This is a genomic window from Paenibacillus sp. N22P23, assembly GCF_059383735.1.
Window position 1 is genome coordinate 173,015 of the sequence record NZ_JBXENT010000007.1, and the last position, 57,671, is coordinate 230,685.

The 57,671-nt window shown below is 50.2% G+C and carries 49 protein-coding genes (2 of these 49 running past the window's edge); 46 read left to right on the plus strand and 3 right to left on the minus strand.

From position 1 onward, the window contains the following. The 35 genes from AC506A_RS23865 to argH all read left to right on the plus strand — a co-directional run. Nucleotides 1-939, plus strand: partial view of a stalk domain-containing protein gene (locus tag AC506A_RS23865; RefSeq protein ID WP_495463495.1) — the final stretch only. It extends 1,788 nt beyond the left edge of the window; the window shows 939 of its 2,727 coding nt (coding positions 1,789-2,727); its start codon lies beyond the left edge, outside the window; its stop codon occupies nt 937-939. A gap of 71 nt (nt 940-1,010) precedes the next feature. Continuing rightward, nucleotides 1,011-2,171, plus strand: a complete 1,161-nt coding sequence (locus tag AC506A_RS23870; protein ID WP_495463496.1) for a sensor histidine kinase — start codon at nt 1,011-1,013, stop codon at nt 2,169-2,171. A gap of 7 nt (nt 2,172-2,178) precedes the next feature. After that, a complete protein-coding gene (locus AC506A_RS23875; RefSeq protein ID WP_495463497.1) occupies nt 2,179-2,907 on the plus strand; it encodes a response regulator in 729 nt (242 codons plus the stop codon). Between the two features lie 132 nt (nt 2,908-3,039). After that, entirely contained in the window at nt 3,040-3,660 is a 621-nt protein-coding gene (locus AC506A_RS23880) for an RNA polymerase sigma factor (RefSeq protein WP_495463498.1), read from the plus strand. Continuing rightward, the gene (locus AC506A_RS23885) at nt 3,657-4,139 is read left to right on the plus strand and encodes a zf-HC2 domain-containing protein (RefSeq protein ID WP_495463499.1); all 483 of its coding nucleotides are present in this window, start codon (nt 3,657-3,659) and stop codon (nt 4,137-4,139) included. The genes AC506A_RS23880 and AC506A_RS23885 overlap by 4 nt, the downstream gene beginning before the upstream one ends. Before the next feature lie 26 nt (nt 4,140-4,165). Next, a complete protein-coding gene (locus AC506A_RS23890) occupies nt 4,166-5,329 on the plus strand; it encodes a hypothetical protein (RefSeq protein WP_495463500.1) in 1,164 nt (387 codons plus the stop codon). Beyond that, entirely contained in the window at nt 5,326-6,036 is a 711-nt protein-coding gene (locus tag AC506A_RS23895) for a hypothetical protein (protein ID WP_495463501.1), read from the plus strand. Before AC506A_RS23890 ends, AC506A_RS23895 begins: the two co-directional genes overlap by 4 nt. A 152-nt stretch (nt 6,037-6,188) precedes the next feature. After that, nucleotides 6,189-6,872, plus strand: a complete 684-nt coding sequence (locus tag AC506A_RS23900; protein WP_495463502.1) for a hypothetical protein — start codon at nt 6,189-6,191, stop codon at nt 6,870-6,872. Between the two features lie 237 nt (nt 6,873-7,109). Continuing rightward, nucleotides 7,110-9,191: a helicase-related protein gene (locus AC506A_RS23905; RefSeq protein ID WP_495463503.1), complete on the plus strand. Its 2,082-nt coding sequence runs from the start codon at nt 7,110-7,112 to the stop codon at nt 9,189-9,191. 499 nt (nt 9,192-9,690) lie between these two features. Beyond that, entirely contained in the window at nt 9,691-10,164 is a 474-nt protein-coding gene (locus AC506A_RS23910) for a ComF family protein (RefSeq protein ID WP_495463504.1), read from the plus strand. Nucleotides 10,165-10,268: 104 nt separating this feature from the next. Then, nucleotides 10,269-10,691, plus strand: a complete 423-nt coding sequence (locus AC506A_RS23915) for a flagellar protein (protein WP_495463505.1) — start codon at nt 10,269-10,271, stop codon at nt 10,689-10,691. A 100-nt stretch (nt 10,692-10,791) separates the two neighbouring features. Beyond that, nucleotides 10,792-11,058, plus strand: a complete 267-nt coding sequence (gene flgM, locus AC506A_RS23920; RefSeq protein ID WP_495463506.1) for a flagellar biosynthesis anti-sigma factor FlgM — start codon at nt 10,792-10,794, stop codon at nt 11,056-11,058. Nucleotides 11,059-11,079: 21 nt separating this feature from the next. Further along, entirely contained in the window at nt 11,080-11,580 is a 501-nt protein-coding gene (locus tag AC506A_RS23925; protein WP_495463507.1) for a flagellar protein FlgN, read from the plus strand. Nucleotides 11,581-11,595: 15 nt separating this feature from the next. After that, complete coding sequence (gene flgK, locus AC506A_RS23930; protein ID WP_495463508.1) at nt 11,596-13,176, plus strand: flagellar hook-associated protein FlgK; 1,581 nt, start codon at nt 11,596-11,598, stop codon at nt 13,174-13,176. A 22-nt stretch (nt 13,177-13,198) separates the two neighbouring features. Then, nucleotides 13,199-14,119 (plus strand): flagellar hook-associated protein FlgL, encoded by a 921-nt coding sequence (gene flgL, locus AC506A_RS23935; RefSeq protein ID WP_495463509.1) that lies wholly within the window; start codon nt 13,199-13,201, stop codon nt 14,117-14,119. A gap of 19 nt (nt 14,120-14,138) precedes the next feature. After that, nucleotides 14,139-14,711 (plus strand): DUF6470 family protein, encoded by a 573-nt coding sequence (locus AC506A_RS23940; RefSeq protein ID WP_495463510.1) that lies wholly within the window; start codon nt 14,139-14,141, stop codon nt 14,709-14,711. Between the two features lie 58 nt (nt 14,712-14,769). Then, nucleotides 14,770-15,192 carry a flagellar assembly protein FliW gene (fliW, locus tag AC506A_RS23945; protein WP_495463511.1) on the plus strand — a complete coding sequence of 141 codons (423 nt, stop codon included), beginning with the start codon at nt 14,770-14,772 and terminating at the stop codon, nt 15,190-15,192. 2 nt (nt 15,193-15,194) lie between these two features. Beyond that, nucleotides 15,195-15,422, plus strand: a complete 228-nt coding sequence (gene csrA, locus AC506A_RS23950; RefSeq protein ID WP_495463512.1) for a carbon storage regulator CsrA — start codon at nt 15,195-15,197, stop codon at nt 15,420-15,422. A 248-nt stretch (nt 15,423-15,670) separates the two neighbouring features. Beyond that, entirely contained in the window at nt 15,671-17,401 is a 1,731-nt protein-coding gene (locus AC506A_RS23955; protein WP_495463513.1) for a flagellin N-terminal helical domain-containing protein, read from the plus strand. Nucleotides 17,402-17,553: 152 nt separating this feature from the next. Continuing rightward, the gene (locus tag AC506A_RS23960) at nt 17,554-17,955 is read left to right on the plus strand and encodes a flagellar protein FlaG (protein ID WP_495463514.1); all 402 of its coding nucleotides are present in this window, start codon (nt 17,554-17,556) and stop codon (nt 17,953-17,955) included. A gap of 27 nt (nt 17,956-17,982) precedes the next feature. Next, nucleotides 17,983-19,593: a flagellar filament capping protein FliD gene (gene fliD, locus AC506A_RS23965; protein ID WP_495463515.1), complete on the plus strand. Its 1,611-nt coding sequence runs from the start codon at nt 17,983-17,985 to the stop codon at nt 19,591-19,593. Nucleotides 19,594-19,612: 19 nt separating this feature from the next. Beyond that, nucleotides 19,613-19,999, plus strand: coding sequence for a flagellar export chaperone FliS (gene fliS, locus AC506A_RS23970; protein ID WP_495463516.1), 387 nt, complete (start codon nt 19,613-19,615; stop codon nt 19,997-19,999). A 5-nt stretch (nt 20,000-20,004) separates the two neighbouring features. After that, the gene (fliT, locus tag AC506A_RS23975; RefSeq protein ID WP_495463517.1) at nt 20,005-20,346 is read left to right on the plus strand and encodes a flagellar protein FliT; all 342 of its coding nucleotides are present in this window, start codon (nt 20,005-20,007) and stop codon (nt 20,344-20,346) included. 188 nt (nt 20,347-20,534) lie between these two features. Beyond that, on the plus strand, nt 20,535-20,732 hold the full coding sequence (locus AC506A_RS23980) for a cold shock domain-containing protein (protein WP_090575545.1): 198 nt from the start codon (nt 20,535-20,537) through the stop codon (nt 20,730-20,732). Nucleotides 20,733-20,954: 222 nt separating this feature from the next. Further along, complete coding sequence (hpf, locus tag AC506A_RS23985; RefSeq protein WP_495463518.1) at nt 20,955-21,500, plus strand: ribosome hibernation-promoting factor, HPF/YfiA family; 546 nt, start codon at nt 20,955-20,957, stop codon at nt 21,498-21,500. Nucleotides 21,501-21,735: 235 nt separating this feature from the next. Next, nucleotides 21,736-24,243 (plus strand): preprotein translocase subunit SecA, encoded by a 2,508-nt coding sequence (secA, locus tag AC506A_RS23990; protein ID WP_495463519.1) that lies wholly within the window; start codon nt 21,736-21,738, stop codon nt 24,241-24,243. A gap of 56 nt (nt 24,244-24,299) precedes the next feature. Then, nucleotides 24,300-25,416, plus strand: a protein-coding gene (gene prfB, locus AC506A_RS23995; protein ID WP_495463520.1) for a peptide chain release factor 2 whose coding sequence is annotated in 2 segments (ribosomal slippage) — nt 24,300-24,371 and nt 24,373-25,416 — 1,116 coding nt in all. Because the reading frame shifts where the segments join, the coding sequence is not laid out codon by codon here. A gap of 117 nt (nt 25,417-25,533) precedes the next feature. Then, nucleotides 25,534-26,439 (plus strand): YitT family protein, encoded by a 906-nt coding sequence (locus AC506A_RS24000; RefSeq protein ID WP_495463521.1) that lies wholly within the window; start codon nt 25,534-25,536, stop codon nt 26,437-26,439. Nucleotides 26,440-26,581: 142 nt separating this feature from the next. Next, entirely contained in the window at nt 26,582-27,631 is a 1,050-nt protein-coding gene (argC, locus tag AC506A_RS24005) for an N-acetyl-gamma-glutamyl-phosphate reductase (RefSeq protein ID WP_495463522.1), read from the plus strand. A 61-nt stretch (nt 27,632-27,692) separates the two neighbouring features. Further along, nucleotides 27,693-28,934 carry a bifunctional ornithine acetyltransferase/N-acetylglutamate synthase gene (gene argJ, locus AC506A_RS24010; RefSeq protein WP_495463523.1) on the plus strand — a complete coding sequence of 414 codons (1,242 nt, stop codon included), beginning with the start codon at nt 27,693-27,695 and terminating at the stop codon, nt 28,932-28,934. A 38-nt stretch (nt 28,935-28,972) separates the two neighbouring features. Continuing rightward, the gene (gene argB, locus AC506A_RS24015; protein WP_091225036.1) at nt 28,973-29,761 is read left to right on the plus strand and encodes an acetylglutamate kinase; all 789 of its coding nucleotides are present in this window, start codon (nt 28,973-28,975) and stop codon (nt 29,759-29,761) included. Nucleotides 29,762-29,780: 19 nt separating this feature from the next. Next, a complete protein-coding gene (gene argD / locus AC506A_RS24020; RefSeq protein ID WP_495463524.1) occupies nt 29,781-30,995 on the plus strand; it encodes an acetylornithine transaminase in 1,215 nt (404 codons plus the stop codon). Nucleotides 30,996-31,016: 21 nt separating this feature from the next. Next, the gene (gene argF, locus AC506A_RS24025) at nt 31,017-31,973 is read left to right on the plus strand and encodes an ornithine carbamoyltransferase (protein ID WP_495463525.1); all 957 of its coding nucleotides are present in this window, start codon (nt 31,017-31,019) and stop codon (nt 31,971-31,973) included. Nucleotides 31,974-32,022: 49 nt separating this feature from the next. Further along, nucleotides 32,023-33,258: an argininosuccinate synthase gene (locus AC506A_RS24030; protein ID WP_495463526.1), complete on the plus strand. Its 1,236-nt coding sequence runs from the start codon at nt 32,023-32,025 to the stop codon at nt 33,256-33,258. Nucleotides 33,259-33,289: 31 nt separating this feature from the next. Continuing rightward, the gene (gene argH, locus AC506A_RS24035; RefSeq protein WP_495463527.1) at nt 33,290-34,705 is read left to right on the plus strand and encodes an argininosuccinate lyase; all 1,416 of its coding nucleotides are present in this window, start codon (nt 33,290-33,292) and stop codon (nt 34,703-34,705) included. A gap of 92 nt (nt 34,706-34,797) precedes the next feature. Here the strand turns inward: argH and AC506A_RS24040 are convergent, their stop codons facing one another. Next, complete coding sequence (locus AC506A_RS24040; protein WP_495463528.1) at nt 34,798-36,279, minus strand: VanW family protein; 1,482 nt, start codon at nt 36,277-36,279, stop codon at nt 34,798-34,800. A gap of 270 nt (nt 36,280-36,549) precedes the next feature. Between AC506A_RS24040 and ftsE the strand changes: the two genes are divergently transcribed. From ftsE to uvrA, 7 genes are all read left to right on the plus strand, one after another. After that, nucleotides 36,550-37,236, plus strand: a complete 687-nt coding sequence (gene ftsE / locus AC506A_RS24045; RefSeq protein WP_495463529.1) for a cell division ATP-binding protein FtsE — start codon at nt 36,550-36,552, stop codon at nt 37,234-37,236. Continuing rightward, the gene (ftsX, locus tag AC506A_RS24050) at nt 37,226-38,143 is read left to right on the plus strand and encodes a permease-like cell division protein FtsX (protein WP_495463530.1); all 918 of its coding nucleotides are present in this window, start codon (nt 37,226-37,228) and stop codon (nt 38,141-38,143) included. Before ftsE ends, ftsX begins: the two co-directional genes overlap by 11 nt. A gap of 12 nt (nt 38,144-38,155) precedes the next feature. Next, nucleotides 38,156-39,334, plus strand: coding sequence for a murein hydrolase activator EnvC family protein (locus AC506A_RS24055; RefSeq protein WP_495463531.1), 1,179 nt, complete (start codon nt 38,156-38,158; stop codon nt 39,332-39,334). Nucleotides 39,335-39,494: 160 nt separating this feature from the next. Next, the gene (locus AC506A_RS24060) at nt 39,495-40,964 is read left to right on the plus strand and encodes a S41 family peptidase (protein ID WP_495463532.1); all 1,470 of its coding nucleotides are present in this window, start codon (nt 39,495-39,497) and stop codon (nt 40,962-40,964) included. A 126-nt stretch (nt 40,965-41,090) separates the two neighbouring features. Then, nucleotides 41,091-42,401 (plus strand): PDZ domain-containing protein, encoded by a 1,311-nt coding sequence (locus tag AC506A_RS24065; RefSeq protein WP_495463533.1) that lies wholly within the window; start codon nt 41,091-41,093, stop codon nt 42,399-42,401. 274 nt (nt 42,402-42,675) lie between these two features. Next, nucleotides 42,676-44,679, plus strand: coding sequence for an excinuclease ABC subunit UvrB (uvrB, locus tag AC506A_RS24070; protein WP_495463534.1), 2,004 nt, complete (start codon nt 42,676-42,678; stop codon nt 44,677-44,679). Nucleotides 44,680-44,749: 70 nt separating this feature from the next. After that, complete coding sequence (uvrA, locus tag AC506A_RS24075; RefSeq protein WP_495463535.1) at nt 44,750-47,638, plus strand: excinuclease ABC subunit UvrA; 2,889 nt, start codon at nt 44,750-44,752, stop codon at nt 47,636-47,638. A gap of 147 nt (nt 47,639-47,785) precedes the next feature. Here uvrA and AC506A_RS24080 read toward each other — a convergent pair whose 3' ends face one another. Further along, complete coding sequence (locus tag AC506A_RS24080; RefSeq protein WP_495463536.1) at nt 47,786-49,396, minus strand: nitrite/sulfite reductase; 1,611 nt, start codon at nt 49,394-49,396, stop codon at nt 47,786-47,788. A gap of 305 nt (nt 49,397-49,701) precedes the next feature. Between AC506A_RS24080 and AC506A_RS24085 the strand changes: the two genes are divergently transcribed. Further along, nucleotides 49,702-49,917, plus strand: a complete 216-nt coding sequence (locus AC506A_RS24085) for a hypothetical protein (RefSeq protein WP_495463537.1) — start codon at nt 49,702-49,704, stop codon at nt 49,915-49,917. Nucleotides 49,918-50,068: 151 nt separating this feature from the next. Here AC506A_RS24085 and AC506A_RS24090 read toward each other — a convergent pair whose 3' ends face one another. After that, complete coding sequence (locus AC506A_RS24090; protein WP_091225049.1) at nt 50,069-51,037, minus strand: sugar phosphate isomerase/epimerase family protein; 969 nt, start codon at nt 51,035-51,037, stop codon at nt 50,069-50,071. Between the two features lie 488 nt (nt 51,038-51,525). Here AC506A_RS24090 and AC506A_RS24095 point away from each other — a divergent pair, with 488 nt between their 5' ends. The 3 genes from AC506A_RS24095 to AC506A_RS24105 form a co-directional block, all read left to right on the plus strand. Continuing rightward, a complete protein-coding gene (locus AC506A_RS24095) occupies nt 51,526-54,069 on the plus strand; it encodes a U32 family peptidase (protein WP_495463538.1) in 2,544 nt (847 codons plus the stop codon). Between the two features lie 215 nt (nt 54,070-54,284). After that, nucleotides 54,285-56,123: an AfsR/SARP family transcriptional regulator gene (locus AC506A_RS24100; RefSeq protein WP_495463539.1), complete on the plus strand. Its 1,839-nt coding sequence runs from the start codon at nt 54,285-54,287 to the stop codon at nt 56,121-56,123. Continuing rightward, nucleotides 56,114-57,671, plus strand: the 5' portion of a protein-coding gene (locus AC506A_RS24105; protein WP_495463540.1) for an ATP-binding SpoIIE family protein phosphatase. The gene runs 623 nt beyond the window's last position; only the first 1,558 of its 2,181 coding nucleotides appear in the window; it begins with the start codon at nt 56,114-56,116; its stop codon lies off the right edge, out of view. The genes AC506A_RS24100 and AC506A_RS24105 overlap by 10 nt, the downstream gene beginning before the upstream one ends.

Here is a 57,671-nt window from a genome sequence, read left to right on the forward strand (position 1 = left end):
TCAGTGGGTTATTTGATCGCCCGTTATGACGGTTTCTCCGCGATGACGGCGCTGGTTGCAGGAACCGACAAAAAATTTGATGATTTTGAAGGGAAGACCTACCCAATTTCGTTCCAAGGTACGAATGGTGTAGTGGGAACTTCTATGGTAGTCTCGGGACTGACCGAAGACAATGCAACAAATGTCCTGCAATTGCAGTATGATTTTACCGGGGGCAGCGGTACTAAGGCGGCCTACGCCGTGCTAAATGGCACCGGGCGCAAAGTCGAGGGCAATCCTTCGGCAATGACGGTAGACGTCATGGGCGATGGCAGCTTGAACTGGGTGCGTGCTGAATTCGTGGATAGCAAAGGTGCAGCGCACTTGGTGACGCTAGCTAAGCAGGTAGACTGGATCGGCTGGAAGCAGATTAAAGTCAATTTGCCTGCTGACCAAATGGCGTATCCGATTACGCTGAAACGGCTTTATGTAGCCTCCCTTGAGGATGGCCAGGATGAGCGTGCGCTTACAGGTGCGATGGCTTGGGATAACCTGGCATTCCAGTACCCGGCAGTGATCCCGGAACCCAAACATGTGAAGATCGAACTGAAGGTTGGTTCCAAATCAGCAAAGGTCGACGGGCAACCCTACAAGATGGACGTAGCACCGCTTCTTCTAAACGGTACGACGTACTTGCCGCTTCGCTTCGTAACAGAGGCGATGGGTGCACAAATCGGCTGGGAAGCTGCGCTTAAACGTGTATCCGTGCTTCGCGGCGATAAGCTGCTGGAAATGTGGGTAGGACGAGACGCTTTCCTTCTAACCGGTGTTCGGAAACAGTCTGAAGTAGCTCCGATTACGAGAAGCGGTCGTACCTTAGTCCCGATCAGACTTGTGTCTGAGCAATTGGGCCTACACGTAAATTGGGACGGGAAATTGGGTACGATTACCGTTGAATGAGACGGGCGCCTACTAACGGTTATGTGATATGATAGTTTTAGTATAACTTGCAGAAAGTGGGCCGAGACAACGTGGATTATCGCATAAACGACATCGATCGCGTTATCAAGAATGCGGTCTCGGTGATGGAGGACAGCAAATATCAGATTTTTGAAATTTGCGAGTCAGCGCGCAAGGAAATGTTCTCTCTCGGTCAGGAACTAAACCAAGTACTTGCTGAAGCTGCGGCTATTATCGACAAGGTAGATAAACTAGAGCTGGATTACCGCAGAGCGCGTATCCGTTTGACGGAGGTAAGCCGTGACTTTGTCCGTTACAAAGAAGAGGATATTAAGTCGGCCTACGAGAAAGCGACACAGCTGCAGCTAGAGCTCATGGTGTTTCGTGAGAAAGAGACGTATTTGAAAGCCCGCAGGGACGATTTGCAGAAACGAGTGCGTAACGTTGAGAAATCAATTGAGCGTGCAGAGTCGATTGCTTCGCAAATCAATGTGGTTCTGGAATATCTCTCGGGTGATTTGAACCAAGTGACTCGCATTTTGGAGTCGGCGAAGAACAGGCAGCAAATCGGCCTCAAAATTATATTGGCCCAAGAAGAAGAGCGTAAACGGATCGCCAGAGAAATTCATGACGGACCTGCGCAATCTTTGGCGAATATAGTGCTTAGGACGGAAATTGCGGAAAGAATGCTTGTGAAGCAGGAATTTCAAATCGTTCAGGAAGAATTAATAGATTTGAAGAGTCAGGTGCGTTCCGGTATTGAGGAAATTCGTAAAATCATTTTCAATCTAAGACCTATGGCATTGGATGATTTAGGACTTGTACCTACACTGCGTAAATATATTCAGGATTATGAAGAGAAAAGCAAAATTCGGACGATGTTCGAAACGATCGGTAAAGAAGTCCGGCTGCCATCCGCGATGGAAGCCGGGATTTATCGGATGGTTCAAGAAGCGTTCAGCAATGCATTCAAACATGCCAATCCTACCTTTGTCATTCTGGAGATAACCTACCAAGCTCAAATGGTTAAAATTGTCGTCAAAGATAACGGTGTTGGCTTCCATGTGGATCAAATCGAATCTCGTGCAAAAAACAGCGTCCACTTCGGACTGATCGGGATGCGTGAACGTGTGGAGCTGCTCGATGGAAGGATGGAGATCGAATCCACGATCGACCACGGCACGAAAGTAACAATTCATATCCCTATTAACGGGGAACATAGGAAGGAGTAAAATGACGATGGATGCAAGGAATGTAAGCGTTAAACGTAAAATAAAAGTATTGATCGCTGACGACCATCAGTTATTCCGTGAAGGTCTTAAACGGATTCTCAATATGGAAGATGATTTGGAAGTAATCGGGGAATGTAATGACGGCATTCAAGTGTTGGAATTCTGCAACCAGACGAAGCCGGAAGTCGTCCTAATGGATATTAATATGCCGATCGAGAACGGGGTCGTTGCGACAGAGCGTCTGCGTGATATTTTCCCGGAGGTTAAAGTTATTATTCTATCGATTCATGATGATGAGAGCTACGTATTTGAAACGCTGCGTAAAGGTGCAAGCGGTTATCTGCTGAAGGATATGGAAGCGGAAGCTCTTGCTAACGCGATTCGTTCCGTTGTAAACGGATATGCCTACATACATCCGAAGGTGACAGGCAAGCTCATTAACCAGCTTCGCCGCATGACGTACCTGGATGAAATCGGTGCAGCCTCCGGAGCGGCTGCAACACGCGAAGCCGGCGTGAAGTTCATTCCAAGCGAGAACAACCCGCTGACGCGTCGGGAGGCTGAGGTGCTTCGTCTGATGGCTGAAGGGAAGAGCAACAAGATGATTGGCGAGTTTTTGTTTATCAGTGAGAAAACGGTCAAAAACCACGTCAGCAGCATTTTGCAAAAGATGGAAGTGGATGATCGGACACAGGCGGTTATCCATTCGATTAAATTCGGTTGGGTTACGCTGTAACGCATACATAAGTACGGGAAAAGCTTCTGCTTAAATGCAGGAGCTTTTTTTTATTTAGAAGGTGCAGGGGTAGGCGAGGTTGAAATCGTCTTACTAACAGAGAGGGGAGGGAGAGAGATTCGAGACGAGGCGTTGATTGCACAAATTCAAAATGGGGATCGCGAGGCATACGCAGATCTGGTTGCGAGGTATCGGGATGAACTGTATCGGCTGATCTGGAGTGTGGTGCGTGATCGGCGCGATGCGGAGGATACGCTGCAGGAGACCTTCGTGCGGATTTATCTCTCCCTCCCGGACTATCGAGGTGACGGCTTCAAAGCTTGGGCATCACGAACGGCCGTGAATCTCGCGATTGATTGCCGAAGACGCAACACCCGCAAAGAGGCGCTGCTGCAGCGCGCCGGCCAAGAGGCTATAACGCAAGGGGAAGCGGGGCTTGCGGAAGGTAGTAGGTCAATGGGAAGCGCCCCATCTGCTCAGCAAGGAGCGAGTGTATCGGTGGAGGTTGCGGCGGGGCATGCACCGCCTGCGGAAATCGAAGCACTGAAACGTGATCGCAAGAGACGTGTTCGCGCGATGGTCAGTACTCTCCCGGAAGGATATCGCCGCGTAGTGCGTTCGTACTTCTTGGAGGATAGACCGTACAAGGAAATTGCCGAGCGCGAGCAGCTGCAAGTGAAAAGTGTAGAGTCTAAGCTCTATCGGGCTAGACAATGGATGCGCAAGCATTGGAAGGAGGAGGATTTGGAATGAAGCATTACGATGAGGCTTACTGGCGGAGGTATGCAGAGGGTACGCTGAGCGCAGAGGAACGAACGGAAGCCGAAGCGCATCTGGGGGATTGCAGCAGCTGCCTGGCGTTATATATGGAGCTGCTTACCGGTGTAGAAGAAATCGAAACGCTGAACAGCGATGCAGCGGAAGCTGTTACGGAGCGCATAATGGCGGCTATTGCCGCGGTGGATCAGGACCAAACACCTCCTCCTCCGAAGGTAGATACTGCGCGCCGGAAACCGGTCAAGCGCACCAGCCGCAAGCAAACGATGATTCACTATTTAATCGCGGTGTGTGTCATGCTTGTTCTCATGTCTACAGGTGTGTTTCAGCGCATAGCCGAGCAACCGCAGCAGTGGGAAGAGCATCAGATCAGCAAGAAAGAATCGGTATCCGTCTCCATCATGGAGCGGACCGCTGCGGTTATCGAGTCCATGGTCGAGAAGCCGAATAAATAATACGAAGAAGAAGGCGAGATGATTGTATGGTTAAAAGTCCAGTGGCGACGCTGTTTTTGGGCTTTCTGCCGGGGATTGGGCATATGAAGGTAGGACGTTTCGGGCGCGGGCTCTTATATTTGTTGGCGGTTATTTTCTGTTTCCTGTTCGCGAGCATTGCAGGGTCAAGCGCCAACGAAGAAGGTTTTATGGTATTGTTCTTATTTCTTGCATTCTTATTCTGGTCGATCAGCGTGCTGGACTTGATTATTTATTTGATTCGACACAGCGGCGCAAGGGAGATTCATATTCCGGCGCCAGTACCGGGACAATCGGCATATGGCCCGCAGCAGATGCCAATGGAGAAGATGACAGGCGGAATGACATACACAGTGGCAGGTGCTGCGCACCAGGAGGCGAACGGTCAGTCGAGCGAGCGGTTTTATACGATTCTCTTGTCATTTATTCCGGGACTGGGTCATCTACAGCTAGGACTGATGCAGCGCGGACTTAATCTGATGATCGGATTCTTCGGCTTGCTCGCGATGATTATTTTCGTGGCCGTATTGGCGGATCAGCCGGGCTTTCTGACCTTCCTGCTGGTGCTTCCGATCATTTGGCTCTTTGGCATGTTTGATGCCATTCGTCATGTGGGCTTGAAACAGGCTGGAGAAACGCTGCAGGATCGTTCCATTCTTGATGATTGGGAGGACCATCGTCAAGGCGGCAAGCGCAGCCGGTGGCTGTCGACGGTATTGTCGATTTTGCCTGGGGCGGGGCATATGTATCTTGGTTTGCAAAAAAGAGGGCTGCAGCTAATGGCGGGCTTCCTGCTCTCCATCTATCTGCTGGATGTGCTTCAACTATCCTTATTCCTATTCATGGTACCGTTATTGTGGTGTTTCTCCTTCTTCGATGCGCTGCAGCAGCAGTCGCGCTTGAATAACGGAGATGGTCAACTGGAGGATGTGCCGATTGTCGATTGGCTCATTCATAGGCAGAAATGGCTTGGAATCGCGCTTGTTGCTCTTGGACTTTACTATACGGCCGATCGTCTGCTGCTTGAATATATACAGCGTGTATGGGGCGATTGGCGGATAACGTCGGATATTCGTTATTATTTCAAAACCGGATTAACGGCGCTGCTGCTTATTGGAGCTGGCGTTAAGCTTCTTTCAGGCAGCAAGCAGAAGGCGGTGAAACCGGAATGAGACAATGGCGAGTCGGTACGTGGTCGATGGGGACGGCACTTATTGCGATGGGTGTGCTGCTGGTTGCTGTTCAATTCGGTGGAATGCGCTGGCTGGATCAGGGGATGATTTGGTGGCCGATGCTTTTTGTGCTGGTAGGACTCGAGATTATCATTTACTTGTGGCGCAGCAACACGGAACAGCCGGTGCTTCGGTATGATCTGTTCAGCATCATTGTGGTTGCGGTTCTGGGAGGCAGCTGTCTATTGTTCACGACGGTGAACGCTACGGGATTGATGGATGAGATACGCAGCTCGATCGGCGCGAAGGAAGTTCGGGTGAAAGCGGAGCAGGTCTCGGAAACGATCGGGTCTGCCGTGAAACGGATCGTTGTTCAGGATGAGCATTATTGGAACGGCTCGCTAATGATTGATGCCGATGGCAGCGGGGCTAATCGCGTGCAGGCCTTTGGCGCTTGCCGTTATGAAGTCGGAAGTGGAGAGCGTGCTCCTGCATCAGTAGAACTGGTGGAGACCCACCTGGTTGGTGATGCCTTGTACGTAACGCTTAAGCAGCCGGAAGCACGTAAGTCTTTTATGGCTTCTACACCTTCCTGCCAGCTGACAGTGGTGCTGCCGAGCGATAAGAAGGTGGAGCTTGAACAAGGGCTGGAGAGATTTATGGCAAGGGATAGGAAGCTGCCTGTTGGTTGGGGGATGAGGGAGTAGGGGGAATAAGAACGAAAGTGCGAAAGTGAGTAAGAGTGAAGTGATGGGGCAGGCGCAGGGACGCATGCCCCTTTTTTGCGACTTGTCCGTGAATGTCCGTCACCCATGGGCGGTTTACGGCATATGATGTCACAAAAAAGGAGGTGGCTGCCTTGATTCCAGTCTTGTTATGGATCTTCGGTTGTTACGCCTTGGCTGCGGCTGCCGTACATGCCGTATCCGCTCTTACCTGGAGACGGGAACGTCATATCAAGCATTACGTTCTGATCGCCGGTAATCAACAACTGCAGATGGAATGGTATATGCGCTCGCTTCGGCGTTTTTCTCATTTTACTGGCACAGAAGTGAAAGTGACTGTCGTGGACCGCGGCTCAGAGGATGAAACGATGAGTATTGCTCGGTGTTTTGCCAAGCACGGCATGAATGTCCATTTTCACTCCTCTGCCTCGCCAGATGAGCACGGCCGTTTGCCGGAGACGCTGAGCCGACCTGCGTCGGTCAAAGCCCATGAAGTGTGCGTTGATAAACTTGCAAGTGCAAAAGATGAGAATCGCCTAGTCGGGCGGAATGCAAAGCGATCAGATCCAAAAGATGAGAATCGCCTAGTCGATCAAAATGCAAAGGATGAAGGTGAGAGCCTTGCAAAATGGCATCGCTTTCGCACGAAGCTGCGGATTTCAGGACGTCGGCGCGCAGATGGCCGCACTAAGAAAAATAAGCTGGAACCGACGAATTTACTTTGGATGCTTCAGGCCGAAGGCGTTGTGTCCGTGAAAGATCATGCGGTGCTGATTGATTTAAGAGATCCCGCGGATCTGTCGAAGCTTCCGTTCTGAGTGTACAAGTGAATGATATGGTGCAGATGATTATCGAGAGCGGCTGCGCCGGGCAAAAGTGAATTGCGAAGATAGCGGAGTGCCATGTATAATCTATTCAACTGAATATAGACGAGTGAAGCACACCCGTATGATCTGCCTGAGGCGGATTAGGGTGTGCTTTTTTGTTGTTCTATGGGTTGTTAGGATGCGATGAAGTGATTGTAGATCAAGGGAATTGAGGAGGTCTAGTGCTACATGAAGGTGGTATTGTATGCGGTTGGGAGTATGCAGGGATCTAGGGCGATGTGGTCGATTGCGTCAGCGGTGGATATGGCGTTCTGGCTTGTGGATGGGTATCAGGGAGAGGCGGAGCAGGTGTTGGGTGAGGATAGGGGAGGAGATGGGGCGGGAAAGGGGAGCGAGAGTGAGAAGAGCGGTAAGAGTGAGAAGAGTGAGAAGGGAGAGGACAGAGAGGACAGGGGGAACAGAGAGGACAGGGAGAACAGAGAGAAGAGAGATAACAGCGGGAACAGGGAGAACAGAGAGAACAGAGAGAACAGAGAGAAGTCTGAAAGGCATACGGTCGTTGTTTGGAGTGAAGAATTGCCGCTTAGTCTGGCGGCAAGGGTCGTGGAACGATGGCCTGGCGGAGCGGGGCTGAAGGAGATGCGCGAGTTGCTTACGCGCCTTGTTCATGAAGCATGGGCATTGGATGCCCGAATGGGCTTGCCAGCCATGGGGCGTGCGGATGCCCATGCGCAGCACGTGGTTCGCGCCTCCGAGCATTGCGAGGAGGCGCGGAGGCTGGCGGCGCGGGCTTGTCGCGCCGCTGCGCTTTTGCAGGGACGAGCGCTGCTCAGCAGCGAAGCGCTCGCCCTGCTTGGGGCCGCGGGTGCGGCCGGGCTGGCCGGCGCGGCGCCGGTGCCTTGGAGCGCGGCAGCTCCCGCGCTCCAGTTGGCCGCGCTGCTCGGCCTGCTGCGCCTAGGCGGCGCAGTCGCCCCGCAGCCGCAGCCACGGCTGCTGCGGTGGCGGGAGGCGCTTGGCGCCAGGCCGCGCCAGCGGCTCCGCTGCCAGCGCTGCGGCAGCGGCACGGCGCGCATGCGCCGAACGGCATGCGCCGCGTGCGGCCGCGCATGCGCGTACTGCTCGGCATGCCTCACAATGGGCCGCAGCCGTGAATGCGGCCTGCTCATCCACGGCATGCCGAGCAGCGCGGCAGCAAGCTTGCTCGTGTTCAGTGCTTTACCCGCGACTAGCGCCCCCACCCCTACCTGGGGCCTCAGCCCCGCACAAACGGCGGCTGCCGAGGCTGCCCTTAACTTCATGGCGGCCCGCCCGGCCCGCCAATCCGCCCCTCGCAGATTTCTGCTGTGGGCAGTCACCGGAGCGGGCAAGACAGAGATGATATTTCCGCTCATCGAAGCTTGTCTTCAGCGCGGGGGCCGTGCACTCATAGCGACACCGCGCAGAGACGTTGTGCTGGAGCTCGACCCGCGCATTCGCAAAGCTTTTCCCGCGGCGACTGTAGTCACGCTTTACGGTGGCAGTGAGCAGCGCTGGGAGCAAGGCGAGATTACGCTGGCGACAACGCATCAACTATTTAGATTTCGACAAGGGTTCGATCTTGTCGTAATCGATGAAATTGACGCATACCCCTACCATAATAACGCCATGCTGCACTACGCAGCAGACAACGTATGCAAGCCTACAGGCGTGAACATTCTGCTATCCGCCACGCCTCCGTCAGAGCTCAGAAGGGCCGCTAAACTTGGGCGGCTTGCGCATGTAAGAGTACCGGTTCGGTTCCACCGTCATCCGCTTCCAGTGCCCATTCAACGCCAAATCCCACCGGTGCGCAAAATGCTAAACAAGCGAAGTCTCCCGCGCAATCTTCTTGCGACTCTTGGCCGATCTATTAATCGAGGCGCCCAACTCTTTGTATTTGCTCAGCAAATTCGAGATATAGATCCATTAGTCGAACGGTTCAGGCAAGCTTTTCCGAGCATTGTCATAGAAGGCACATCCTCGAAGGATCCGAATCGCACTCACAAAGTAACCCAATTCCGGGAGCGCAGCATCCGCCTGTTAGTAACTACCACGATTCTTGAAAGGGGAGTAACAGTCCCTAAGAGCGATGTCTTTATTCTCGATGCCGATGGCAAGCTCTTCGATGATGCGTCCCTCATACAAATGGCAGGCAGAGCAGGAAGATCTAAGGATGATCCGGCTGGGCGAGTCTATTTCTACGGCTCGTCCCGAACACGCGCGCAGCAATCGGCCATTCGTCAGATTAAAAGCATGAACCGTATCGCCCGCCGCAGAGGCTACCTATTATAATCAGTCTGCTTCTGCTTCTGCTTCTGCTTCTGCTTCTGCTTCTGCTTCTGCTTCTGCTTCTGCTTCTGCTTGCGATCTCAATCTCAATTCCGAATCCTATCTGGAAAGGCGTGACAGTCTTATACACTCAATTCTACTGATAACCGTGTGGGGAGGGGCCAAGCTTCAACAACTTTTTCAAAATGTTTCCCGCACAACAACTGCTATGCTGGCGCCTAGATCTTCCGCATGTGTCATTTGCGGACAGACAAGCAGCCGGTCGCCGCGACACGCCCAGTTCCCAGCGTTGTGCCAGCATTGCTTTGAACAAATCCCTTGGATTACACAAATATGTTGTCGCGTTTGCGGACGGCCTGAACGATGCCCGGATTGCCGCCGCCGTCAAGAGGCAGCTTTCATCTTCAATCGCTCAGCAGTACGCTACGATGCGGTTATCCGTCAATGGCTGGCACTCTACAAGTATCGTGGTCATGAAGGACTTGCACCCATACTGGGGGAAATGTTGATTACTGCTTATCGCGGCATGATGGCGGAACAATCACGCATTAGTCAAATTCCGTTTCATATCGATGCTATCATTCCGGTTCCGGTAAGCGGCGATCGTCTGCAAGAAAGGGGCTTCAATCAAGCCGAGCGGCTTGCCTCGTACCTTGCAGACCGCGAACATCTGGCGATAAATGACATTCTGCTTCGCACCAGACATAGTGACAAGCAAAGCTTCAAATCTAGAAGTGCGAGGCTGCGCGATACCGAGCGGCTATTCACCACCAACGTAGATGCCACTGCTAAGATGCTTGCTTCATTCCAACCCAAATCCGGTGACCAAACGACGATCAAGCTGCTATTAATTGATGATATCTACACGACCGGCAGTACCGCCAATTCCTGTGCACAGGCACTAATTGAATCAGTAAGACAGCTTATGCCACATGTAACTGCTCAGATCTACATTCTCACCTTAGCTCGTTCCTAGCATAATCCAAGATGAGTTTCATTGAACAAATAAATGATGAATTTTGTCTATCTTTGAGTTAATATGGAGTCACAAGTGGCTAGAATCGAAGGGAGCAGTGAAAGATGGATCTTGGAAATTGTCCTCGCTGCGGGAAACTGTATGCTAAGAACTTCCGCGATGTATGTCCGAATTGCATTAAACAAATTGATAGTGAATATACGGTTTGCGCAGAGTATCTGCGTAAGAATAAAGGCACGAGCATCAATGAGCTTTCGGATGCGACGAATGTTTCGATAAAACAAATCACGAAGTTTATTCGTGAGGGCAGAATTTCGCTAGTCGGCGCTCCAAATTTGATGTATCCGTGTGAAATGTGCGGCGTGCTCATACGCGACAATAACAAGTGTGACGGCTGTAGGGCCAAACTGCTGAAAGAAGTCGGCAAAGCGAAAGCGGAATTATTAAATAAATCAGAAGCGGAACAGACGAAGGGACCAACCTCTGCGGCATCTGCTTATCGCAGCTTGGAGCGAGGCGCAGACTGATTATTAAGCGGAGTTATATTTGCTCTAAATATTTACACCTATTTGCCGATAATACTCTTATATAGAGTTATCGGCTTTTTTAATTGTTGGAGGGATTCAGATGAAGATAAATCAATCGCACCGGATTAGCGGAGTAAATCCATACCAGAAGCAGAATGATCAGCAAACAGGTGGGCTAGAACGCAAACGGAAAACCGACAAGGTGCAAATTTCTGCTGAAGCACAGGAGATGCTTTCTTCCAGTCGTGTCAATAACAGTGACCGCGCGAAGCTGATTGATGAACTTAAACAATCCGTAAGCACTGGAAGCTACCATGTGGAATCGGGCAAAATCGCAGAGAAGCTGCTTCCTTTTCTTAAAAACTAACAACAAGACAGGTGAATCCTTGTGATTGTGGAGACAATTATCGCAACGCTTGAGCAGCAGACTAGCGTATATCGGGAGCTGCTCGCGTTAGCTAAAGAGAAAACGCCTTATCTTGTCCACAATCAAGTGGAGAAGCTTAATGCTACGCTGCAGAAAGAACGGAAGCTATTGAAGACGGCTGAGGAATTGGAACAGCAACGCATGAGACTTTCCGGACAATACTTCTCTGGCATTGGCATGCTCCGTTACAAAGGCGGTAAAATCAGCGAAATGATACGGACGGTTACATCGTCTCAAGATAAGAAGAAATTGACAGATCTGCACGAGACGCTTACGACGCTGCTTGATGAACTGCAGACGGTCAGTCAGTTGAATCAGCAGTTGATCGAGCAATCACTCAAATTCATTGATTATTCCATAGATTTGTTGGTCGAGGATCCGAACGGTGATGTCACGTATCAGCATCCACTCCATACTGGATACGGCACGGCTCGCAACGGCTTATTTGATACAAGAGGATAGGGAGGCAACCCTGAAATGACTTCAACTTTCCATGGCATTGAAACGGCCAAGCGGAGTTTGTTTACGCAGACGGCTGCATTAAATACAACAGGTCATAACATCTCCAATGCTAATACAGCAGGCTACTCTAGACAAGTCGTCAAAATGGTAGCTTCTAGACCAATGGAATACCCGGGCATCAGCAGATCCAATGTACCTGGGCAATTAGGAACTGGTGTAGAGTTTGCTTCCATTACCCGTGTTCGTCAGACTTTTCTGGATGATCAATTTCGGAATGAGAACAAGTCTCTGGGCAGCTGGGAAATCCAAGCAGACACGTTGAGTAAGCTGGAGAGTATTGTCAACGAACCCTCCGATTCAGGCATTCGCACCGTGCTGGATAACTTCTGGAAGTCGTGGTCTGATTTGAGTAAGGATCCGGAGAACGTGACAGGGCGAAAGATTGTACGCGAGAGTGCGATTGCATTAACGGATGCCTTTAACCAAACGAGCAAACAATTAAGTGACTTAAGCACTGACTTATCCAATAATATTCAAGTGAAAGTCGATGAAATCAACTCCATCATTACTACGATATCTAATTTAAATAACGAGATTTCACGTGTTGAAGGATTGGGCAATGACGCTAACGATCTAAGGGATCAACGGGATCTGTTGACGGATGATTTATCCAAAATCGTGAATATTAATGTGATTAACACAGGTGCAGGCTATGATATTTCGATCGGTGGCGTAAACCTGACAACCGGCGGAACAGCAACTCCAACTTCTGTAGCTGCCCTTACAGCTGCATTTGGAACAGGAGACGGAACGAGTGATCTTAATAGCGGCGAAGTATTCGGGATGTTCACTGCCAAGGATAAGTATGTAGCTGATTATCAGAAGCAGCTGAATGTTCTAGCTAACACAATTTCCAATGGCGAGATTACCATTACCATTCCTGCGGGATCGGTACTCCCTGACGGAACCACGCTTAAAAACCCAGATGGTACCAGCTCGACTTTCTCGGGATCGAGTCGATTGCTTGCACAGGATACGACGGTAATCGTTAATGGTCTTAACGGTCTGCATAAATTGGGTTATACCTTTGATACTCCTGCCCAAACAGGTAAAGACTTCTTCACAGCCGTATCGGGCGAAATTACGGCAGCCAGTATTCGATTAAATCCTACTATCGCTGCTGATGCCAGCTTAATAGCAACGTCATTACGGACCACAGGAACGGGAACTAGTGAAACTGCGGTCAAAGGTAACAACACACTAGCCGTATTGTTATCGAACTTTAAAGATTCCAAACTTAGTTTTAATACATCAGGGAATGGTGTAACAACCGGAAGCATCGATGATTATTTCAGATCCATTGTCGGGCAATTGGGTGTTCAAGGACAAGAGGCGCAGCGTCAGCTTAATAACCAACAAGTGCTAGCTGAACAAGTGGACTCCAGTCGTCAAGCTGTCAGCGGGGTTTCGATTGATGAAGAAATGTCGAATATGATCAAGTTTCAGCATGCCTATAGCGCGGCAGCCCGGTTTATGACAGCCTATGATGAGATATTAGAAAAGCTGATTAACGGCACAGGTACGGTAGGACGGTAATCTATGATAGGTGGGGATAAACTTGTCTTTAAGAATAACGCAAAGTATGATGCATTCGCAGCTGCTTAGGAATGTTAATAACAACTTAAACCGTATGGACAAGCATCAGAACATGCTTTCTACGGGCAGGAAAATAAACGCTCCTTCGGATGATCCAGTAGGTATTACCTATGCCCTGCGTTATCGCAGTGAGCTGTCCGCGAATGAACAGTATCAGAAGAATATCGATTCAGCGAAATCTTTCGTAGATCATACGGATACGGTTTTATCTCAACTGACTGATATTATGCAGCGCGCCAATGAGTTGACGGTTCAAGGAGCCAATGGTTCGAATCCCCAAACTGCATTAGATGCGATTGCTGAAGAGATGGGCCAGCTCTATAATCAAGCTGTTTTGATAGGCAATGACAAACTCAACGGCAAGGCTATATTCAACGGGCAAAATACAGATAAAAACCCCTACACAGAGGCTGGGGCGCCAACCGAACAAACGGATACCCAACTTATTATGTATCAATTTGCGGCAGGAGTAACGATTCCGATTAATGTGACGGGTGATGCGGTCTTCGGTGCAGCTAATCCGGCCCCGCCGGCTGCTGCTACAACGCCAGACAATCTTTTCACGGTACTAAAAGGGCTGCAGACTGCATTCTCCAAAGGTGATCAATCTCAAGTGCAGACTTTTTTAGGGCAATTGAGCAGTCGAATGGACAAAGTTCTGAATGTCCGTGCAGAAGTTGGCGCAAGATCCAATCGTATTGATTTGATGGACGCTCGTATTAAAGATCTCGATTTGAACGTGACCGAGTTGGATTCCAAGATTGAGGATGCGGATATGGCAGAAATCATAACGAAGCTGCAGCAAGATCAGAATGTGTATCAAGCTTCCCTGTCCATCGGAGCCAAAATCATTCAGCCTAGCTTATTGGATTATATAAGATAATTCAATTGGGGGGATTGCTTTGGAATTTCAATTTCCGCGCTTATATATTCACCAAACCTATGCTCAGATTGGTATCGAAACGAATCCGGCTAGCCTAGAAATTCAATCTCCTCCCGGAGAGTTGTCGATTCAACAGCCACAGGCCAAAGTGGACATTGAATCACCACGCGGTGAGCTTCAAGTCGATTCTACTGCAGCTTTCACTGCTTTAGGTGCCGGTCCTCATTTAGAGTGGATGAATTCGATATACAGACAGTACAAGAGCGTAGCGCTCCAAGCCATTGCGAAGATTGTGGAGGACGGCAATCGGATGGCGCAAATCACGAATCCGAATAACGCTTTTGCGGAGATTGCACGAGAAGCGCTTCAGCATAAGAATCAGATCGTTTACACAGGAGAGGCTTCCACGGACAATGTAAGGGTACGTTATACGGCCCATGCACCAATTATCAATATTGAAGCCCAGAAGCCGCTGATTGATTACACGCCGCGTAAACCAGAGACACAATACCATCCAGGTTCCGTAGAGGTGTATCTGAGGCAACGAAATGCCGTTGAATTCCACGTGGGCGAATACGACAAATACATATAATAATTTGAAATGCTATAGCGCAAGCTATAGCATTATCTGTTAGAGGAGGGTATTTTACATGCTCGATTTCTTGCAAGGCAGAACGTTTCAATTGAATGGCAGCATTCTAGGGTTCGAGGATTGTAACGAGTTCACGGTTAAGGTAGTGGAAGAAAATACGCATTTTGCTTATTTACAGAGCCAAGAGCATGACTATATCGCATTCTTAGTCCTATCACCGTTTGTAACGGATAAGGATTACTCGATTGAGATTGAAGAGAAGGATAAGAAGCTTCTCGAAATCGACTCTCCTGAGGATGTTTGTGTCCTTACGATTGTGACAACCACAGAGCCCTTCACGGATTCCACCATTAACTTACTCGCACCGATTCTATTGAATATGAAGAACGGTCAGGGAAAGCAAATTGTTCTCCCTCCTTCCAGCAGATACAGTACCAAGGAACCACTCTTCAAAGTCGTTCAATTGGAAAGCGGTGAATAATCATGTTAATATTGAGCCGGAAAAAAGGTCAGTCGATATTGCTTAATAATGATATTGAGATTGTGATCTCATCGATCGATGGGGATCAGGTTAAAGTAGGCATTAAAGCGCCAAGCGATGTGAATATCCTTCGCAAAGAAGTGTATGATGCCGTGCAAGAGAGCAACAGACAGGCATTGCAGAAGCCTATCAATGTAGAGGATCTGAAAAGATTTTCAAATCTCAAATAAACATCCCGACAAGCCCAATACCTAGATGGTATTGGGTTTTCTGCAATTTCTGCGAAATGTCGGAAGCTGCACGCAATTTTTTGTCGTTTTTTTTGTTTTTGAACAATTTGCTATAAAGAATAGCGAAGTGACCGTCGATATATTCAATAGGCGCTGTTTCGCAGCATGGCGGCCGACCTGATTGCGGAACAGCCATAAGTCTCCACAAGGATGTGGAGAACTACCAAACTTCAAGGAGGAAGAATGAAATGAGAATTAATCACAACATTACAGCACTAAACACACACCGCCAATTGGGTATTAACAGTGAGCAAACAGGCAAGAACATCGAGAAATTGTCTTCCGGTCTTCGCATCAACCGCGCAGGTGACGATGCAGCTGGTCTAGCAATCTCCGAGAAAATGCGTGGCCAAATCCGCGGTTTGGATATGGCTGCTAAGAATGCTCAAGATGGTATTTCTTTGATCCAAACGGCTGAGGGTGGTTTGAACGAAACTCACAGCATTTTGCAACGTATGCGTGAATTGGCTGTACAAGCCGGTAACGGTACTTCAACTGACGATGATCGTAAATCTATCCAATCTGAAGTAGCACAATTGAAAGAAGAAATCGATCGTATTTCGAATGCTACTGAATTTAATACTAAGAAAGTACTGAATGGCGATCTTAGTAAAGATGGCGCGCTTAAAGTTGGAGGCAATGTAGTAGGCCTTGCTGCAGTAGTCGGCGGTGTTAATGCTATCACCGGCACTGCGTTTACTGTACATGGAGCAACTGCAGATTCGGGAACGGGCGCAGTTGACATTGTAGGAGCTGAAACTTCTGCATTAAATAATGTAGGATTCGAATTTAAACTAGGTGCTGACACTCAGAGCCCAACCGCATATTACGATGCAGATAAGAAGAAATTGGTTATTACCTTGTCAGCTGACCAAACAAAAAACCTTGATGCTGATTTGCAAACTGCGATCGGAACTGCGATCAAGGCTTCAGATCTTGTAGCAACAAGAGATGGTGGTACAACCTACTATTTCAAATCAACAGGTGATGAGTTCAAAGCTGATGGTAGCGATTTTGCATTCACAGGTTTTGATGGATTAACAACAGCGGCAGATGAGATTATCAAACAAAGTCAAATTGATGAGCTGAATGCATCTTTGACTGTTGAGAATGGTAATGCTGACATCACTGCACAAGAAGGGTTTGCAGAAGTATTCCAAGTCGGCGATAAAGTGGGCAATACACTTGAAATTGCTTTCACTCAAATGCAGGACGCTCTTGGTAACACTGTAAATGATGCATTCAATGGTTATAAGTTTAAGTTTACTGCAGGTAATGAATCATTCATTCAAGCTGCTGTAGATGATAACGATAAAACGATCACGATTGCATTATCTTCTGTACAATCCTTAAATACTGACGTGAACATCGAGAATGCACTAAAAGGTCTAGTGGTAAACGGCCAAGCACTCGATGATTCCAATATTGCTTTCTCGATCACAGGTACAGGTGATTTGCTAGACGGAACTGGCCCTGGATTGGATGCAAGTAAATTTGCAAACCAAGGTTCGGTTTCGAACGACGGAATCACATTCCAAATCGGTGCTAACAGTTCTTCTGAGCAAAGAGTTAAATTGAATATCGAAGACATGAGTACAAAAGGTATTAAGATCAATGGTATTTCTGTAGCTACACAAAAGAGTGCAACAGATGCGGTCTCAGCACTAGATAAAGCGATTGAAGCAGTATCTGCACAACGTTCAAGCCTTGGTGCTGTTCAGAACCGTCTTGAGCATACAATCAACAACTTGGGAACAACTTCCGAGAACCTGACTGCCGCTGAATCGCGTGTACGTGACGTAGATATGGCGAAAGAAATGATGGAGCAAACGAAGAACAACATCCTTGCTCAAGCTGCACAAGCTATGCTTGCACAAGCTAACCAACAACCACAAGGCGTTCTGCAATTGCTTCGTTAATCTTAACGAACGAAAGAGAGATCCTAGACTATCTAGGGTCTCTTTTTTTTTAGCAGAATTTTAATAGACAAATACATTTTTTTGCTAGGCTATACAGGATTGCTCTTCAGACACCGATATAAGAAGTAATATATCGTCGGGAGGAAAGCGTTATGAATACGAATCTGCCAATCAGCAATTCTGTGCCCATAAGCAGTCCTATTACTACTACAGCTAATATAGCTAGTGAACGACAGAACGTGCCGGATGTGCAGAATAGTACGGCACCTGCTGTGCAGAATGTAAGAGAATTGAAGCGAGCTGAGAACACTGGTGTGAAGGTGCCGCTAGGTGAGGAAATGCTGATTAAAGCGATTGAGAAAGCAAACAAAGCGGTTATGGGCGTAGCGACTACTTGTGAGTTTTCCATCCACGAGAGCACCAAACAAATTATGGTTAAAGTTGTCGAGAAGGATACAGGTAGACTCATTCGTGAAGTTCCACCAGAGAAAATTCTGAATCTCGTAGCTGCGATGTGTGAGAAAGCCGGGTTATGGATTGACGAACGGAGATAGCTGTAGCAGAAGGAGGTCAGTAATGAAATGGTAATGAGAATTAGTGGAATGGCTTCAGGTTTGGATATCGATAGCATCGTCAAGCAGCTAATGACCGCGAATAAGGTGCCGGCAGATAAGCTGAAGCAGCAGAAACAAACGGTAGAATGGCAACGTGACGCATATAAGGAAATAAACAAGAAATTACTTGATTTCCGGAATAATAAAATATTTAATTTCAAGACAGATCGCACACTTGGAGCGAAGTTAACAACAATTAGCGGGGATAATCAAGTGTTTACAGCTAATGCAAGGGCAGATGCACCGATTGGTACGACGCCTATGAAAGTCATGTCGCTTGCAACTTCGGCTAAGTTGACAGGGTCGGGTGATATTCGTAAAGCACCGACACCTCCAACTGATCCAGCTTTCGATCCGGCTAAAACACTCGAAAGTCAAAAAACAAAGCTGGATTCGACACTTTTAGTAAATCCTGCTTTGACGGTAACTCCGGGAGTGGCCCCAGGAACGGACTATTCCTTCAAGATCAATGGTACTCAAATTGATGTAAATACTAGTGTGGATTCGCTAAATGATGTGATGTCCCGAATCAATAAGACGACGAATGTGAATGCTTTTTACGATTCTTACTCGGGTAAAATTAGTTTTACGACGAAGGCGACAGGGGCAAGTGCGAAGATAGACATTACGAATACGATCGGCGATTTTGCAAAAGACGTCCTTAAATTAGATTCGGCTAATATCGTACAAGGTGGAAATGCGAAAGTCGAGATTAACGGTATTGCAACAGTGCGCGAGAGCAACTCGTTCACCGTGAACAATACGGATATCGTACTGAAGCAGAAGAGTGTGTTCACAGGAGTAGCTGGTACTTCGGATGAAGATAATCCTGATAAATATGTTGCTACTACGATCGGAGTATCTACCGATACGAGCAAGATCCTAGAATCGATTAAGACGTTTATCTCCGATTATAATGATGTATTGAAGACGCTGCAGGACAAAGTTGGAGAGAAGAAGAATCGTGACTTCCAGCCGCTGACGGAAGACCAGAGAGCTGACATGAAGGAAGATGATATTAAGTTATGGGAGACAAAGGCGAAGTCGGGTTTGCTGCAAAATGACAGCATTTTCAATTCGGCGATTGCCTCCTTGCGATCAGTCACCTCCACTGTGGTAAACACAGGAAACGCTAACTACAGGACATTATCTTCTATCGGAATTGGATCTACCACTTATTTAGATAACGGCAAGCTGACTGTGAAAGATGAAGAGAAGCTTAAGACAGCTATTGAGAAAGATCCGGACGCAGTTATGGCACTATTCGCGGCAACCGGGAATGGAGATGCGGATCAGTCAGATGTCGGAATTGTTGAGAAGATGTATGATAACTTAAAAGGGACAATGGACAACCTCGCTAATAAAGCGGGAACATCCCTCTTCTCTGACGAGTTATTGAAATCCGACAGCAGTATGGGTAAGCAGCTCGCTAAGTTGAACAGCCAAATTGCTACTTGGACTAGTCGCTTAGTGGACATGGAGAACAGTTACTATAGGAAATTCTCCGCCATGGAAACAGCCATGAGTAAGTTAAACGCGCAATCACAAAGCCTGGCCAGCTCCTTCTCAGGAAGCTAATAAATAGGAGGAACCGTTGATGCTGCAAGCACAAAAGAATAGATACCTCGACAACTCCGTCCAAACTGCTTCACCTGCACAATTGCTTATTATGCTTATGGATGGTTCGATTCGATTCTCGAAAGCTGCTATTCTGGCAATCAGAGAAGGCAGAAATGAAGACGCTCATCGCAATCTTGTGAAAGTCCAAGATATTGTGGCGGAATTCGAGATTACATTGGATCGCAAATCGGAGCTTGCCGACAGTTTGCTGAAGTTGTACGATTATTTCAAATTGCGTTTAAGGGAAGCGAACTTCAAGAAAGACGTGACTCCAATTGAAGAAGTACTCGGATATTTGACCGAGCTTCGCGAGACATGGGTGGCCGCAGCTAAACCTGTGACGAGCGTTCAGAGGAGTTCTTAATTGCAATGGAAGCCTTAAATAAACTAGAGCAGTTGACGCTTCAAATTGCAGCAGACATCCATGAAGCGACTGTTGAACAAATAGAAACCTTTCTGGACCAAAGAGGAAGCATCATAGAGGCCATTCAAACTCAACTTGCACTTCGACCAGACGACGGTTCGAGGAATGAGCAGGTGAACCGCATTCTTAGCTTCGACTCGCGCATTCTGGGGCGCATGGAAGAGCTTAAGAGCGAAGCGACCCAAGGAATGGATAAATTCAACCGTGCACGCGTTCAACGAGATGCCTATGGCGGTGGAGGGGCATACGGTGCTGACAACAGTATGTTCTTCGATGAGAAAAATTAGCGATCCGATGAAATGCACCCTATAGGGTGCATTTTTTTGTTAAAGGCGGAAAAAGAATAGTCAACGAAATCAATAATGTATTCGCTTACAAAAACTTATTGACAATATTGTGAAATCGATGTTATATTCGATTTGTGGGCCACGCCTAGTGATCTCGCAGCTATTTGAAGATGAAGGGAATGTTCTCAATGCAAGGTAAAGTTAAATGGTTTAACGCAGAAAAAGGTTACGGTTTCATCGAGACAGAACAAGGCGGCGACGTATTCGTACATTTCTCCGCAATCCAATCCGAAGGTTTCAAAACACTTGAAGAAGGCCAATCCGTAGAGTTCGACATCGTCGAAGGCGCTCGTGGTCCTCAAGCTGCAAACGTTACTAAACTGTAATCATACCGCTGTTAAGCGGCCACATAATAAATGGTACGCGCTTAACCGAATGATCGGCAGAAGCCCTGGGGTCCCAGGGCTTTTTCTTATTTTTACCCACGAATCTACTTCTAGAAACTGCTAACTATTAAATTATTAAATAATTCACAAAATACAGAAAATATCTTTGAGATCGCCCACATAGGGTGTTATAATAAGACTATGTAAAAGGAGGAATGCCACATGAGATACAACATTCGAGGTCAACACATCCTGGTGACAGACGCCTTGCGCGAATATGTCGAGAAGAAGTTAAGCCGCCTAGAAAAGTATTTTGAAGAGCCGATTACCTCCGAAACAAACGTTACAATGTCTGTTACAAAAGGCAAGCATGTTATTGAAGTTATGATTCCACTCTCGAACGCTATGTTAAGAGCAGAGGAGAAGAGCGAGGATATGTACGCTTCCATTGACTTGGTAGTGGACAAACTGGAGCGTCAGATCCGCAAACATAAAACTAAAATCAACAGCCGATATCGCAAAGAAAGCGGCATTCGTACAATGTTCAAGGATGACGGTGCAGCAGTTCGGGTGTTGGATGAAGAAGAAGACTACGAGCTCGTCCGGACGAAACGCTTCCTATTAAAGCCCATGGATGTGGAAGAAGCAATTCTGCAAATGAACATGGTAGGGCACAACTTCTTCATGTTTGCGAATGCTACGACGAAAGAAGTGAATGTCGTTTATAAGCGCAGCGACGGACGTTATGGATTAATAGAAGCGGACTAATACGTACATCATCGGGCCCTGGGAAACCGGGGCTCTTTTTGCTTACGGTTGGTAATGAAGCGTTCGGAAGCGGCATATAATGGAGGCGCCGCTCGGGGCAACCTGCAAGAAATACAGGATCATAGCGGGTTTGCGTGCCCAATCCAGCTTCTCCCTCAGGGGGCCAACATTGCGGGAACTGCCGCAAACTGATACAATTTATGCAAACAGGCGTAACAGACGAAAGGGGAAGACCATGCTCGGACTTGTAAAGAAATTATTCGGAGACGCCAACGAACGTGAGATTAAGCGTCTAATGCGTACCGTGGAGGAAATTAACGGCCTAGAGCCACAAATTTCCAAGTTGTCAGATGATGGACTTCGTGAGAAGACGGAGGAATTTAGAGCACGTCTCGAAAAGGGCGAGGACATTGATGCCCTGCTTCCAGAGGCGTTCGCAGTTACAAGAGAAGCTTCAAAACGCGTTCTGGACAAGCGCCATTACGATGTACAGTTGATCGGCGGTATGGTGCTGCACGAAGGCCAAATTGCGGAGATGAAAACAGGTGAAGGTAAGACGCTCGTCGCTACCCTTGCGGTTTACTTGAACGCGCTTCAGGGCAAAGGTGTTCATGTCGTTACAGTCAATGACTACCTGGCTACGCGTGACAGCGAGCAAATGGGTCAGCTCTATAATTTCCTAGGCTTAACTGTCGGTGTTAACCTGCATGGCCTCACACATGATGAGAAGCAAGCAGCGTACGCATGTGACATCACATACGGAACGAACAATGAGTTTGGATTCGACTACTTGCGTGACAACATGGTCCTGTACAAAGAACAAATGGTACAGCGTCCGCTTTATTATGCCATTATTGATGAAGTCGACTCCATTCTTGTCGATGAAGCTCGTACACCTTTGATTATTTCCGGGCAAGCTGCCAAATCGACGGAGCTGTATTTTGCAGCAGATCGGTTTGCGCTGCGGTTGAAGGTAGAAGAAGATTATACCGTTGATGTGAAAGTGCGTTCGGTAACATTGACGGATGCAGGCGTGGAGAAGGCGGAGAAAGCATTTGGCATCGAGAACTTGTTCGATCATGCCAATGTAACGCTTAACCATCACATCCAGCAAGCGCTCAAAGCGCATGTCATCATGAAACGCGACGTAGACTACGTGGTACAAGATGAAGAAGTTATCATTGTCGATGAGTTTACGGGCCGTCTAATGGCTGGCCGTCGTTACAGCGACGGATTGCATCAAGCGATCGAAGCGAAAGAGCAAATTAAAGTACAGAACGAGAGCATGACGCTCGCTACGATTACATTCCAGAACTACTTCCGTATGTACCGCAAGCTGTCCGGTATGACAGGTACAGCGAAAACAGAGGAAGAAGAGTTCAAGAAAATTTACGGTCTTGAAGTCATTCAAGTGCCGACAAACCGGAAGAATGTCCGTGATGATATTGCGGATGTTGTCTATAAAACAGAGAACGGCAAGTTTAAAGCGGTGGTTGAAGAGATTGTCAGACGCCACAAAAACAAACAGCCGGTGCTCGTGGGTACAGTTTCCATCGAGAACTCTGAGAAGCTCTCCGAGTTGTTGAAGAAACGCGGCATTACGCATAAGGTACTGAACGCGAAGTATCATGCGGAGGAAGCAGAAATCATTTCCCGTGCCGGTCAATCCGAATCGGTTACGATTGCAACGAACATGGCTGGCCGTGGTACTGATATTTTGCTTGGCGAAGCGGTTGACGGTGTTGGCGGTTTGCATATTATTGGTACGGAACGCCATGAGAGCCGTCGTATCGATAATCAGCTGCGCGGTCGTGCCGGTCGTCAAGGGGATCCGGGTTCTTCGCAGTTCTACCTGTCGCTCGAAGATGAACTTATGCGCCGCTTCGGCTCTGAGAACATCATGGGCATGATGGAGCGTCTTGGCTTCGAAGAAGATCAACCGATTGAGAGCCGTTTGATCTCCCGTGCGATCGAATCTGCGCAGAAACGCGTAGAGGGCAACAACTTCGATCAACGTAAAATTGTCCTGCAATACGATGACGTCATGAACCAACAGCGTGAGATTATCTACAAGCAGCGCCGCGAAGTGCTCTTCTCCGAGAACATCCGCGAGATCGTTCTTGAGATGATCAAACCGGTTATTGCGAAGATCGTTGACGCTCACTGTCCGTCTGATGATGTACCGGAGAACTGGGAACTGCAAGAAATCGTTGATTATGCAGAAGGCAACTTCCTGCACGAGGGCAGCATCACGAAAGACGATCTATGGGGCAAAGAGCCGGAAGAAATCAATGATTTCTTGTACGGCAAAGTGATCGAGCTCTATGATCAGCGCGAAGAAGGAATCGGTCCGGAAACGATGCGTGAATTCGAGAAGGTTGTCGTACTGCGCGCAGTAGACAGCAAATGGATGGATCACATCGATGCCATGGATCAGCTTCGCCAAGGTATTCACCTTCGTGCATACGGCGGTACAGATCCACTGCGTGAATATCAATTCGAGGGCTTCGAGATGTTCAAGGAAATGATTGAGCATATTCAAGAAGAAGTCACCAAATATATCATGAAAGCCCACGTGGAGAACAACCTGGAGCGCCAAGAGGTTGCTAAAGGTCAAACGGAATCCGGCGGAAGCAGCGAAATGCAGCAGAAGCGTCCGGTTCGCAAAGAAGAACGTGTGCGTCGTAATGATCCGTGCCCATGCGGCAGCGGCAAGAAATACAAGCAATGCCACGGACAATAAGTCTGCCTATTGCATAAGGTAGGGCAACGAAGTTAATTTGAGGTGAAGCGACCGTCATGATAGATATAACGATGAAACAAGATCTGCGTGAAATGGCGAAGCGTCTCCAAGAACTCAGGGGGTCTCTTTGACTTAGATATTAAGCAAGAGATGATCCTCAACTTTGAGGAGAAAATGAGCGCGCCAGGCTTCTGGGATGACAATGACCGTGCGCAGAGCACCATTGCCGAGATGAATGCCGTCAAATCCGTTGTCGATCAATTCGAACGGATGCAAAGCGAGCATGAAGATCTGCAAACGATGCTGGAGCTGGCGGAAGAAGAAGGCGAAGATGCAGGTCTTGAGGCGGAATTGAAGCGAAATGTTGCGGAACTCGTTGGCAAAGTAAGCGAGTTTGAGCTTCAGCTGCTGCTTAGTGAGCCTTACGACAAGCTAAACGCCATTCTTGAGCTGCATCCCGGCGCCGGCGGCACAGAGTCGCAGGACTGGTGCCAAATGCTGTATCGGATGTACACACGTTGGGCGGAGAAATCCGGCTTCAAGGTGGAACTGCTGGACTATCTGGCTGGCGATGAGGCGGGCATCAAGAGCGTTACGATTTCCGTCAAAGGCCATAATGCATACGGGTACCTGAAAGCGGAGAAAGGCGTTCATCGTCTTGTGCGTATCTCGCCTTTCGATGCTTCCGGTCGACGCCATACGTCCTTCGTATCCTGTGACATTATGCCGGAGATTGACGATGACATCGAGATTGACATCCGTTCGGAGGATCTCAAGGTAGACACGTACCGGGCCAGCGGCGCGGGCGGTCAACATATCAATAAGACGGAATCGGCAATCCGGATCACGCACATGCCTTCCGGTATCGTTGTATCCTGCCAGACGCAGCGCTCGCAGATTCAGAACCGCGAGCGTGCGATGCAGATGCTGCGCTCCAAGCTTTATGAACGCAAGATTGAAGAGCAGCAGAAGCATCTCGCGGAAATTCGCGGCGAGCAGTCCGATATTGCATGGGGCAGCCAAATCCGCTCCTATGTCTTCCATCCGTACAGCATGGTCAAGGACCATCGCACCTCGGTGGAAACAGGCAATGTCGGCGCCGTAATGGACGGCGATCTGAATATGTTTATTGATGGTTACTTACGGAGCAAGATCCGTCATGAAGAGCAATGATGAAGGGCTGCTATGCATGCGTGCATAGCCTGGAGGAAGAGTTCCTACACTACTAGGTGTCGGAACTCTTTTTTGTGGATTAATGGATGTTACTTATATAGAAGGATGGGGTCAGCAATGAGTTTGCAGCAAGAACAAGGGATTAAGAAGCTACATAGAGAAAATCGAAGACTAAGGAAACCGTTGGGGCCGAAGAGTGAGGCGGCGCTCAGCGTGGCATTACTGCTTATTGGTTCATTTCTTATTGCCATCAGCTTTAACATGTTTCTGGTACCTCTGGGTATTGCGTCCGGTGGTGTATCGGGTATTTCTATCTTGATTAATCGCGTATGGGATATCCCGCCTGCTTATACGCAGTGGGCGCTTAACGTACCGCTGTTCCTCATCGGGCTATGGCTGCTTGGCAAACGCTTCGCACTGAAGACTGCACTTGGCTCCTTTTTGCTGCCACTGCTCGTCTTGTTCACCTCGGACTGGCAGCCGCCGACCGATAATGCGATGCTTGCATCTATCTATGGCGGGATCGGTGTTGGGGCAGGGCTTGGCCTTGTTTTCCGGGGGAAGGCCTCGACAGGCGGACTTGATCTTGCAGCCCAGCTGCTGCATCGGTTTACCGGTGTGCGGCTCGGACTAGCGGTAGCGTGCTTCGACGGCCTCGTCATTGCAGCTGCGGGCATCATCATCGCGCCGGAGAATGCACTCTATGCACTGGTTGGCTTATTTGTAACAAGCAAAACGATCGATTTTGTACAGACGGGCCTTGCGACTTCGAAGGTAGCCTTCGTTATTTCGGACAAGCCGGAAGCCATTACGCAGGCCGTGCTTCATGATCTGGATCGCGGATTAACCAAGCTTGACGGGCATGGCGGGTATACAGGTGAAGCACGTACCGTGCTTATGGTTGTCGTCGGACAAGGCGAAGTGTCAAAGCTGAAGGGACTCGTAAGGACGGCAGACCCCTACGCGTTTGTCATTATTAGCGATACGGCTGAGGTGCTGGGGGAAGGCTTCCAATTGCCGTAAATTTGCCGCAAAAATACGCAACTTTTCCGTTGAATTAATATGAATACGTATGTATAATAATACAAAGTGTTAGCTATTTCCTCTATCCCCCTGTTCGTGTACAATGGATAGCTAGGAAGGAAATGGATGGGAGAGAACGGACATGAGTAAAGCAGTGAAAGCAGCGATTATCGGATCAACAGGGTACGGCGGCGTTGAGCTTATCAGGCTTCTGGCCAACCATCCGCAGGTGGAAGTGGCTTCTGTCACCTCATCCTCCACAGCAGGAGCGCCAATAGCGGAAGGCTTCCCTCATTTGACCGAAATTCGAACCGATATTCTAGACGATGTGGACCCGGCTTTGATCCGAAGTAAAGCCGATGTTGTATTTATAGCGACCCCTCCGGGCATTGCAACTGCTCTGACCCCTTCGCTTCTGGCGGCAGGGCTTAAAGTCATTGATATTTCCGGCGATCACCGGCTTAAATCTCGCAGTGAATACGAGACTTGGTATAAGAAAGCACCAGCGGAGCAGCAATACCTGGACCAAGCGGTATATGGTCTGTGCGAAGTGTACGGCGAATCGGTGCGAGGCGTAGATTTAATATCCAATCCGGGTTGTTTCCCGACGTCTGCACTGCTTGGTTTGATCCCGGCGGTGAAGGAAGGATATATCGACCTCTCTACGATTATTATAGATGCGAAATCCGGCGTTTCCGGTGCAGGCCGCGGAACAACCGTGGGCAATCATTATCCGGAAATCAATGAGAATTTCAGAGCTTATAAAATCAATAAGCATCAACATATTCCGGAGATTGAGCAAGTGCTCTCGGATGTTGCAGGCGAGAAAGTGCTGACGACGTTTACGACCCATTTGGTTCCGATGACGCGCGGTATTATGAGCACGATCTATGCAACTGTCAAAGGTGGACACAGCACGGAGGACTTCATCTCGTTGTATAACAATTATTATGAAGGTCGACCGTTCGTCCGTATCCGTAAGAGCGGTACTTGGCCGGCGACTAAAGAAGTATCAGGCTCCAACTATTGCGACATCGGCTTCTCCGTTGATGAGCGTACAGGGCGCGTAACGATTGTGTCGGTTATTGATAATCTTGTGAAGGGTGCTGCTGGGCAGGCCATTCAAAACTTGAATCTGATGATGGGCTGGGACGAGGCGCTGGGCCTTAACTTCGTTCCGATGTACCCTTAATAAAGAGAGTAGACCTCTGGTCGACTCCGCATTCATCCAATAAAGGAGACGCGATTGAACAATGGGACAGGGGAACACATCACCAACCTATATCGTCGTGCCGGAAGGCTCCGTTACGACACCTAAAGGCTTTAAAGCCGGCGGCTTGCATTGCGGTTTGAAGAAGACTACGCGCCATGACCTTGGCGCTATCGTATGTGAAGTGCCTGCTGCTGCAGCCGGCGTGTACACGACGAACGTGTTTCAGGCGGCGCCGATTCAGGTGACGCGCGAGAGCATTGGCGCTGGCGGCAAGCTGCGCGCGGTTATCGTGAACAGCGGCAATGCGAATGCGTGCACAGGCAAGCAGGGCGATGCGGATGCCTATGAAATGCGCAGCGCATTTGCCGAAGCAATCGGCGTACCTGCCGAGCAGGTGGCAGTAGCATCTACCGGTGTTATCGGTGAGCTGCTGAAGATGGATCGCGTACGCGGTGGTATTGCGGAGCTGCCTGCTCGTTTGGCAGATTCCTATCAGGCGGCAGATGATTTCTGCCAGTCGATTCTGACCACGGACCTCGTGAAGAAGGAAGTATGTGTTTCCGTTACGGTTGACGGCAAGATTGTACATATTGCCGGCGCATCCAAAGGAAGCGGAATGATCCATCCCAACATGGCGACGATGCTTGGCTTCGTTACTACAGATGCGGAAATCGGAAGCGAAGCGCTGCAGACGCTGCTGCGCCAAGTAACAGACGTAACCTTTAACATGATTACAGTTGACGGCGATACGAGCACGAACGACATGCTTGTGGCGATGGCAAGTGGTTTCGCAGGCAACGAAGAGCTTCACGCAGGTCACCCTGACTATGCGGCGTTCGCAGATGGACTCCGTTATGTGTGCGAAGTGCTGGCGAAAGCAATCGCGCGAGACGGAGAAGGCGCAACGAAGCTCGTCGAGGTGCAAGTGCGCGGAGCGGAATCGAATGATGCGGCGCAAGCGATCGCGAAGACCGTTATCGGCTCTTCACTCGTGAAGTCCGCCGTATTCGGCGCAGATGCGAACTGGGGCCGTATTATTGCAGCTGTAGGTCGCGCAGGCGTACCTGTAAATCCGGAGACCGTCGACATCGCGCTAGGCGATATCGTGACGCTTACGCAATCGCGGCCAATCGCATTTGACGAAGAAGCAGCGCTTGTTTACTTGAAGGGTGATACGGTCGTCATTCATGTGGATCTGCATATGGGTGAAGGCGTGGCAACGGCTTGGGGCTGTGACCTCACTTATGATTATGTCCGTATCAACGCGGCATATCGCACATAGCAACAGGATTTCGGGAACGAAGGGAACGGACGAAACCTATGGAACAGCGGTTTGTGATGAAATGCGGGGGCAGCACGCTTGCGGCGCTTCCGGCTTCTTTTTTCGAAGATTTAAGGAGTTTGCAAGAGCGCGGCGTTAAAGCCGTTATCGTTCATGGCGGCGGCCCGGCTATCTCGGAAACACTCGGCAAGCTGGGAATTGCCAGCGAGTTCGTGAACGGCTTGCGCAAAACAAGCGACGAAGTGCTCGACGTTGTGGAAATGGTGCTCGCAGGACGAATCAACAAGGAGATCGTCCGCCGAATCGGTCAAAGCGGCGCGAAAGCACTTGGCCTGTCCGGCGTTGACGGCGAGCTTATCACGGCTCAGCCTGTGGCGAACGCAGACGAGATCGGTTTTGTCGGCGATGTAACGGATGTGAATGCAGCGATCATCGAAGGCGTCATGGGCATGGGCTACATTCCCGTAATCGCGCCAATCGGTATCGATGCCGCAGGACAACGCTACAACATCAATGCGGATACAGCAGCAGGCGCGGTTGCATCGCATCTTGGCGTGGAGCAGATGATTGTAGTAACCGATGTGCCTGGTATTTTGAAAACGGTAGACGGAGAGAAACAAGTGCTCCCTACCGCAACTGTGGAAGAGATCGAAGAGATGATTGCGAGCGGCGAAATTTACGGAGGCATGATTCCGAAGGTTCGGGCAGCAATCGCATGTATTCAAGGGCGAGTGAAGGAAGTTGTCATCGTAAACGGCGACGTACCGGGCGTACTTAGCAAGGCTGTCCTCGAAGGCGGCATTGGAACAAGAATTATACAATCTTAATTATTAGCGGGGTGAACGAATGATGAGCGATATGAACAAAGGTACTGAAGCAGCTGGCAGCTCGCTTTTTCCGACGTATGCAAGATATCCGATTTCACTTGTGAAGGGTGAAGGCAGCTGGCTCTGGGATGACAAAGGGAACAAATACTTAGACTTCATGTGCGGCCTGGCCGTCACGAATCTGGGTCATGCGCCAAAGCAAGTGAAAGATGCGCTTGTGAAGCAGCTCGACGAGCTGTGGCATGTATCCAATCTGTTTCACATTCCGAATCAAGAAGCGGCAGCGAAGCTGCTGACGGACAACAGCCATGCCGAAGCGGTATTCTTCTGCAACTCCGGCGCGGAAGCCAACGAAGCGGCAATTAAGCTTGCCCGCCGTTACCATCAGAAAGTGAAGGGCAACGGTCGCTATGAAATCATTACGTTCGCCCAATCCTTCCACGGCAGAACATTGGCTACGTTGACGGCAACGGGCCAAGAGAAAGTGAAAGAAGGCTTCGGTCCTCTTCCGGAAGGATTCCGCTATATCCCGCTGCATGACATCGAAGCGCTTGAAGCGGCAATTACCGATAAGACAGCAGCCATCATGATCGAAATGATCCAAGCTGAAGGCGGCGTAATACCGGTAGAGCCTGCGTTCGTGCAGCATCTGGCTAAGCTTTGCAAGGAGCGCGGGTTGCTCCTAATCATAGATGAGATTCAAACAGGAATGGGTCGAACCGGCAAGCTGTTTTCGTTTGAGCATTACGGTATTGAACCGGATATTTTCACATTGGCAAAAGGGCTAGGGAGCGGTTTCCCTGTCGGTGCTATGTTGGCGAAAGGCGAGCTGATTGAAGCGTTCACAGCCGGCAGCCACGGCTCGACGTTCGGCGGAACTCCAATTGCTACAGCTGTCGTTAAAGCGACTGTGGAGGCCATTATCAGTGAGAAAGCACCGGAGCGTGCGGCTGAGAGCGGCGAGTACCTCGTAGGACAGCTTCGCGAGAAGCTTGCGGGCAATCCGTTTGTGACAGACATTCGCGGCAAGGGACTGATGATCGGAATCGTGTGCAGCGGTCCGGTTGCGAATATCATCGCAGAAGGCCAGAAGCGTGGTTTGTTAGTCGTTACAGCAGGTCCGGACGTTGTCCGTTTGCTGCCTAGCCTCCTCGTTTCGCGTGAAGAAATAGATCAAGCGGTGAGCATTCTGACCTCGATTTTCGCGGATCAAACGGCTCCAGCGCAGCTGTAGAAAGAAGGGAGAACCACCCACATGTCTCAATTGTTGACCGAAGAAATCGCAATTGGCCTTAAAGGCCGTGACTTTATTGGTTTGGCTGACTATACGCCTGCGGAAGTACGCTACCTGATCGATCTTGCGATCGAGCTCAAGGGCAAGCAGAAGGCCGGCGAAATTTATCACCCGCTGAAGGGCAAAACCCTCGGCATGATTTTTGAAAAATCATCCACGCGTACGCGTGTTTCCTTTGAAGTTGGGATGTACCAGCTCGGCGGTCATGCGCTGTTCCTCAGCCGCAATGACCTGCAGATCGGCCGCGGGGAGACGATCTCCGATACGGCGCAGACGCTGTCGCGTTATCTGGACGGCATGATGATCCGTACCTTTGCGCACCGCACTGTCATTGAGCTTGCTCGTGCAGCTACCGTGCCGGTCATTAACGGCCTTACAGACCTGTCCCATCCATGCCAAGCACTGTGTGATTATCAAACGGTGCTCGAGCATAAGGGCCGCCTGGAAGGACTTAAAGTGGCGTACATCGGCGATGGCAACAATATGGTGCACTCCTTGATGATGGGTGCAGCGAAGCTCGGCATGCATATTTCGGTGGCGACACCGGAAGGCTACGAGCCTGACGCTGACGTCGTAGCGTTGACGAAGGCGAGTGCAGCCGAAACCGGCTCGCGCATCCATGTGTGCCGTGATCCGAAGGAAGCGATCGCGGACGCTGATGTTGTCTACACGGACGTTTGGGCGAGCATGGGCTTTGAGGCGGAGCAGAAGGAGCGCGAGCTGGCTTTTGCTGCGTATCAAGTGAACGAGGATCTGATTCGCTACGCGAAGAGCGACTACCTCTTCATGCACTGCCTGCCGGCGCATCGCGGCGAGGAAGTAAGCGAAGGCGTCATCGATGGCAAGCAATCGATTATTTTCGATCAAGCGGAGAACCGTCTGCATGCGCAGAAGGCGATTATGGCTGCAATCATGTAGTACCGAACTTATTCGGACTTAATTCACAATAGGGAGTGTTGACTGAATCATGGCGAAGGAAAAAATCGTGCTGGCTTACTCGGGCGGTCTGGATACGTCTGTTATTCTAAAATGGCTCAAAGAAACCTACGACGCGGAAATTATCGCATTCACAGCGGATATCGGACAAAAGGATGAGCTGGATGGCTTGGAAGCGAAAGCTTTGGCGACAGGCGCGTCCAAAGTGTACATCGATGATCTGCGCGACGAGTTCGCGGAAGATTTCATTTATCCGATGTTCCAATCAGGCGCACTCTACGAAGGTCAGTACCTGCTGGGTACTTCCATCGCGCGTCCGCTGATCGCGAAACGTATGGTAGACATCGCTCGCGCTGAAGGCGCAACAGCCATTGCGCATGGCGCAACAGGCAAAGGCAACGACCAAGTGCGCTTCGAACTGACAGCTGCTGCACTTGCTCCGGACATTGACGTCATCGCGCCATGGCGCATTGAGGCTTTCCGCGAGCAGTTCCCGGGACGTGCTGAGATGATCGCATACGCGGAGAAGCATAACATTCCGGTTCAAGCGTCTGCGGCTAAGCCGTATTCGATGGACCGCAACCTGCTGCACATCAGCTTTGAGAGCGGCATGCTGGAGGATCCTTGGTTTGATCCAAGCAGCGACGAGAACAAAGGCATGTTTGTCTTGTCCGTGTCCCCTGAGGACGCACCGGATCAAGCCGAATATGTAGAGCTTACATTCGAAGCCGGCAATTGTGTCGCAGTTAATGGCGAGAACCTGAGTCCGCTGCAAGCGATGGAGAAGTTGAATGAGCTTGGCGGCAAGCACGGCATCGGCCGTGTCGATATGGTGGAGAACCGTTTCGTCGGCATGAAGAGCCGCGGTGTTTACGAGACACCGGGCGGTACGATCCTATTCGCTGCACATCGCAAAATGGAGTCGCTCACGATGGACCGCGACGTCATGCACCTGCGTGATTCCCTCATTTCCAAATATGCATCACTCGTATATAACGGCTTCTGGTTCGCGCCTGAGCGTCTTGCGCTGCAAGCGCTCGTACTTGAAAGCCAGAAAAACGTAACAGGCGTCGTTCGCCTGAAGCTGTACAAAGGCAATGTAATCGGCGCCGGCGTGAAGAGCCCAGTCAGCCTGTACAATCCGGATATCGCAACGATGGAAGCAGATCCGTCCAAAGCGTATGACCAAGGCGATGCAACCGGCTTTATCCGCCTGAACGCGCTGCGTCTGAAAGTGTCCTCTGGCGTGGAACAGAACAAGAAGTAAGGCAAGCGAAACGATAAAGGAGTGCACCTGTGTGAGTAAATTGTGGGGAGGCCGGTTTACGAAGAAAACCGACCAACTGGTTGAAGAATATACGGCATCCATTTTGTTTGATAAAGAGCTTGCGGAAGAAGATATTCAAGGCAGCCTAGCACATGTAACAATGTTAGGCAAGCAAGGCATTCTGCCTTTAGATGACGTGGAGAAAATCAAGGACGGTCTGCACCGCGTCCTGCAGCGCATCAAGCGCGGCGACATCGAATTCTCCATCGCCGATGAAGATATTCACATGAACATCGAGAAGACGCTGATCGACGATGTGGGTCCGGTTGGCGGCAAACTGCACACCGGCCGCAGCCGTAACGATCAGGTTGCGACAGATATGCATTTGTACCTGCGCAAGCGGGTCGTGGAGTTCGTTGATCTGCTGCAGAAGCTGCAAGCTGCGCTGGTGCAGCAAGCAGCGGCTAACATCGATACGATTTTGCCGGGTTATACGCATCTGCAGCGTGCACAGCCAATCCTGTTCGCGCATCATATGATGGCCTATGTTTCCATGTTCGGTCGTGATATCGAGCGTTTGCAGGACAGCTACAAACGGGTGAACACGCTGCCGCTCGGAGCGGGTGCATTGGCAGGGACGACGTTCCCGATCGATCGCCATTTCGTAGCGAGTCAGCTGAAGTTTGACCGCGTCTACGAAAACAGCTTAGATGCTGTAAGCGACCGCGACTTCATTCTGGAATTCCTGTCGCATGCGTCCATCATCATGATGCATCTCTCGCGTCTAAGCGAAGAGTTCATCCTGTGGTCGAGCACCGAGTTCCACTTTGTTGAGCTCGACGATGCCTTCTGCACAGGCAGCAGCATCATGCCGCAGAAGAAAAATCCGGACGTGCCGGAGCTTGTCCGCGGGAAAACAGGTCGTGTATATGGCAACCTGGTCGGCCTGCTGACCGTGCTTAAGTCACTGCCGCTTGCTTATAACAAGGACATGCAGGAAGACAAAGAGGGCATGTTCGATACGGTCCGCACGCTGCAAGGCGCGCTGCAATTGTTTGCCCCAATGGTGGCGACGATGAAGGTGAACAAGGACCGGATGCGTCAAGCCGTCAATCAAGACTTCTCGAACGCGACCGACATCGCCGACTTCTTGGTTGGCAAGGGTCTGCCTTTCCGTCAAGCGCATGAAGTCATCGGCAAGACCGTGTTGTACTGCATCCAGCAGGGCAAATACTTGCTGGATCTCACGCTTGATGAGTTCAAGCAGTTCTCCTCGTTGTTCGATGATCGCATCTACGAGGTGCTGCAGCCGGAGAATGTTGTGAATGCACGCAACGTTTACGGCGGCACGGCCAAGACGCAGGTAGTCGAAGCCATCGCCCGCGCGGAGCAAGAACTTGCCGCTACAGCGGAATGGATTACCGAATACGCGGAGCGCAGCCGCTAAAAGAAATAGGGCCGTAGAATTAAGCAACGTATGCTGCTTGATTCTACGGCCTTTTTTTGTGCATAGGAGGTACAAGTGGCGGCAGCAGGCACCTATTGAGCCACACCGTCCTCAAGCAACGGTGCTTCTTCCTTGCCGTTATCAGGGTGGGACTGCTCCGGAGCCACGGCATAGACAACCGGCTGTGCCCGATACGTATCCCGCGAGATACGTTTACGCGATACTTGCATACCATTTTCCAGCTTGGTGCGGTACGTCTCGACAATATAGCCGGGTTTGCCGGATGAAAGCAGATGACGTTCACCAGGCAGCACAGATGCCGACGGAACCTCTTTCACGGGTGGAACGACAGTAGCCACCGTTTTGGATTCAATCTTGTAACTCACACTTTTCGGTAAGGTGCCGAAGATCTTCACGGTCAGCTGGCGATTCTCCACCACGGTCCGGATGATGATATGCTTGCCAGTCGTGTTCTTAAACTTGAAATTGATCGCATCATCGGCATAGGTCGCATCTCGGCCCAGCGGCAAATAGGCAACAGGAAGGGAGTGATTGCGCCGCTCCACCATATCAAGGCCCGCAAACAATGCGGCATTGTACAAAGTGCTGGACACTTGGCAGATCCCGCCGCCAATGCCCGGAACGAATTCACCGTTAAGGATAACTGGCGCTTGGCGATAGCCGTATTTTTTGCTGGTAAGGGCAATGATTTTGCTGTAATCGAACACTTCCCCGGGAGCGAGCGCCATGTCGTTCAGCGTCTTAGCTGTCATCGTCACATTATAGGAACGTCCAGCGCCGCTCGTCTTAAACGCCGTTGTAAAGGAAGAGATAAGCCGTTCGACCCCTTCGTCCTTCAACCGCTGCAGCGTAATGGACGGATGGACGACGCGGAGTTCCACTGGCCAGGTCATCGGAGACAGCTTCGCTCCCCAATTGCTCCCGATCACCTTCTCAATCGAAGCTGCAGCTTTGGCAACCATTTTATCGGTATCCAGTCGATAGGCATCCTTGTGCGGGGTATAGACGACCTTGTCACTGCTCGTGATCTTCCGCGTTGCATTCACCGGCTCACCTGCGTCCAACCAGCCCCAGACGCTGCGTATTTTCCCCACGAACACCTCTTTGTCAAAACTTACCCCAATGGTCAACTTTTGCTTAAATCCCCACCGATACTTGGCTCTCGTCCACATCGTGCCGCTATTCAAGCGGTCGATAGCCGCCACGGCATCCTTAGTATCGACCTCGATACCGAGTTGTTCGAGTGTCCACGTTTTCTTTTTTACCTCACCTGTGCCGCCTTTTATCGTAATCGCAAGCTGCTCTAGTGTTTGCTTCCGCGAAGCCAGCATTTGCTTGCCTTCCTCGATGCGTAGTGAACCGATGGGAATGACGGCGTCACTCTGCAGCAGTTGTCCGGCGGAAGTTTCTGTAGGTTTCGATAGGACAACATGCACTTGTTTCGGAATCGTGTGCTGGGACGCATACATCCATAACCCGCCCCACCCTGCAGACGCGAGCAGCAGGAATGCCCCTGCCAGAATCCAGATTAGCTGCAGCCGTTTCGTGTTCATTGCTTCCTATCACCTCGGGGCCAGTATTCGTACATGTATATGCGCCGAGGGCTTCATTTCTGCCAACTGTTTGTACAATTCTCTTCGATGATCCAAGTCATTCAAGACCAAGAAACGGACGTTTGTCGAAAAATCTACGGTTTGAAGCACTAGATTCCTACTTTTCGCATCATGAGAAATATGAAAAATGCAGAAAACAGGACTTTGGTAGAGGATTTACCGCGAACATGTCGAATAGATAAAAGCTGACTACCTACAGGATGTGATATTGTGATTGAATTGCAAGATATTTGGAAGACGTACGCAGACGGCACTCATGCACTCCGCGGCGTTTCTGTTCGTATAGACCGTAATGAATTCGTTTACTTGGTTGGACCTTCCGGAGCTGGAAAATCCACCTTTATGAAACTGATCTACCGAGAGGAAATTCCAACCAAAGGCCAAATTTCCGTGAACGGCTTTAACATCGGTAAGTTGAAGCCTCGTAAGATTCCTTATGTTCGGCGGAACATCGGCGTTATTTTCCAAGATTATCGCTTGCTTCCGAAGCTGACCGTGTATGAGAACATTGCCTTCGCGATGGAGGTCATCGAAGCGCCGCGCCGAGTCATCAAGAAGCGGACGATGGAAGTGCTGGAGCTCGTTGGACTTCGCGGCAAACATGCAAGCTTGCCTCAGCAGCTGTCAGGCGGCGAACAGCAGCGGGTCGCCATCGCGCGCGCCATTGTCAATAATCCGGCCGTCATTGTGGCGGATGAGCCTACCGGTAACCTTGACCCTGAAACGTCATGGGGCATTATGAATTTGCTCGAGGAAATAAACTTCCGCGGCACAACGATCATCATGGCAACGCACAACAAAGAGATCGTGAATACGCTCCGCAAACGCGTCATCGCCATCGAGAACGGAACGGTCGTGCGTGATGAAGTGAGAGGAGAGTATGGTTATGAAAGCTAGCACCATCATCCGCCACCTTCGTGAAGGGGTGAAGAACGTGGTGCGCAACGGCTGGATGACTTTTGCCTCCGTCAGCTCCATCGTCATTTCTCTGTTTATATTAGGTGCGTTTCTATTGCTGGCAATGAACGTCAACAACTTGGCGGACCAGATTGAGAGCCAGGTACAGATTCGGGTTTATTTGCAGCTGAATACCGAGGATGTCAAGATTAACGAGCTTAAGAATGCCATCGGCAACATTCCGGAGGTTAGCAAGATCGAATTTGTATCCAAAGAGAAGGGGCTTGAATCTCTTCGTGAGAGCATCGGTGCTGATGGTGCTGAGCTGCTGGAAGGGTACGACAAGACGAACAACCCGCTGCCGGACTCCTTTACTGTAGAGGTATTCGAGCCGCAGAAGATCGCTTTTGCTGCGAAGCAGATCGAAGCGATTGGCAAAGCGGACGAGACATTGCCGATTACAAGCGTGAAGTACGGGAAAGGAACCGTCGAATCGCTGTTCAAAATAATGAACGCCGTCCGCAACATCGGACTTGTTATTGTAGCAGGACTTGGCTTAACCGCGATGTTCCTCATTTCCAACACGATTAAGATGACGATTGTGGCGCGTCGCCGCGAAATCGGCATTATGAAGCTGGTGGGGGCAACGAATAATTTTATCCGCTGGCCTTTCTTTATTGAAGGAGCACTGATCGGCATATTGGGCTCGGTTGTTACCGTTTCCTTACTGCTGCTTGGGTACTCCAGATTGGTTGAGGTGTCTCAGGTTGAGCTGGGCCTCATGATGATAAAACTTGTGACGTTGAAAGAAGCAGGCTTTAATGTGTCCGTCCTGATTATGGGCCTCGGCATTTTGATTGGCATTTGGGGAAGCACCTTGTCGGTGCGAAAGTACTTGAAAGTGTAGGTGAATGGAAACGTGAACGTGAAGAAAGGACTCGCCGTTCTAGCCATTATCGTATTTGCCGGATTTGTGTTTCAACCCTATCAAGGCGAAGCTTCCTCGCAGCTAGACAAAATCAACAGTGAGCTCGCTAAAGTGCGCAAAGAAATGAGCGCAGCTTCTCATAACCGCAATCAAGCGGACAAGGACAAGGAATATGTGCTGGCGATGAAAGAGAAGACAGCGAAGTCTGTCAGCGAAATCATGCAGCAAATCAGCGAAGTCAGCACGCAGTTGAGCACCGTGCAGGCCCAAGTGGTATCGACGGAAGAGAAGCTGCAGCAGGCCGGTGAAGACCTCGATACGGCGGAGAAACGTCTGAAGACGCGGGACAAGCTGCTGCAATCGCGCATTCGTTTGATGTATACGAATGGATTCGTATCTTATATCGATGTGATGCTCAGCGCAACAAGCTTTGGCGACTTTATTGATCGCATGGATTCATTGAAGTCGATTCTAAGCCAAGACCGTGATATTCTCGCCGACCACAAGAAAGACAAAGCACTCATCGCGCAGAAGAAGGTCGAAGTGGAGAAATCGCTCGGCGAAGTCAAGAAGATGTATGTGAAGCTTGAAGGCTTCCAAGATCTGCTCAAGGACAAAGAGAAAGAAAAAGAAGTGATGGTGCTCAAATATAAGAGCCAGGCGGAAGAGCTGGAAGAAATCAGCGAAGAGCAAGCGGATTTGCTGATTAAGCTGGCGAAGAAAGTATCCGATCTGGAATCGAAGAAGAAGAAAATCAAAGTGTACTACACCGGCGGCAAGCTCGGTATGCCGCTTCATGCCGACTGGCGTCTGTCTTCGCCGTTTGGCTATCGGACTCATCCCGTAACGGGAAGAAAGAAACTGCATGCCGGCATGGATATGGCTGCTCCGGGTGGAACGTCGATCTACGCGGCAGAGTCGGGTCTTGTCATTGTTGCGCAGTGGTGGAGCGAGTATGGCAACTGTGTCATCATTGATCATGGCGGCGGCCTGTGGACGGTTTACGGACATATTCGCAATGGCGGCATCAAAGTGGAGAAAGGTCAAACCGTGAAGCGCGGCCAGAAAATTGCGGAAGTCGGAAGCACGGGCATGTCCACAGGGAACCATTTGCATTTTGAAGTACGCAAGAATCAAGAGGCGGTTAATCCTGCACCTTATCTGAAATAAATAACGGGCGGAGCCAATGAGGCTCGTATGCTGACATGACGATGCCGTACCCAGATGCAAATAATTGGGTGCGGCTTGTCATATACTAGGGGAGATGTCAGAAGTAAGGGGAAAAACAATCTCACCATAGGCATTGGTATGCTCACGAAGGGGTGTTGACGTGCAGTTCAAAGGACGGACAGTGGCAGCGTTCATCTTGCTCACGATGGCGGCATCTACACTTGTAACCTTGACGGTTGCAGACCGCATCATTGCAATAGAGAGCGATGGAACGACAGCTAGAGCGGCGTCATCGGAATCGTCCGGACATGATGAGCTAAGCGAGAAGGAGCTTCAGAAATTAAACACGGTACTCGGTTTGATTGAGAACAAATATTTTCGCGAAGTGGATCGGACGAAGGTGCTTGACGGGGCAGTTAACGGGATGATGGAAGCGCTGGGCGATCCTTATTCGGTCTATATGAAGAAGGAAGTAGCCAAGCATTTCTCGGAATCCATTGAAGGATCGTTTACGGGAATTGGCGCAGGCGTTCAAATGAAGGATGGCAAAATCACCGTTGAATCCGCGATTAAGGATTCACCGGCAGAGCGGGCAGGCGTTCTCCCGAACGATATCTTATTATCGGTGAATGGCGAGAAACTGGACGGGCTTTCCTTGAATGATGCCGTAGCCAAAATCCGCGGACCTAAAGGGTCGAAGGTGAAATTGGTTATTCAGCGGGCTGGTTTGACGCAACCGCTGCAGCTCACGATCGTACGGGACGACATCGATTACGAAACGGTTTATGCACGCATGAGGGATGGCGGTATCGGCGTTATCGAGATTCGTCAATTCTCCCTTAATACCGGCGAACGGTTCGACGAAGAGTTAACGAAGTTGGAGAAGCAAGGGATGAAGGCGTTGATCATTGACGTGCGGGGCAATCCCGGCGGCGTTCTGCCTGTTGTCGTATCGGTAGCGCAGCCTTTCGTGCCGAAGGGCGAGCCGATCGTGCAGGTAGAGGATAAGGATGGGCATCGGGAGAAAACGGTGTCTGCCGGAAGCGGCAAGAAGTACCCGATCGCTGTACTGATGAATAAAGGCAGCGCGAGTGCGTCCGAGGTACTTGCCGGGGCGTTGAAAGAAGAGGCACATGCGACCTTGGTCGGCGAGACCTCTTTTGGCAAAGGGACGGTGCAAGTCAGTTACGATAAAGCGATGGCCGACGGAAGCTTAGTCAAAATGACCATTGCGAAGTGGCTGACGCCGCTTGGCAACTGGGTACATGAGAAAGGGCTGAAACCGGACGTCGAAGTGCTGCCGCCGGATTATTACACGGTAGCCCGGATGTCCAAAGAAGCGACATTGCAGCCGGACACGATTAATGAGAACACGCGAAGCCTTCAAATTATGCTCGCGGGTTTAGGGTATACGATCGATCGCAAAGATGGGTATTACAACCAAGCGACTGTTCTAAGCGTCAAAGCTTTTCAGAAGAAAGCGGGGCTGCCTGTTACAGGAAATGCCGATAAAGTAACGGCGGAGAAGGTAGAGGAAGCGCTCGTTGCGAAGATTCGCGATGAGAAGAACGATACCCAATTATTGAAGGCAGTCAATGTGCTGCAGCAGAAGCTAGCCAGCGGACAATAACACTAGGCAGGAAATTGCCTGGACAATGTCGAATAGAGAGAAGGTTGACTCCGTGCATTCATGCGGAGGGGCCTTCTTTTTTTTTGATCACGATGTGGTATTGGTTTGCGAGAGGGAGTGGAAGATTTGGAAGCGGCAATGGAATTGCTTCGGCAGGCGGGATCGGCGGCCATCGGACTGCTGCTATCTCCGTTTTATTATCTAGCGGTGCTCCTGATTATGCTTCAATATATGCGGCAGACAAGAATGGAGCGGAAAATGTTCCATGTCCGGCTTCATGCTTGGCCGATTCAGCTTGGAAGGACGATCGTAGCGGGACTCCTCGTTGGTGTACTGATTTCATGTATTAGTCTGTTTTTAGGTGTCTCGGTCACTACGGATGCGGTGCTTTGGATGTGGGGAACCGCCGCCGTGCTCGTGATTATCCGAGTTCGGTACTTATGCTTTGCCTATAGTGCAGGTCTGCTGGGAGTCCTGCAATGGGCGCTCGGTTGGACCGAACTTGGGGATCGAAACGACTGGATGGGCTCAGCAGCAGCCTCGCTTGCCGGCCTAGATATTCCCGGACTGCTCGCGCTGGTTGCGCTTATGCATGTGGCAGAAGCACTGCTCGTTCGGTGGCAGGGAGCGCGTTTTGCCAGCCCGCTCTTCCTTGAGGGCAAGAGAGGCAAGCTAATAGGAGGACTAGCCCTGCAGGGGTATTGGCCGGTGCCGATGCTGCTGCTTGTGCCGGCTGTTACCGGTGGGAGCGGAGATGTATCGCTGCCATGGACGCTGCTGCTCGGAGACAGCAGCCAGTGGAGCAGCGGGTTTACGATGATCGGCTTCCCGATGGTGATCGGGTTCTCGGAGCTGACACGTTCGCTGCTCCCGGCAGCGAAGGCACGCAGCGCTTCGAAGGGGCTGCTGCTCTATGGAATTGGCATTGGAGGCGTGGCTGTTGCAGCTTCCTTCTGGAGTCCGCTGACGCTAGTAGCTGCACTTTGTGCTTTACTGCTGCACGAGGCGCTCGTGGCGGTCAGTTATTTCAAAGAGGCGGCAAGCTCGCCACTGTATGTGCATAACGAGCAGGGCTTGCGTGTACTGGCCGTAATTCCGGGCACCCCTGCAGAATCAATGGGAATTCTGGTTGGAGAAGTCATTCATAAAGTGAACGGTGTTCGTATTAAGACGAAGGAAGAGCTATATGGCGCGCTTCACGTGAACTCGGCCTTCTGTAAGCTTGAAGTGCTCAATCATGAAGGCCAAATCAAGTTTGTGCAGCGTGCGCGTTACGCAGGCGAGCATCACCAGCTAGGCGTTGTGCTCGCACCGGATGACAGAGCCGACTATTATGCAGCGGCAGCGCCTGCTTCACTTCTTGATCTGCTCTGGCGCAAACGTACGGCGAAGTCGAGGCAGCGTGCGGCTTCATCTTCAACATCAGCGACACTTTAGAAATAGTTACGGTGCCTCGGCGCTGTCCATTAATGGGCGGCTGCAGGGGCCTTTTTCATTGCGAGGTAAGTCCTCCCATTCGGGACAGGAAGTCGTAACCTTTCGTTGCAACCGAACCTGTTAATCGGTATAATAAACATCATATGGGAACACATATTCTTATGTAATTGTAAACGGAATGATTTTAACGGACAATCTATTTTTTTCCTGTATATTGGGCATACAAATTAATAGGCCTTTTTCATAGAAGACGTAGGATTGGGGTGTAGGAGAAATGTTCGAGAAGCAAGGACAGGAGAAGCTCTTTGAGCTGAAATCGGATTATACGCCGCAAGGTGACCAGCCGGTTGCGATTCAACAGCTGACGGATGGAATCGAAGCGGGAGCTCATCATCAGACGCTGCTTGGTGCAACGGGCACAGGGAAGACGTATACGATTGCGAACACAATCGCCAAGCTGAATCGGCCGACTCTGGTTATCGCGCATAATAAGACGCTTGCCGCGCAGCTTTGCAGCGAGTTTAAGGAGTTTTTTCCGGATAACGCCGTCTCTTATTTCGTCAGCTATTATGATTACTATCAGCCTGAAGCCTACATCCCGTCCTCAGATACCTTTATCGAGAAGGACTCCAGCATAAACGATGAGATTGATAAGCTGCGCCACTCCGCTACGAGCTCCTTGTTCGAACGTCGTGACGTCATTATCGTAGCGAGCGTATCGTGCATTTACGGTCTCGGTTCTCCGATGGAGTACGGCAAGCTCGTGCTTAGTTTACGTGTGGGGATGGAGAAGTCTCGCGATGCGATTCTTCATAAACTCGTCGATATACAGTACCAACGCAATGATATTAACTTCATTCGAGGAACATTCCGTGTACGTGGAGACATTATCGAGATTTTCCCGGTAGCCAATAATGAACGGGCCATGCGGGTCGAATTGTTCGGGGATGAGATTGAACGCATTACGGAGATTGATGTGTTGACCGGCGAAATTGTCGGTGAACGTGATCATGTTGCGATCTTCCCAGCTTCTCACTTCGTTACTCATGAGGATACGATGAAGGTGGCTATTAAGAACATCGAGGCAGAGCTGGAAGAGCGTCTCGCCGAACTTCGCGAGCAAGGGAAGCTGCTGGAGCTGCAGCGGCTTGAGCAGCGGACGCGTTACGATCTGGAGATGATGCAGGAGATGGGCTTCTGCAGCGGGATCGAGAACTATTCCGGGCCTCTGACTTTCCGTGAGCGTGGAGCAACTCCTTATACACTGATGGACTACTTCCCGGATGATATGCTCGTCGTCATTGATGAGTCCCATGTAAGCATTCCTCAGATCCGGGCGATGTATAACGGTGACCGTGCACGTAAGGAAGTGCTGGTGGATCATGGATTCCGATTGCCGTCTGCTATGGATAACCGTCCCCTTCGTTTCGAAGAGTTTGAAAATAAAGTAAAACAAGTCATCTATGTATCAGCAACGCCGGGGCCTTACGAGCTGGAGAAATGCCCTACGATGGTGGAGCAGATTATTCGTCCGACCGGTTTGCTGGATCCGATTATCGAAGTGCGTAAGACGAAAGGTCAGATCGATGATCTTCTTATTGAAATCCGTGATCGCATTGCCAAGGACGAACGTGTTCTGGTCACAACACTGACGAAGAAGATGTCAGAGGATTTGACAGATTACATGAAGGATGTTGGCATTAAGGTCCGTTATTTGCACTCTGACATTAAGACACTGGAGCGTCTCGCGATATTGCGTGATTTACGTATCGGCGTATTTCATGTTCTGATCGGGATCAACCTGCTTCGGGAAGGCTTGGATTTGCCGGAGGTGTCTCTCGTGTCCATATTGGATGCGGATAAGGAAGGCTTCCTGCGTTCAGAACGGTCGCTTATTCAAACGATCGGTCGTGCAGCCCGTAACTCCGAAGGCCGTGTTATCATGTACGCAGATAAGATGACCGACTCGATGACAAAGGCGATTGACGAGACGAATCGCCGCCGTACGATCCAGATTGCTTATAATGAGCAGCATGGCGTCACACCTACAACAATCCGCAAGAAAGTACATGACATTATTGAAGCGACGAAGTCAGCGGATCAGAAGAACGATTTCTTGTCCGGCGTCGGCGTCGACAAGATGTCCAAGAAGGAGCGCCAGTCGCTGTTGCAGCGTTTGGAAGCCGAGATGAAGGAAGCAGCCAAGAGCTTGCAGTTCGAACGTGCGGCAGAGCTTCGCGATGCGCTGCTTGAGCTTAAAGCAGAGCTGGGCATGTAGGCGGTTTGGAGCTATAGATAGCTTACGAAGTCGAATATAGTTCGTGCTATATTCTTAGGAGGATTAAACAGTGGCCAGTGATTCTATCGTAATTAAAGGGGCGAGAGCCCATAATTTGAAGAACATCGACGTGACGATTCCACGCGATAAATTTGTAGTATTAACCGGGCTCAGCGGCTCCGGCAAATCTTCGCTTGCGTTTGATACGATCTACGCCGAAGGTCAGCGCCGATACGTCGAATCGTTGTCTGCCTATGCACGTCAGTTCCTCGGTCAAATGGAGAAGCCGGATGTGGATTCCATCGAAGGTCTTTCCCCGGCGATCTCCATCGACCAGAAGACAACGAGCCGCAACCCGCGTTCGACAGTCGGAACGGTTACGGAGATCTATGACTATTTGCGTCTTTTATTTGCACGTGTAGGGAAACCGCATTGCCCAGAGCATGGGATCGAAATTACATCCCAGACGGTGGAGCAGATGGTTGACCGGATTATGGAATATCCGGAGCGAACGAAGCTGCAGATTATGGCGCCGATCGTCTCCGGACGGAAAGGTGAGCATACCAAGCTGCTGGCTGATGTGCAGAAGCAAGGTTTTGTTCGTGTGCGCGTGAATGGCGAGCTTCGTGAACTTAGCGAGAAGATCGAGCTTGAGAAGAACAAGAAGCACAATATCGAGGTCGTGGTTGACCGGATCGTCGTCAAGAGCGACATTCAAAGCCGACTTGCCGACTCGCTCGAGACAGCAACGAAGCTGTCAGGCGGCCAGGTGCTCGTTGATGTTATGGAGAAGGAAGAACTGTTGTTCAGCTCCAATCTGGCATGCCCGGCCTGCGGATTCAGTATTGATGAGCTTGCACCGCGGATGTTCTCATTCAACAGCCCATACGGCGCTTGTCCGGATTGTGACGGACTAGGTGCCAAAATGATCGTGGATCCGGATCTCCTAGTTCCGGATGCAACCAAATCGATCGAAGAAGGTGCCTTCGAAGCATGGGCAGGCAGCACATCGAACTATTACCCGCAATTCCTTGAAGCGGTATGTGTGCACTACGGCATTCCACGGAACGTTCCGGTTAGCGAACTGTCCGCAGATCATATGAAGAAGCTATTGAACGGTACGGGCGGCGAGCGCGTACGGTTCCGTTACGAGAATGATTTCGGGCATTCCAAAGAAGCGCTCGTGCCATTCGAAGGGATTATCAACAATTTGGAGCGCCGTTACCGGGATACGGGATCTGACGGCATCCGTGAACATATCGAGCAGTACATGAGCGCTAAGCCGTGTGCAGGCTGCAAAGGCCATCGTTTGCGGAAAGAAAGTCTTGCCGTAACGATCGGCAGCCAAAATATTTCCCATGTGACTTCGCTCTCCATCGGTGATGCAGATCGTTTCTTCAATGCTCTTGAACTGTCAGAGAAGGAGAAGCTGATTGCGAACCTCATCTTGAAAGAAATCAACAGCCGTCTTGGTTTCCTTGTTAATGTCGGATTGGAGTATTTGTCCCTCAACCGTGCTGCTGGTACACTTTCCGGCGGTGAGGCGCAGCGTATTCGATTAGCTACGCAAATCGGTTCGAGTCTGATGGGCGTCCTCTATATCTTAGATGAGCCTAGTATCGGGCTGCATCAGCGCGATAACGACAAGCTCATCCAGACGTTAGAGCATATGCGCGATCTGGGTAACACGCTTATTGTCGTTGAGCATGATGAGGATACGATGCTGGCATCCGATTACATCATCGACATTGGACCGGGCGCCGGAATCCACGGCGGCCAAGTGGTCTCGATGGGAACACCTGCAGAGGTGATGGCGGACGAGCAATCACTTACAGGCGCTTATCTGAGCGGTCGTAAGTTCATTCCGGTTCCGCTGACTCGCCGCGCCACCAGCGACAAGTGGCTGGAAGTGAGAGGAGCGAAGGAGAACAATCTTCGCGGTGTGAATGCGAAGTTCCCGCTTGGCGTATTTACCGCGGTAACCGGCGTTTCCGGTTCCGGTAAGTCGACGCTCGTGAATGAAATTCTCTATAAAACACTTGCTCGTGATCTGAACAAAGCGAAGGTTCGTCCAGGTGAGCATAAAGAAATCCGGGGGCTTGAGCATATCGAGAAGGTAATCGATATCGATCAATCGCCTATCGGCCGAACCCCACGTTCGAACCCAGCTACGTATACCGGCGTGTTTGATGATATTCGCGATCTGTACGCATCGACGAATGAAGCGAAGGTACGCGGCTATAAGAAAGGCCGTTTCAGCTTCAACGTGAAAGGCGGCCGCTGTGAATCCTGCCGCGGAGATGGCATCATTAAGATTGAGATGCACTTCCTTCCCGACGTCTACGTGCCTTGTGAGATTTGCAAAGGCAAACGGTACAATCGGGAAACGCTCGATGTGAAATATAAAGGCAAGAGCATTGCGGAATTGCTGGAAATGACCATTGAGCATGCTACGGAGTTTTTCCGTAATGTACCTCGTATCCACCGGAAGCTCCAGACGCTGCTTGATGTTGGCCTTGGCTACATGAACTTAGGTCAACCGGCGACTACGCTGTCCGGAGGCGAAGCACAGCGCGTGAAGCTTGCAGCAGAGCTGTATCGCCGCAGCACAGGCAAGATGCTTTATATCCTCGATGAGCCGACAACAGGCCTGCACGTCGATGATATCGATCGTTTGTTAGTCGTCTTGCACCGTCTGGTGGAATCAGGCGAGTCGGTACTCGTCATCGAGCATAATCTCGACGTCATCAAGACCGCCGACTACCTGCTGGATCTAGGTCCGGAAGGCGGTAATGGCGGTGGTGCCATCGTAGCAACGGGTACACCGGAAGAAGTGGTTAAGGTTGCTGGATCTTACACAGGTCGCTACTTGAAGCCGATTCTGGAGCGTGACCGTGAACGTACGATTGCACAGCAGCGAAATCAAGTGCAAAGCGTTGCTGCAGGCATCGAAGAATAACGTCTAAGCGACAAACCATAAGCCCCTAAGCTACCAGTAACCAGCTGAACGAAATTCGGCAGGTCATCAGTGTAAGCTTAGGGGCTTTCTTTCATACCAGAACACAAATAACGGCCCGAAGGATTAGTTCCTTCGGGCCGTTAACAATTAGCTAGCTAAAATCTCAGTCAATTTCTCTTGGAATGCCGGTACGCCTACACGCTTCACGAAGTTGTGGAACGTTTCGCCGGAATCGCGGCCTTCTTTGTAGAATAGCAGCAGCTGTGCAAGCACGCCGCCAAGGTCGTCGCCTTTGACGCGGCCTTTCAGCGATTCGTTAAACTTAGCGCCTGGTCCAAGGATACCGCCAACCGCGATATCAAATGCATCGACCATGCCTTCAGGCGTTTTCACGAGAGCACCCTGTAGACCAATGTCTGCAATGTGTTTCTGACCGCATGCGTTCGGGCAGCCGATGAAATGGATCCGAACTTTCTCGTCCAGTTCAACTCTCTCATCGAGGTACTCGGCAACGCGGCGAGCGCGTTCTTTCGTTTCTACAACAGCCAAGTTACAGAACTCGTTACCTGTGCAAGAAACGGTTCGGCTCATGAACGGCTTCGCATTCGGAGACAGACGTTTCAGAACAGGCACTTGCAGCGCTTCTTCAACCTTATCGTCAGGAATGCCGGCAAGCATAATGTTTTGCGACATTGTTGTCCGGATGGTGCCATCACCGAACTTGTCCGCTGCATCAGCAAGCTGCTCCAGCTCATCGGAATTCGTACGTCCTACGGGTACGTTCAGTCCGATGAAGTTCAAGCCTTCTTGTTTTTGCGGGAATACGCCGTCGTAGTATACCGCGTTCCAACCGACAATCTTGCTTTCGCCCGCAGTTGGCATTTCACCGATAATCTCGGTGAGCTTCTCTTGGAACTTCTCAGGACCCCAATCCGCCATAAGGAACTTCAAGCGGGCTTGGTGACGCTTCTCACGATAGCCGAAATCACGGAAAATGGTCGTCACACCGATCGATACTTTAAGCACTTCTTCCGGACGAACGAACATATCAAGTTCTTTCGCCAAGTGCGGCTTTGCGGAGAGGCCGCCGCCGACATACACATGGAAGCCGATTACTTCTTCGCCATCGATAACCTTAGTTGCAGGCGTGAAGGCAATATCGTTAATCTCTGCGTGAGCATTGTTATAGATGTTAGAAGAAATGGACATTTTATATTTGCGAGGCAAATTGGAAAAATCACGGTTCATCAGGTAGAAATCATTCACCTGCTCAACAAGCTCACGTGTATCCATCAGCTCATCACGGTCGATACCGGCAAGCGGGTTACCGACAATCGTACGCGGGCAGTCGCCGCAAGCTTCGTAGGAGTACAAGCCAACCGCTTCAAGGCGGTTGAAGATGTCTGGCAGATCTTCGACTTTAAGCCAGTGGTACTGAATCGCTTGACGCGTCGTTACGTCGATCAGGTCGCGACCATAATCACGGCCGATGGAAGCAATTGCGCGAGCTTGTGCAGTAGTAATAATACCGGTGTTGATCCGGATACGCATCATGAAGTAGCCTTCACGGGGCTTCTGCTCGTAAACGCCGGCCCATTTGAAACGGTTCATATCGTCTTCGGGAATGGAAGCATAACCTTCCTTCGAATACTTGTCGATGATGGTGCGAATTACATCCAGACCGTCTTTTTCCATTTTAATAAACTCGAATTTATTTAATTTGGAAGGGTCATTCATCCATACGGCTTCATATGCCATTGCTTCGTTCCTCCTAGGAATGTTATGCTCGGGTTGCTCTGCTCTAAAGGGTTCGAAAATCCGACGATTTCCGTATGAAATTACTATTATGAATGGTAACATAATTCAAACCATGCGACAATGAGAAGGAATGGTACAACTATAAGAGTTACTTATAAAAGATGAAGACTCTGATTATAATAAAAAGCTCCTCAATCAAATGGTGACAAACTTGTTACGATTCTCGTTTGTGGCTTGCATCGAGCTCGTGATGAGGCTAACATAACTAATATAGGCTACGTGCGAAAATAAGGAGGTCTTCACCAATGTTTCTTGCTGAGAACGCAACAGCGACAATTGCAAAGTTCGATCCAATGGATATTATGATGCTGCTATTTACAATTGTTATTTTCATCGGCTGGGTCCGTTTGATTATGGCTCGTCCGAAGAAAAATGTGTTTGCGATCGGATTTGCAACCGTATCGTTGCTTGTATTCGCATTTGCTAACTACGTTATGATTTTCAAAGTCTGGCTGCAGTAATTCTACAGCCTGTACCGATATAAGCCGCTTCGGTTCTTGCGCAGCATGTGCAAGAGGGCCGAGCGGCTTTTTTTGTTGCCACAATGCTGCGCTGCCATTACAACAACAAAAAACTCCGGCCAAGGAAGGCCGGAGTTTCTTATTATGAAGATTAAACCCACCACATCTCGCCAAGCGGCTCTTTGATGAGGATGGATTGCAGGTTTTGAACAGCTTTCGTGAAACCTTCGTCTACGGACATCAGACCGTCTTCGTGCTCGATGCTGACCACATAGTCGTAGCCAACAAGACGTAGTGCGCTGATGATGTCAGCCCATACTTTCATATCATGGCCGTAACCAACTGTGCGGAACTGCCAAGCGCGGTCAAGCATAAGGGCATAAGACTGCATGTCCGTTACGCCGTGCTTGTTCACGTTGTTCGTGTCGATCGTTGTATCCTTCGCATGGAAGTGGTGAATCGCGCCGGCACGTCCAAGAATATGGATCGCTTGTACCGGATCGATTCCTTGCCACCACATGTGGCTTGGGTCAAGGTTAGCGCCGATTGCATCGCCGCAAGCTTCACGCAGGCGAAGCAGTGTTGCCGGGCTGTGAACGGAGAAGCCGCCGTGCAGCTCCAAACCGATTTTGACATTGTTCTCTGTAGCAAGCTTCGCGATCTCGCTCCAGTATGGGATGACTTTCTCTTCCCATTGCCATTTCAAGATGTCTTGGAAATCGTTTGGCCATGGTGCAACCGGCCAGTTCGGGTATTTCGCATCCTCATGGTCGCCAGGGCAGCCGGAGAATGTGTTTACAACAGAAACGCCAAGCTTGTTAGCAAGCACGATCGTTTTGCGGATGACAGCATCATGCTCGCTTGCGATCGCTTTCTGTGGGTGAAGCGGGTTTGCGTGGCAGCTAAGTGCGCTGATCGTCAAGCCGCGGGAAGCAATAGCATCTTTGAACGCTTTGAGTTTGCTTTCGTCAGCAAGCAGTGTGTCAGGATCGCAGTGTGCGTTGCCTGGGTAGCCGCCAGTTCCGATTTCAATTGCGTCCAAGCCTTTCGATGCGATGTAGTCCAAAGCATCTTCGAATGATTTCTGTGCGAATAGGACAGAGAATACGCCGAGTTTCATACGTGTATAGTTACCTCCCAAATGGATATGTATTGCGAATGGCTTTACCTATTATAGCATGGGCAGAAGACAAGGTTAAGATTCAACGCCTCCAATGCCAAAAAAGCATAGTAAATGGACAAAAACTAATCCTGGCTCAATGATAATCGTTTGATGAAGAGGAACGCGAATGGATACGGAATCCAACGGGCTTAATCTTGCGGAAACCAGAAATACAACTACTTTCAAGCATTACATGGAAAACAATTATAACCCGTAATGGTCTATGTGAAGCAACCGTAATGATAGATCAATTCAGATAGATCAGGCAGGTTATTCATTCGTTTAGCAGTCCGGACCATTCATTGACGTTGTTATGATGTCGCTTCCAAACGGGAATAATTAGGGAATGAGCAGCTTTCACGTAGTCGGGTCGCTTTTGTTTAGGCGAAAGCTCTGGTACACTTAAAGAAATAAGTGATTGATAGATAAGGATGGCGGAAGTCAAGATGGTAATGATCAAGCGGCAAGATGTCGAACTGCTGGCACCGGCCGGCGATTGGGATTGTATGAGGGCAGCTGTGGCAAATGGAGCCGACGCTGTTTTTTTTGGTGTAGAGAAATTCAATGCACGGGCGCGGGCGAACAATTTTCATACGGATGAGCTGCCTGAAGTTATGGCATTCCTGCATAGCTATGGCGTTAAAGGATTTCTAACGTTTAATATATTGGTGTTTGAAGAAGAGCTGAATAGTGCGAAGCAGCTGATAGAGGCGTGTATTGATGCAGGTGTTGATGCGGTTATCGTGCAGGATCTTGGACTGGTGAAGCTCATTAGAGAGCTTTCCCCGGATTTCCCGATTCATGGCTCGACTCAGATGACGATTACATCCCCGGAAGCGGTAGAGTTCACGAAGCCGTTCGATATCGAGCGCGTCGTACTTGGCCGGGAGAATAACTTAAAGCAAATCAAGACGATCGGTGAACAGGCGAAGCTGCCGATGGAAGTATTTGTACACGGAGCGCTATGCGTATCGTACTCCGGTCAGTGTCTGACCTCGGAGATGTGGGGCGGCCGTTCGGCTAACCGCGGCGAATGTGCGCAAGCCTGCCGACTTCCATATGATCTGATGGTAGATGGCGAGCAGAAGGTGATGGGCGATGTTACCTACCTGCTTTCTCCGAAGGATCTTGCAGCAGTTGAGCTGGTGCCGGAACTAATCGAAGCAGGCGTGACTTCCTTCAAAATCGAAGGACGTCTCAAAAGCCCTGAATATGTAGCCAACGTGGTGAGCAAATACCGCAAGGCGATTGATAAATATTTCGATGGGGATCGCTCTGCCCCTTCGAAGGAAGATATCCGTGAGTTGCAGCAGAGCTTCTCGCGTGGATTTACGCATGGCTTCCTGACCGGGACCAACAACAAAAAGCTCGTGGAAGGTACATTCCCCAAGAGCCGCGGCGTCTATCTGGGACGCGTGGAGCGGGTGCTTCGCGATGCTGTTGTCTGCCGAATCGAAGCGCCGCTTAAGCGCGGCGACGGGATTGTCTTCGACGCGGGAGATCCGACGAAGAAGGAAGAAGGCGGCCGCGTCTACGATTTGCGCAGACAAGGCACGAAGTTTGAAGGCGAAGCGCAAGAGGGTACGGTTATTGAATTGGTGCCGGGGCGTAACGATATCGACCTGCGCAAGGTTCATGTAGGGGATCGGGTTTGGAAAACAAATGACCCTGCGCTGGACAAGCGTCTACGTGCTTCGTACGAGACCGAGAAGCCTTACCGCGTATTCCCGCTGCATGTGAAAGTCACCGGCGGGCTCGGACAGCCGCTGCGCACGTGGTGGACGGATGTCGAGAAAGGCAACACGGTAGAGATTGCCTCCGAGCTTCTGCTTGAGCACGCGGAGAAACGTCCGATGGATCAAGCGCTGCTCGAGGAGCAGTTGGGCCGCCTTGGCGGCACAGTTTATCAGCTCGAGGCGCTTGAGGTCGACCTGCAAGGTGACCTTATCGTGCCGATGCGTGAGCTGAACCGGATGCGCCGTGAAGCGGCCGAGGCTTTGGCGGGCGAGAGACCGAAGCCGCCCGTGTACGTGAAGCGCGCCGTCGAGGTTTACGATGATGTGCGCGTCCGTGGCGAAGGCAGCGTCAGCGCCGGTGGCGAGCTTGCGGCTGCAGGCCGCGGCACTGGGGCAAAGCTGACGGTGCTCTGCCGCAGCTTGCCGCAGCTTGAAGCTGCGGTGCGCTCCGAGAAAGTCGGCATGGTTTATGCCGATTTCGAGTTTATCAAGCAGCTTCCCGCTGCGATGGAGCTTGCGCGGAGCGCGGGCAAGCCGATTGGACTGGTGACGCCGCGGATCCATATGCCGAACGAGAACGGCTACCATGCGAATATTTTGAAGCTGAAGCCTGATGCCGTTCTGGTAAGGAATACAGGTGCGCTGTATTACTATTTGCGGGCACGCGCTTCCAAGCCGAATGAGTCGTTCCCGACGTTGATCGGGGACTTCTCGCTGAATATTGCGAATCATAAAGCAGCTGATCTCTTCTTCGATGCAGGCTGCAGTCTGGTTACACCGTCCTATGATTTGAACGTACAGCAAATGTTTGATTTGCTTCGTAACAGCGATACGTCGCGTATGGAGGTCGTCATTCATCAGCATTTGCCGATGTTCCATACGGAGCACTGCGTGTATTGCACGTTCCTAAGCGAAGGAACAGATTTCACAAACTGCGGCAGACCGTGTGAAGACCGCCGGGTGTCGCTGCAGGACAGAATCGGAATGTCTCATCCGGTTCGCGTCGATGAAGGCTGCCGGAATACAGTCTATAACGCCATTGAGCAGTCGGGCGCTGAATACATCAAACAATTTGGCGATCTTGGTGTAGCTTCTTTCCGGATCGAGTTTCTGGAAGAGACCGCTGATAAAGTGGATGAGGTAATCGAGCTGTACAGCGATGCAATCGCCGGACGAATTGGCGGTACGCAAGTATGGCGCAGTTTGAAAGCCATCAATCAACTCGGTGTTACAAGAGGTCAGTTGGTAAAATAATGCGTAGAGGGGCAGCTAAGGCGGCCCCTCTTTTCTTATATAGTCTTTATTTCCTAGTCCCCCCTTACAAATTTCTTTCAATTTCGACAGTTAGGGAGGTTTTCGGGATTAGGGGGCGAATAGTAGCAGTAATTCATGTTATGTATATTTCGTGTCAGCAAGTAAGTCTTACCTGCTGAAAGTCGAGAATAAGATAGGCTTGGTGAGGATAACCAATGAAACAACCTAACAAGGTGAAGACCAACCAGGATGGTTGGCTCATGGAAGTATTGAAGGTCGAACAGACGATTCTGGATGGCCAAATGCCCGCTATTACGCAATTGTTGGCTATTCCGGCTGATATAAGAATGAAATCGCCGCTGCTGCTTCGCGCCGAATGTGAGGACGGCTTGCTTAGTGGGCGGTTAATCGAAACCAAGCAAAGGCTGGAAGCAGCCCTGCGAGGTTTTGCTGCACAAGCGGATGATTCCTCGATGCTGACGATGATGGCAATGCTGGGTCTATTGTACGAGCAGGTAGGCGATAAGCAGGAGTCAAAGCCTGTTATGGCACTGCTGGCGCAGGAGTGGGAGCGTAATCCGGAGAATTGCAGCGGTTTTGTACCGTGGGCACTTGCTCACGCAGAAGCCAATGGATCCCCTCGATACGAAAAGGCGCAGCGTCTCTTTATTATGTCCGCTGAACGCTTCAGAGAGGAATGCAAGCCGCTATGGATGGGGTTTGTGCTGCTTGATCGGCTGTTGTTTGATCCCCTCGAAAGAGAGCATCCCGATTGGCAGCTTTGGCTGCACTGGCTAAAACGTCACATGGTGAACAACACGTCAGGCGCTCTGCTGGTTCATGTGCTGACGAGCAAGGAGCCGGATTCCGATCTGTGCGCGATGCTTCCTGAACGCTATGCTTATTTGAGCAAAGCGATTCTGATGCAGCAGCCGGATGAGAATCTTCCTGCCGAACTGACAGCGGATATTGAAAGCACCATCTATGCCAGCGGAGCTCAAATCAAACGGCTGCTCCAAGAGGGGCAGGCTGCTCAAGCCGAACAATTCTATCCGAAGCTGGATCGGCTGCGGAAACTTGTCTCCACGCCGGCGATTGACCGATTTGCTGCGGAGATCAAGCAGGCGATGGCTGAACAGACGGATGTGGAAGCGCACACGATCACGTTCTTTGCGCAAGAGCAAATTAGGCAGCAGCAGTTAACCGAATTGGATCAGCAGTCGGGAGCTGTGCCGCTGAATAGAGATGAAGTACAACCGGATGTAGATCTAGAGATTTCAATTGATAAGGAGCAGGCCGCTGATACCGTGATGGCGAAATGGCGGGTACAGCTCATTGACGGGATCAACTTCAGTACGCCTGAAGGCAAGCTGGCGGAACCGATATGGAAGCGGCGGAAGGCCGGAGAATTATTCGTATATTTATTGCTTCAACCGGGCTACAAGGCAAACAGAGAGCAGGTCATTGAACGGGTTTTCGGTGAAGGCGATCCTGCCAAACGATCCAATCAGCTCTATGTCACCCTTCATGACTTACGTTCCTCGTTAAAAGAACTGGGCATGCCGGAGGATCTTGTCTATGCCAAACGCGGCGTCGTTGGCGTCTCGGAGATAACTTTTGAAGCCATTGACGTGGAAAGCTATTTGACGCTGTCACGCGTTGGCGATCAGCTCTGGATGGATGACCGCGAAGAAGCATGCCGGTTGTATGACAAGGCGCTTCCTCTCTATGGTCTGCTTGGTACGGAACTTCCATATGCGGAGTGGCTGGAGCGAATCAGGGAACAGCTCTTGGATCGGCAGACGAATATGATTAAGCGAATAGCCGGCTATTACAGTGAATTGCATGATGAGGCTAGAGTCGAACAGAGTCTGGCCGATTGGATTGCGCTGCGGCCGGAACAGGAAGAAGCTTATGAGGCGATGATCAGACTTTGCTTGCGCGGAGATCGGAGAATCGAGGCAATTGGCTGGTACCGGCGCCTAGAGCGCGTTTGCAAAGAGGAACTGGGCAGTGAACCGCTCGAAGAAGTTAGGAACCTGCTATGGAATTGAGGACGACTGAGAGCAAGAATCGGCCATCCTATGCGGGACGCTCGCTGCTTAATCGGCTGCTGATCATCTATGTGATTGCGCTGGTGCTCAGTTTGTTGATTTTGCGAGCGGAAACGATGTTGGTGTCGCACTTTGAGGCCATGTTCCCTTTTCCGTTTATCGTTAACGTGCTCGGGGCCGTCATGATAGCGGTTGTTCTGGTTTGTGCATCGGCATGGCGACTGCAGCCCGTCATCAAGAAGCTCCAAGAAGACACTTCTTCTTCCACGGAGAAGGGGATGTACAGAGACAACAGGCTGACGAATACAGCGCTTATCCGGTTGTATCGTATGCCTTATGAGCTTCTGATCAGTGTGCTGCTGCTGGGGCTGCTAATCTCAGCAAGTTTTCATTTGGCAGATATCATCAAGGTGTGGAATGATAAAGAGCAGGGCCATTACATCGATTGGCTGCAGTTAACCGGTATTATGGCGGGGGAGCAAAGTCTCATCATGACGGTGGCACTCGTTCTCTTTACCTCGGTGCGGAGACTGTTTCGTCCCTATATGATGAAGCTGCAGCCGCTTTCCGGCAGCTTTGACGGAAGGGCTTCTGTTTCGCAGCCGCTTGTTATTACCTATACTTGCACATTTCTAGTGACGATTCTAAGCTTGTTTCAGCTGGCGATTGTGACAGCGAGACCGCATGAATCGATGGAGCCTTATAAATTCGGATTGATTGCCTTATTTTATTTCGTAATCGGGTTAAGCTTGTTCAGTTATGTGACCATGCAATTTAGGCAGGAGCTTCGAGGTCTCATACGGGATATTCGGGGACTTGTTGGCGGCAATGATATTCGGCATGCCCATACAACGTCTGTTGTTCATGACGAAGCCGGCGAGCTGGCGGTTGCGTACAGCGAGTTGCAAAATCGCATTAATCGGGAATATGAATCACTGGAGCGGGAATTGAAAATGGCTTACAATGTGCAACAGAAGCTGCTTCCGCCCGGCAATTTGACGATAGGCGCTTATCACATTACAGCGCGCTGCCAGTCGTACCGAGAGGTCGGCGGGGATTTCTTTGACGTCGTGTCACTTGGCCCCAGCCGGTTTGCAGTGATGATCGGTGATGTGTCAGGCAAAGGATTGCCCGCGGCACTCATCATGTCGGCACAACTGCTGGTTTTCCGCTCTGAAATTCGGAGAAATGGCAGCCCTTCGGAGGTGCTGGCGCGAATGAATCGGCAGCTCTGTGAAGCGATGGGGGAAGAAGGCTGTGTATCCATCGGTGTAGGCGTCATAGATCTAACCAATAATAAGGTGCAATATGCCAGTGCAGGACATCTATCGCCATACATTATTGCCAAGGACGGGCAGTTCTCCGCGATTGATTGCAGTTCACTTCCAATCGGGATTGACCCTGAGGCCGTTTACGAGGAGAAGGACTTGCAGTTGAAGGACGGGGATCGATTCCTGCTGTATACGGATGGACTGATCGAGGCGATCGATCGAACAGGTAAAATGTACAGTTTTGAAGGACTTGAAGCGGAAATTGCCACCTGGGAGT

Excerpts from the sequence above, each read along its gene's own strand:
- ftsX (WP_495463530.1), top strand. The coding sequence starts at position 37,226 with ATGAAAGCTAGCACCATCATCCGCCACCTTCGTGAAGGGGTGAAGAAC.
- AC506A_RS23910 (WP_495463504.1), top strand. The coding sequence starts at position 9,691 with ATGTTGATTACTGCTTATCGCGGCATGATGGCGGAACAATCACGCATT.
- AC506A_RS24100 (WP_495463539.1), top strand. The coding sequence starts at position 54,285 with ATGAAACAACCTAACAAGGTGAAGACCAACCAGGATGGTTGGCTCATG.
- AC506A_RS23915 (WP_495463505.1), top strand. The coding sequence starts at position 10,269 with ATGGATCTTGGAAATTGTCCTCGCTGCGGGAAACTGTATGCTAAGAAC.
- hpf (WP_495463518.1), top strand. The coding sequence starts at position 20,955 with ATGAGATACAACATTCGAGGTCAACACATCCTGGTGACAGACGCCTTG.
- fliW (WP_495463511.1), top strand. The coding sequence starts at position 14,770 with ATGCTCGATTTCTTGCAAGGCAGAACGTTTCAATTGAATGGCAGCATT.
- AC506A_RS23875 (WP_495463497.1), top strand. The coding sequence starts at position 2,179 with ATGGATGCAAGGAATGTAAGCGTTAAACGTAAAATAAAAGTATTGATC.
- argD (WP_495463524.1), top strand. The coding sequence starts at position 29,781 with ATGATGAGCGATATGAACAAAGGTACTGAAGCAGCTGGCAGCTCGCTT.
- AC506A_RS23980 (WP_090575545.1), top strand. The coding sequence starts at position 20,535 with ATGCAAGGTAAAGTTAAATGGTTTAACGCAGAAAAAGGTTACGGTTTC.
- fliD (WP_495463515.1), top strand. The coding sequence starts at position 17,983 with ATGGTAATGAGAATTAGTGGAATGGCTTCAGGTTTGGATATCGATAGC.
- csrA (WP_495463512.1), top strand. The coding sequence starts at position 15,195 with ATGTTAATATTGAGCCGGAAAAAAGGTCAGTCGATATTGCTTAATAAT.
- AC506A_RS23955 (WP_495463513.1), top strand. The coding sequence starts at position 15,671 with ATGAGAATTAATCACAACATTACAGCACTAAACACACACCGCCAATTG.
- flgK (WP_495463508.1), top strand. The coding sequence starts at position 11,596 with ATGACTTCAACTTTCCATGGCATTGAAACGGCCAAGCGGAGTTTGTTT.
- AC506A_RS24090 (WP_091225049.1), bottom strand. The coding sequence starts at position 51,037 with ATGAAACTCGGCGTATTCTCTGTCCTATTCGCACAGAAATCATTCGAA.
- argJ (WP_495463523.1), top strand. The coding sequence starts at position 27,693 with ATGGGACAGGGGAACACATCACCAACCTATATCGTCGTGCCGGAAGGC.
- uvrB (WP_495463534.1), top strand. The coding sequence starts at position 42,676 with ATGTTCGAGAAGCAAGGACAGGAGAAGCTCTTTGAGCTGAAATCGGAT.
- secA (WP_495463519.1), top strand. The coding sequence starts at position 21,736 with ATGCTCGGACTTGTAAAGAAATTATTCGGAGACGCCAACGAACGTGAG.
- argB (WP_091225036.1), top strand. The coding sequence starts at position 28,973 with ATGGAACAGCGGTTTGTGATGAAATGCGGGGGCAGCACGCTTGCGGCG.
- AC506A_RS23960 (WP_495463514.1), top strand. The coding sequence starts at position 17,554 with ATGAATACGAATCTGCCAATCAGCAATTCTGTGCCCATAAGCAGTCCT.
- argF (WP_495463525.1), top strand. The coding sequence starts at position 31,017 with ATGTCTCAATTGTTGACCGAAGAAATCGCAATTGGCCTTAAAGGCCGT.
- AC506A_RS24095 (WP_495463538.1), top strand. The coding sequence starts at position 51,526 with ATGGTAATGATCAAGCGGCAAGATGTCGAACTGCTGGCACCGGCCGGC.
- AC506A_RS24000 (WP_495463521.1), top strand. The coding sequence starts at position 25,534 with ATGAGTTTGCAGCAAGAACAAGGGATTAAGAAGCTACATAGAGAAAAT.
- fliT (WP_495463517.1), top strand. The coding sequence starts at position 20,005 with ATGGAAGCCTTAAATAAACTAGAGCAGTTGACGCTTCAAATTGCAGCA.
- AC506A_RS24040 (WP_495463528.1), bottom strand. The coding sequence starts at position 36,279 with ATGAACACGAAACGGCTGCAGCTAATCTGGATTCTGGCAGGGGCATTC.
- AC506A_RS23895 (WP_495463501.1), top strand. The coding sequence starts at position 5,326 with ATGAGACAATGGCGAGTCGGTACGTGGTCGATGGGGACGGCACTTATT.
- flgM (WP_495463506.1), top strand. The coding sequence starts at position 10,792 with ATGAAGATAAATCAATCGCACCGGATTAGCGGAGTAAATCCATACCAG.
- AC506A_RS23905 (WP_495463503.1), top strand. The coding sequence starts at position 7,110 with ATGAAGGTGGTATTGTATGCGGTTGGGAGTATGCAGGGATCTAGGGCG.
- AC506A_RS23890 (WP_495463500.1), top strand. The coding sequence starts at position 4,166 with ATGGTTAAAAGTCCAGTGGCGACGCTGTTTTTGGGCTTTCTGCCGGGG.
- AC506A_RS24085 (WP_495463537.1), top strand. The coding sequence starts at position 49,702 with ATGTTTCTTGCTGAGAACGCAACAGCGACAATTGCAAAGTTCGATCCA.
- AC506A_RS24080 (WP_495463536.1), bottom strand. The coding sequence starts at position 49,396 with ATGGCATATGAAGCCGTATGGATGAATGACCCTTCCAAATTAAATAAA.
- argC (WP_495463522.1), top strand. The coding sequence starts at position 26,582 with ATGAGTAAAGCAGTGAAAGCAGCGATTATCGGATCAACAGGGTACGGC.
- AC506A_RS24030 (WP_495463526.1), top strand. The coding sequence starts at position 32,023 with ATGGCGAAGGAAAAAATCGTGCTGGCTTACTCGGGCGGTCTGGATACG.
- AC506A_RS23885 (WP_495463499.1), top strand. The coding sequence starts at position 3,657 with ATGAAGCATTACGATGAGGCTTACTGGCGGAGGTATGCAGAGGGTACG.
- fliS (WP_495463516.1), top strand. The coding sequence starts at position 19,613 with ATGCTGCAAGCACAAAAGAATAGATACCTCGACAACTCCGTCCAAACT.